The sequence below is a fragment of the Trichocoleus sp. ST-U1 genome (assembly GCF_039961835.1).
Lineage (GTDB): Bacteria > Cyanobacteriota > Cyanobacteriia > Cyanobacteriales > FACHB-T130 > FACHB-T130.
This window is the reverse complement of record NZ_JAMPJZ010000024.1, coordinates 1-57,671: the sequence shown is the minus strand read 5'-3', so window position 1 is coordinate 57,671 and position 57,671 is coordinate 1. Positions and strand designations below refer to the sequence as shown.

45 protein-coding genes and 2 pseudogenes (1 of these 47 running past the window's edge) are annotated in these 57,671 nt (G+C 44.9%); 16 read left to right on the top strand and 31 right to left on the bottom strand.

Annotation, left to right across the window (positions count from 1 at the left end; translation table 11 throughout):
• The 19 genes from NDA06_RS11425 to NDA06_RS11335 form a co-directional block, all read right to left on the bottom strand.
• Positions 1–431, bottom strand: partial view of a hypothetical protein gene (locus NDA06_RS11425; protein WP_190986847.1) — the start only. Its footprint begins 1,888 nt before the window's first position; 431 of the gene's 2,319 nt are visible here — the first part of the coding sequence; the start codon lies at positions 429–431; the stop codon falls past the left edge of the window.
• Positions 432–510: 79 nt separating this feature from the next.
• On the bottom strand, positions 511–1,476 hold the full coding sequence (locus tag NDA06_RS11420) for a beta-1,6-N-acetylglucosaminyltransferase (protein ID WP_190986846.1): 966 nt from the start codon (positions 1,474–1,476) through the stop codon (positions 511–513).
• Positions 1,477–2,391: 915 nt separating this feature from the next.
• The gene (locus NDA06_RS11415) at positions 2,392–3,189 is read right to left on the bottom strand and encodes an FkbM family methyltransferase (RefSeq protein ID WP_190524539.1); all 798 of its coding nucleotides are present in this window, start codon (positions 3,187–3,189) and stop codon (positions 2,392–2,394) included.
• 123 nt (positions 3,190–3,312) lie between these two features.
• Positions 3,313–4,335 (bottom strand): glycosyltransferase family 2 protein, encoded by a 1,023-nt coding sequence (locus NDA06_RS11410; protein WP_190524542.1) that lies wholly within the window; start codon positions 4,333–4,335, stop codon positions 3,313–3,315.
• A 17-nt stretch (positions 4,336–4,352) separates the two neighbouring features.
• Positions 4,353–5,291 (bottom strand): beta-1,6-N-acetylglucosaminyltransferase, encoded by a 939-nt coding sequence (locus tag NDA06_RS11405; protein ID WP_190986845.1) that lies wholly within the window; start codon positions 5,289–5,291, stop codon positions 4,353–4,355.
• A 53-nt stretch (positions 5,292–5,344) separates the two neighbouring features.
• Complete coding sequence (locus NDA06_RS11400; protein ID WP_190986844.1) at positions 5,345–6,376, bottom strand: glycosyltransferase family 2 protein; 1,032 nt, start codon at positions 6,374–6,376, stop codon at positions 5,345–5,347.
• Between the two features lie 70 nt (positions 6,377–6,446).
• On the bottom strand, positions 6,447–7,271 hold the full coding sequence (locus NDA06_RS11395) for a DUF6817 domain-containing protein (RefSeq protein ID WP_190536388.1): 825 nt from the start codon (positions 7,269–7,271) through the stop codon (positions 6,447–6,449).
• Positions 7,272–7,670: 399 nt separating this feature from the next.
• The gene (locus NDA06_RS11390; protein ID WP_190985986.1) at positions 7,671–8,723 is read right to left on the bottom strand and encodes a glycosyltransferase; all 1,053 of its coding nucleotides are present in this window, start codon (positions 8,721–8,723) and stop codon (positions 7,671–7,673) included.
• 140 nt (positions 8,724–8,863) lie between these two features.
• A complete protein-coding gene (locus NDA06_RS11385; protein WP_190411171.1) occupies positions 8,864–10,738 on the bottom strand; it encodes an ABC transporter ATP-binding protein in 1,875 nt (624 codons plus the stop codon).
• A 399-nt stretch (positions 10,739–11,137) separates the two neighbouring features.
• The gene (locus tag NDA06_RS11380; RefSeq protein ID WP_190536390.1) at positions 11,138–12,352 is read right to left on the bottom strand and encodes a glycosyltransferase; all 1,215 of its coding nucleotides are present in this window, start codon (positions 12,350–12,352) and stop codon (positions 11,138–11,140) included.
• 48 nt (positions 12,353–12,400) lie between these two features.
• On the bottom strand, positions 12,401–13,645 hold the full coding sequence (locus tag NDA06_RS11375) for a glycosyltransferase (protein ID WP_190536391.1): 1,245 nt from the start codon (positions 13,643–13,645) through the stop codon (positions 12,401–12,403).
• A gap of 56 nt (positions 13,646–13,701) precedes the next feature.
• Positions 13,702–15,225 (bottom strand): MOP flippase family protein, encoded by a 1,524-nt coding sequence (locus NDA06_RS11370; RefSeq protein ID WP_199300634.1) that lies wholly within the window; start codon positions 15,223–15,225, stop codon positions 13,702–13,704.
• A 126-nt stretch (positions 15,226–15,351) separates the two neighbouring features.
• Complete coding sequence (locus NDA06_RS11365; RefSeq protein ID WP_347277036.1) at positions 15,352–16,338, bottom strand: glycosyltransferase family A protein; 987 nt, start codon at positions 16,336–16,338, stop codon at positions 15,352–15,354.
• 87 nt (positions 16,339–16,425) lie between these two features.
• Positions 16,426–17,733 (bottom strand): O-antigen ligase family protein, encoded by a 1,308-nt coding sequence (locus NDA06_RS11360; protein WP_190985984.1) that lies wholly within the window; start codon positions 17,731–17,733, stop codon positions 16,426–16,428.
• An 87-nt stretch (positions 17,734–17,820) separates the two neighbouring features.
• Entirely contained in the window at positions 17,821–19,290 is a 1,470-nt protein-coding gene (locus tag NDA06_RS11355; protein ID WP_347277037.1) for a hypothetical protein, read from the bottom strand.
• 914 nt (positions 19,291–20,204) lie between these two features.
• Positions 20,205–21,512 carry a ribulose bisphosphate carboxylase small subunit gene (locus NDA06_RS11350; protein ID WP_190411166.1) on the bottom strand — a complete coding sequence of 436 codons (1,308 nt, stop codon included), beginning with the start codon at positions 21,510–21,512 and terminating at the stop codon, positions 20,205–20,207.
• Positions 21,513–21,649: 137 nt separating this feature from the next.
• Complete coding sequence (locus NDA06_RS11345; protein WP_190411165.1) at positions 21,650–21,985, bottom strand: ribulose bisphosphate carboxylase small subunit; 336 nt, start codon at positions 21,983–21,985, stop codon at positions 21,650–21,652.
• Between the two features lie 96 nt (positions 21,986–22,081).
• Positions 22,082–22,480 (bottom strand): chaperonin family protein RbcX, encoded by a 399-nt coding sequence (locus NDA06_RS11340; RefSeq protein WP_190411164.1) that lies wholly within the window; start codon positions 22,478–22,480, stop codon positions 22,082–22,084.
• 92 nt (positions 22,481–22,572) lie between these two features.
• Positions 22,573–24,003: a form I ribulose bisphosphate carboxylase large subunit gene (locus NDA06_RS11335; protein ID WP_190411163.1), complete on the bottom strand. Its 1,431-nt coding sequence runs from the start codon at positions 24,001–24,003 to the stop codon at positions 22,573–22,575.
• A 271-nt stretch (positions 24,004–24,274) separates the two neighbouring features.
• On the opposite strand from NDA06_RS11335, the gene NDA06_RS11330 reads away from it, so the two are divergent.
• From NDA06_RS11330 to panB, 4 genes are all read left to right on the top strand, one after another.
• Positions 24,275–25,000 (top strand): hypothetical protein, encoded by a 726-nt coding sequence (locus NDA06_RS11330; protein WP_190985983.1) that lies wholly within the window; start codon positions 24,275–24,277, stop codon positions 24,998–25,000.
• Between the two features lie 158 nt (positions 25,001–25,158).
• Positions 25,159–26,271, top strand: coding sequence for a two-component regulator propeller domain-containing protein (locus NDA06_RS11325; RefSeq protein WP_190985982.1), 1,113 nt, complete (start codon positions 25,159–25,161; stop codon positions 26,269–26,271).
• A 92-nt stretch (positions 26,272–26,363) separates the two neighbouring features.
• Positions 26,364–26,897 carry a hypothetical protein gene (locus tag NDA06_RS11320; RefSeq protein ID WP_190428493.1) on the top strand — a complete coding sequence of 178 codons (534 nt, stop codon included), beginning with the start codon at positions 26,364–26,366 and terminating at the stop codon, positions 26,895–26,897.
• Between the two features lie 85 nt (positions 26,898–26,982).
• Positions 26,983–27,771, top strand: coding sequence for a 3-methyl-2-oxobutanoate hydroxymethyltransferase (gene panB / locus NDA06_RS11315; RefSeq protein WP_190411159.1), 789 nt, complete (start codon positions 26,983–26,985; stop codon positions 27,769–27,771).
• Between the two features lie 116 nt (positions 27,772–27,887).
• Here the strand turns inward: panB and NDA06_RS11310 are convergent, their stop codons facing one another.
• The 4 genes from NDA06_RS11310 to NDA06_RS11295 form a co-directional block, all read right to left on the bottom strand.
• Positions 27,888–28,265: a hypothetical protein gene (locus tag NDA06_RS11310; RefSeq protein ID WP_190411158.1), complete on the bottom strand. Its 378-nt coding sequence runs from the start codon at positions 28,263–28,265 to the stop codon at positions 27,888–27,890.
• Positions 28,266–28,437: 172 nt separating this feature from the next.
• Positions 28,438–28,806 (bottom strand): hypothetical protein, encoded by a 369-nt coding sequence (locus tag NDA06_RS11305; RefSeq protein WP_190411157.1) that lies wholly within the window; start codon positions 28,804–28,806, stop codon positions 28,438–28,440.
• Between the two features lie 263 nt (positions 28,807–29,069).
• A complete protein-coding gene (locus tag NDA06_RS11300; RefSeq protein ID WP_190411235.1) occupies positions 29,070–29,330 on the bottom strand; it encodes a hypothetical protein in 261 nt (86 codons plus the stop codon).
• 81 nt (positions 29,331–29,411) lie between these two features.
• Positions 29,412–31,040, bottom strand: coding sequence for a mechanosensitive ion channel family protein (locus NDA06_RS11295; protein WP_190985981.1), 1,629 nt, complete (start codon positions 31,038–31,040; stop codon positions 29,412–29,414).
• A 297-nt stretch (positions 31,041–31,337) separates the two neighbouring features.
• Here NDA06_RS11295 and ahcY point away from each other — a divergent pair, with 297 nt between their 5' ends.
• The 3 genes and pseudogenes from ahcY to NDA06_RS11280 form a co-directional block, all read left to right on the top strand.
• The gene (gene ahcY, locus NDA06_RS11290) at positions 31,338–32,615 is read left to right on the top strand and encodes an adenosylhomocysteinase (RefSeq protein ID WP_190411155.1); all 1,278 of its coding nucleotides are present in this window, start codon (positions 31,338–31,340) and stop codon (positions 32,613–32,615) included.
• A gap of 480 nt (positions 32,616–33,095) precedes the next feature.
• Positions 33,096–33,713 carry a DedA family protein gene (locus NDA06_RS11285; protein ID WP_190674580.1) on the top strand — a complete coding sequence of 206 codons (618 nt, stop codon included), beginning with the start codon at positions 33,096–33,098 and terminating at the stop codon, positions 33,711–33,713.
• 773 nt (positions 33,714–34,486) lie between these two features.
• Positions 34,487–35,287: pseudogene (locus NDA06_RS11280) on the top strand (Hpt domain-containing protein); the annotation flags it as partial.
• Between the two features lie 602 nt (positions 35,288–35,889).
• On the opposite strand, the gene NDA06_RS11275 reads toward NDA06_RS11280, so the two are convergent.
• Positions 35,890–36,567, bottom strand: a complete 678-nt coding sequence (locus NDA06_RS11275; protein WP_190411152.1) for a VOC family protein — start codon at positions 36,565–36,567, stop codon at positions 35,890–35,892.
• Between the two features lie 98 nt (positions 36,568–36,665).
• Positions 36,666–37,439 (bottom strand): class II aldolase/adducin family protein, encoded by a 774-nt coding sequence (locus NDA06_RS11270; protein ID WP_190674571.1) that lies wholly within the window; start codon positions 37,437–37,439, stop codon positions 36,666–36,668.
• Positions 37,440–38,590: 1,151 nt separating this feature from the next.
• On the opposite strand from NDA06_RS11270, the gene NDA06_RS11265 reads away from it, so the two are divergent.
• On the top strand, positions 38,591–40,555 hold the full coding sequence (locus NDA06_RS11265; protein ID WP_190985979.1) for a patatin-like phospholipase family protein: 1,965 nt from the start codon (positions 38,591–38,593) through the stop codon (positions 40,553–40,555).
• 254 nt (positions 40,556–40,809) lie between these two features.
• Positions 40,810–42,615, top strand: a complete 1,806-nt coding sequence (locus tag NDA06_RS11260) for an ABC transporter ATP-binding protein (RefSeq protein ID WP_190985978.1) — start codon at positions 40,810–40,812, stop codon at positions 42,613–42,615.
• A gap of 39 nt (positions 42,616–42,654) precedes the next feature.
• On the opposite strand, the gene NDA06_RS11255 is transcribed toward NDA06_RS11260, so the two are convergent.
• Positions 42,655–43,029, bottom strand: coding sequence for a cytochrome c (locus NDA06_RS11255; protein ID WP_190411147.1), 375 nt, complete (start codon positions 43,027–43,029; stop codon positions 42,655–42,657).
• Between the two features lie 281 nt (positions 43,030–43,310).
• Here NDA06_RS11255 and petG point away from each other — a divergent pair, with 281 nt between their 5' ends.
• Positions 43,311–43,424 carry a cytochrome b6-f complex subunit V gene (gene petG / locus NDA06_RS11250; protein ID WP_190411146.1) on the top strand — a complete coding sequence of 38 codons (114 nt, stop codon included), beginning with the start codon at positions 43,311–43,313 and terminating at the stop codon, positions 43,422–43,424.
• An 87-nt stretch (positions 43,425–43,511) separates the two neighbouring features.
• On the opposite strand, the gene rsmD is transcribed toward petG, so the two are convergent.
• The 3 genes from rsmD to NDA06_RS11235 form a co-directional block, all read right to left on the bottom strand.
• A complete protein-coding gene (gene rsmD / locus NDA06_RS11245) occupies positions 43,512–44,060 on the bottom strand; it encodes a 16S rRNA (guanine(966)-N(2))-methyltransferase RsmD (RefSeq protein WP_190985977.1) in 549 nt (182 codons plus the stop codon).
• Positions 44,061–44,098: 38 nt separating this feature from the next.
• Positions 44,099–44,734: an imidazole glycerol phosphate synthase subunit HisH gene (hisH, locus tag NDA06_RS11240; protein WP_190985976.1), complete on the bottom strand. Its 636-nt coding sequence runs from the start codon at positions 44,732–44,734 to the stop codon at positions 44,099–44,101.
• Between the two features lie 84 nt (positions 44,735–44,818).
• The gene (locus NDA06_RS11235) at positions 44,819–45,355 is read right to left on the bottom strand and encodes a DUF4362 domain-containing protein (protein WP_190985975.1); all 537 of its coding nucleotides are present in this window, start codon (positions 45,353–45,355) and stop codon (positions 44,819–44,821) included.
• 136 nt (positions 45,356–45,491) lie between these two features.
• Between NDA06_RS11235 and NDA06_RS11230 the strand changes: the two genes are divergently transcribed.
• From NDA06_RS11230 to NDA06_RS11215, 4 genes are all read left to right on the top strand, one after another.
• Positions 45,492–46,004: a peptidase C15 gene (locus NDA06_RS11230; protein ID WP_190985974.1), complete on the top strand. Its 513-nt coding sequence runs from the start codon at positions 45,492–45,494 to the stop codon at positions 46,002–46,004.
• Positions 46,005–46,254: 250 nt separating this feature from the next.
• A complete protein-coding gene (locus tag NDA06_RS11225) occupies positions 46,255–47,682 on the top strand; it encodes a DUF3370 domain-containing protein (RefSeq protein WP_190985973.1) in 1,428 nt (475 codons plus the stop codon).
• Between the two features lie 207 nt (positions 47,683–47,889).
• Entirely contained in the window at positions 47,890–48,684 is a 795-nt protein-coding gene (locus NDA06_RS11220) for an alpha/beta hydrolase (RefSeq protein WP_190985972.1), read from the top strand.
• Positions 48,685–48,881: 197 nt separating this feature from the next.
• Positions 48,882–50,261, top strand: a complete 1,380-nt coding sequence (locus NDA06_RS11215) for a DUF3370 domain-containing protein (protein ID WP_190985987.1) — start codon at positions 48,882–48,884, stop codon at positions 50,259–50,261.
• 19 nt (positions 50,262–50,280) lie between these two features.
• On the opposite strand, the gene NDA06_RS11210 is transcribed toward NDA06_RS11215, so the two are convergent.
• Entirely contained in the window at positions 50,281–50,823 is a 543-nt protein-coding gene (locus tag NDA06_RS11210; RefSeq protein ID WP_190429082.1) for a hypothetical protein, read from the bottom strand.
• Positions 50,824–51,415: 592 nt separating this feature from the next.
• Here NDA06_RS11210 and NDA06_RS11205 point away from each other — a divergent pair.
• Both NDA06_RS11205 and NDA06_RS11200 read left to right on the top strand, forming a co-directional pair.
• Entirely contained in the window at positions 51,416–56,812 is a 5,397-nt protein-coding gene (locus tag NDA06_RS11205; RefSeq protein WP_190985971.1) for a CHAT domain-containing protein, read from the top strand.
• A gap of 250 nt (positions 56,813–57,062) precedes the next feature.
• The gene (locus NDA06_RS11200; protein ID WP_190426727.1) at positions 57,063–57,506 is read left to right on the top strand and encodes an STAS domain-containing protein; all 444 of its coding nucleotides are present in this window, start codon (positions 57,063–57,065) and stop codon (positions 57,504–57,506) included.
• A gap of 65 nt (positions 57,507–57,571) precedes the next feature.
• Here NDA06_RS11200 and NDA06_RS11195 read toward each other — a convergent pair.
• Positions 57,572–57,671, bottom strand: a pseudogene (locus tag NDA06_RS11195) (IS5/IS1182 family transposase); the annotation flags it as partial.

The following is a 57,671-nucleotide window of genomic DNA, read 5'->3' as shown; positions in this document are numbered from 1 at the left end:
AAGCCACCCACATCAGTTTTGATGTAGACGAGATCCTTCTGTAGCGGATGCAGAAAAATACCCGTAACATAGCCCCCTCCGCCTATTGCAACATTCGTCTCCCCCAAAAACACATTGGTTCGGTAATTGCGGGAAGTGACGACTTCTGCCTGTCCTGATGCACCGTTAAGGATGTTGCTAGCAAGCCAGATGTGCTGAAGTGCGACTGTGGCAAACAGAGCAATGACAGCAAGGCGAACCGTTCGAGCTAACGAAAGGCCTGGTTGGGCGCTAAATTTAGTAATCAGCTTGAAGGCGATATGGGCGAGGCAAATCCCGATGGCGAAGACTAATAAGCTAGTCAGAACTGGTTGGACGCTTGCCAGCCCTGCAAATGTAACATTAGCGATCGCTTCAATGGTTGACCAATGATTAATGGCTGCATTAAACATCGTTGAGCCTCAAATCTCATAATCAGCTACTTCCAACTAAGGAATTATAGCTGACTATACAGATTTGACGGGTTAAGTCTTAACTAATGCCTAAGGTGACTGGGCTACTTTCTTTTAAAACTCTTGCATCAAGCATATCTAAAATTCTGCTGTCCTGCGTCATATCGAATTTTCGGGCAAAGTGAACGTCCCTTCTTATAATTGCTGAGTAATCTTCAGCATTTAGAGTACGAGGATGACCGTGGCGAGTCCCAGTCCAATCAATATAGCGTTTATAGTCGTTACACAAATGAAATTGCCCGCTATTGACTAAAACCGTTTGGACAAAAGATTCATCAGGAATACAAGTCTTTTTATAGTAATTAATTAGATCGGGGTTGTGCTGGCAAAAATGATGTAAATATTCGACACACTTCCTCGATAGAGTCTTGAAGTAAGACCCTGCATAGCATTTAAAGTTTTCATTGAATGGAGATGAATTCGTACGAACTCCTAGCATCAGCCCATAGGAAGAATTTATTCTCACCAAAGGCTGGACATTATTAATGACCATGCGAGGAATTTTGACGATAGCGCGTTTCCAGAGTGGTAAATATTGACCCGAACGCCAGTACTGATAGAGATAGCGATCGCTACCTTCCCGGCTTCCCCAAAGATTTCCCTCTAAATCTGAAAGTACATCAAAATACTCTAAAAAGCCATCAAACGGTGATTCCGCAAGAAACTTCTCAATTTTTGGTAGCGGTTGAATCGGATAGTCTTGGCCTGTAATATTGGCAAGCCAATCAAATTCAACATTATGGCTAAAAAGCCAGTCAATGGCATTCAGATAACCTTGAACAATCGAAAAATCTCCTCGTCCTCCCGTACCCCTAATTACATTCACTCCTGGGAATTCGTGAAAGGCCGTTACGTCTAAATGGCAACCCCTAAAGTCATGGCTAATCAATATCTGAGATTGGGGACTTGATTTTTTTAGAGTTTGCACCAGTCTAAAAATCTGTTCGGGATTTTTATGACTTTGAATCAGATATAAAACTTTCACGATCTTCAACCTCCAGAAAACAACTGCACGAAAAAGTGAACGCAGCAATCTGCCAAAGTGTTGTGCATAACACTTCGGATGTACCCTAAGTAGAGATAGCTAGATTCAACCAGGTCAAGGTATTAAAAAAACCTGATTATCTGCTCTCTATGCGGTAACAACAAAATTTGCAACAATTGTCAAACTAGAAATGCCTGCATAATAAATACTGGTGATTTTGTGCAAGCAAAGTCATAAATTGACAGAGAAATCTGTGTTCAAGAACTTAACTAAAACTGTTTAACTGCAATAGCATCGACAAAGTTGAAACAGCAGTACATAGGTGCTTTCACTGGAAACCAGGCACTCTAGAATAGTTAAGTTCAGAATGGTAAATAGTAAACCTGGTATATAGACGAAGTGTGGGTTTATTTTGTTCCCGGTTTTCAACCGAACCTTATTTTATTGTTTCACCCACATAGACATAGATACTAAACTCTGTACCCTAGGAAAAAAATCTCTGTCTTTTAACCATGTCCAAATTCAGTAATGGTGTACAAAATTAGATTCTTCACGACAGGCTATGACCTTTTTCGTTGCACCCAATTTTTTACATTTACAGCTATGGTCATAATTAAAATCCCAGTCTAAGGAACTCTTTAAGGGACTCAAGCCACGCTTGCAATCCTAGTCGCTTTACGCTTTACATCTTGTTACAGTGCCTATGGTGCAGGCGTCCCCCTTAAGATAGACTTTACTTATACGATTTGTCCGCCTAAAGTAAAACATTAATATATTTCTTTTAAAATTAAAATAACAGTAACAAGCAATACCAATCTTGCCTGCACAAAACTAGCATAATAAAAAGTACTAGAAAATTAGCTAATTGCCACTTTGCAGATAGCTCAACAAGTATTCAGGCAAATTTTTCTGTTACTAAGGCATTGCTAAAAAATTCCAAGCAGAAGATTTTAGAAATTCATCCCGACTCAGCGGAGCTAAACCATCTACCCAATTTTTTAGCTTAAAAATTTTTAGACCACACTCATTGACAAGCAGATCATAAATTCTGCTATCGTGCCATTTCCCGTCTTTCAATGTGCCATCAACCCATTCTTGAGAATTAATTAAGCCACTTTCAAAGACTAAGTAAGGTTTATAAGTTTTTAATGTTCTGATAGCACCTCTAAAAACCTGCAATTCTACCCCTTCTACATCTACCTTGATGAAATGAATCTTAAAGTCTGGAGCTAGTACATCATCAAGTCTCTGAGTTTTAACAGTGATTGGTTCCATAAGTGCATCAGGAATATGGCTTTCACAGCATTCCTTATCCAAGCTACTTACAGCCGGAGCATTCACTACATACCAAAAAATTGTTTCTGCCTCCGAATCACTCAAAGCTGTTTCTCTGACCTCAACAGTTGGAAATTTTTTTCTAAGCCTACTCGCTAACCGTGGTATTGGCTCAAATGCATAATGAAATCCCAGAGGTGAAAACTGTAAAATTTGGCTAAGTAAATCCCCTGTGTTACAACCAACATCAATACAGTTTGAGTTTTTTGCTAAAACACAAGACATGATTTCAATTGTGAAAGCATTGTCTTGTCTATTAAGAATGTCACTGCGTTTCGGAGGCTTTACGATATCTAAAAATGGTCTAACGACCGGATCGAGAAATGAACCCTTGATTGTTTCTTTGAAAAAGTTTTTTATTTCTAAGAAGATTTTCATGGTTTAGCTGCTCCAGTCACTAAAACGCCACTATGCTAACATCAATTAAGGTAGCTTCAAGGTTTTATTGAAGCAGTTAAATTAATTTTATTAGAATTAAAAAAAAGTTGTTGATTATAAAGATTAGCTAGACTGATCTTGAAGAATACGGCGTCTTTGAATAAGCCCAGTCATTTTGGCAGCAAGAGCCTCTATTTGGTAATAAACAGGATGGGGTAAGAAGCAGAGCAAATAGGCAGCTGCTAAGGTCATCAGCGTGCGGCGGGGCTGCTCCAAAAGGATGCGCCAGTGAGCAGCCAAGGCTCGGTGCATTAGCTGCACAGCCATTGAGCCTGCTTTTAAACGGACTGCACTTCTCGCTAAATATCGCAGTTGATATGCTTTAGTGGGGTTTTCCCATTCAGCAATTAATTCTGGAGCGTAGGAGCGTGTTTTTTCAATTACCCTTTCGAGAGCTTCTAATTGCTTCAGCAAACTAGCTGAAAGACCCCCTGCGTTTACCCGATACAGTGTCAGCGCTTCAGGAATGCCCTCAATTTGCCAGTTGGTTTGAAGGAGGATGCGAAGCCAGCATTCTATATCCTCTGCCTGACGAAAGTTATCATCAAAATAAAAATCTTCAACAGTCCCGTAAAGATTATCTTGAAATTTAATCGCTTCAAATACCTCTCGCCGAACTACGGGAGCAGAACCATTTCCGACTGGATTGTCGCGAAGTAAATCGGGTGGTGTAATGTCCTTGAACTTGGGCATCAGATAGGTACCCAAGGAATTTCCCGTTTCATCAACAAAAGCAGAGCGACTAAAACTAATCCCTACCGTTGAGGAATTATCTAAATGTTCGAGATGTTTCTCTAATTTTTCCGGTAGCCAAAGGTCATCGCCATCTAAAAAAGCTAAATAGTCGCCATGAGCATGGCGGATTCCGGTGTTTCTTGCTCCAGCGAGTCCTCTATTTTTCTGGCTAACGATTTTAATTCTAGGGTCTATATACTGCTGGCAAATTTCTACAGTTCTATCGGGAGAGCCGTCATCAACTACAATAATTTCAAAATTTTTGTATGTTTGAGCTAGAACCGATTCAATTGCAGCACCTATATACTTTTCTACTCCGTAGGCTGGAATAATAACCGAAAACTTTTTCATGAAAAGTACCATTTTCTTTAAGTTGCTTGAAAAATTCTTTCGTCAAGCATATCTAATACTTTGCTGTCCCGGTTCATGTCAAATTTTCTAGCAAAGTAATATTTATCTTTAATTAAATTTGGAAAATCTTCAGATGTGAGGATGCGGGGATGACCGTGTCGGCTGTTCTCCCAATCAATATAGCGCATATTGCGGGGATAAAAATTAAACAAACCACTATTTAATAAGATGGTTTGCATAAAAGATTCATCGGGAAGGCGAACTTTCTTGTAGTAGTTCACCAAATCAGGATTGGCAGAGCAAAAATCATGAATGTATTGAATGCATTGTCTAGAAATTGTTTTAAAGTAAGAGCCTCCATAGCATACAAATTTGTCATTAAATGGAGCTGAAGCGGCCCGTTGCCCGATGATGAGTCCATAGGAAGAATCAATCCGCAAAAAAGGCTGAACATTATTAATAAGAACTCGAAAAGGTTTGAATAAGGCTCTTTGCCACTTGGCTAATTCTATACCTGACCACCAGTATTGATAGAAGTAGCGATCGCGCCCATCTTTAGCTCCCCAAGTACACTTATCAGAAAGCACATTAAAATAATCAAAAAATCCATCGTACTCGGTTGCAGCCAGAAAATTCTCAAATTTTGAGAGCGATTGAGTCGGATAGTCTTGACCTGTAAGATTAGCTAGCCAATCAAATTGAATATTCTGGGTTAAAATCCAGTCAATAACATCCAAATAAGCTTGGGTTATCGAGAAATCGCCTCTTCCAACTTTCTTAGCTCTTAGTACTTTAACATTCGGTAAACTCTCGAAGAGTTCTACATCTATTTGACTAGCATTAAAGTTATGACTCATCACTATATAAGAGTCATTACTGGACTTTTTAATAACTTTAACCAGCCGATAAATTTGCTCCGGATTGGTATGGGTTTGGATCAGGTAGACAACCCTCATATTCTGCAACCTATTTTGATGGCGAGCGGGTGTTTATAAAAAAGGTTCTATCATTATGCCAATTGACGGGAACGATCTTGAAGAATGCGTCGTTTTTGGGCGGCTCCTGTCATTTTTAAGGCAAAACTTTCTATCTGGCGGTAGAGAGGACGTGGCAGTAGCCACAGCGAATAGGCAGCTCCCAACGTCAAAAGTGTCCGCCGGGGTTCGTCAAGAATCATGCGCCAGTGGGTAGATAAGGCGCGGTGAGCCATGTCTACAGCGGTTGGGGCAGCTTTCAGCCGGACTGCCCACCGGGCTAATTTCCGCAACTCGTAGGCTTTAGCTGGGTTTCCATACTGAGCAATCAAATCTGGAGCATAGGAGCGGGTTTTTTCCAGCACCTTTTCCAAGTCTTCTAACTGCTTGAGCAGATTTGCTGAAGCCCCTCCGGAATTAACTCGGTACAGCGTCAAAGCTTCAGGAATGCCTTCGATTTGCCAATTAGTCTTTAAGGAAATGCGAAGCCAGCATTCGACATCTTCAAAATGTCGCAATCTTTCATCGAAATAACAATCTTTTGCAGTACCCTGAGGAGCATCTTGAAACTTAATAGCTTCAAAAACCTCTCGCCGAATCACCGGAACTGAGCCATTTCCAATCGGGTTACGGCAGAGGATCAAGGGTGGAGCAATATCCTTGAGTTTAGGCATTTGATAGATACCTAATGGCTGCCCCGCTTCGTCAATAAAAGCAGAGCGGCTAAAGCTAAGCCCGACAGTTGGTGAATTTTCTAGATGCTCAATATGTTTTTCCAGCTTTTCTGGCAGCCACAAATCGTCTCCATCTAAAAAAGCCAGATATGCTCCTTGAGACTGGCGAATTCCTGTATTTCGAGCGGCGCAAACCCCGCTATTATGCTGGCGAATAATCTGAATTCGAGGATCTGTGAATTGCTGACAAATTTCTACACTTTGATCGGGAGAACCATCATCAATAATTAGAAGTTCAAAATGTTTATAGGTTTGGTCTAAAACTGATTGCACTGTAGCAGCTATATATTTTTCGACTCCATAAACCGGAATTATGACAGAAATTTTTTTCATTTTGATTTTTAAAAATTGTGAAAAATTAATATTTGCTACAGCCAGCACTTCCTTGTGATTAACTGCCCCCTTACTCTGACTGACTTATAGTAGGAACATCCTTTGTCATGGACGTACTGGGACGCAAATTACCAAATTTACGGGCTATGGCAGAAACTAAACGACGCGGTTTATGAATCAACAAATTATAAAAGGTGAGTGACAGCCGCTTCTGGTAGGACTTTGGTGCAAGACGAAACGAAACATCTTGAGCGTTTGTGTTACAAAGTTCCCTAGGTATTTCAGCGGAGGCAGTTTCTTTAAATGCTTCTGTTAGTTGAGTAGCTAAATTAGGAAAACCTAACTTTTCTGCCATTTCTACGATCAGATGACCGTCATAATTAATGTATTGTTGATGTTTGAAATCTCCACAATAAACAATGCCAAAATCTAAGTATTCCTCTAGCTCATTGGCTAAGCGCACCAAAAGAATATCGCGATCAAGCGGATCGAGCGTATCAATGCGGTGAAAAATATCGGGAATCGTCTTTTTATTCCAGGACAGCGTTGCATATCTAGCAAGATACTCCTCAATCTCTTTGCCAACAACACGTTTTACCTGTTCGCGTTTGGCATTAGAAATGCCTTTTTTCCCGTTTCCAAAGTCACCATGAGTATAGGTAGCATGAAGCAGACCTGTTGCTACTATCTTTGCAGGTACATGAAGAGAAACCAGGATACTAGCAGTGCTGACTAGATGGGCAATAAACGTCTTACCTGAGGCTCGAAAAGCACCTGTGAACAGCTGCATTGTCAGCTGATAAGCATCACGGATGCGGTTAATATCGTTGCTTGAGTAGCCTTCTGCACGTAGCTGGTTGAAGAGTTGAATGTTTGTTTGAGCAAAAGAGTGCATAATTTTGCTTTTGATTGGAATGCTTCATTTTTGTTGCACTTGGCTTAGGCGAAGTCCATTGATTTTGTCTAAGTCAAGTGCATTTAAAAAAATTAACAATCATTGAACGGCTTAGGCAAAACGTCTCTCTGAAGAAGGAAAACCCAAACAACATTTCAATTTCAACAGGAGCGTTCCTGAAAAAGCGGGGAATCGCTTAACACAGAACAAGTTTAGTAATAGCATCCACTTTTCCAAGGTAGGAGTACGACTAAAAAAGTCTGTGGATTGCGATCGCTTTCCCCACTTGTTTTCTGGATGAAGACTTAGGTTTTGGCTGTGTAAGGGTATTTATCGTCGAAGCGATCGCACCTTCTTTTGGCACCTTCGTTTCGTCGTTCTACACCCTTACACGCCAACCTAACGGGACGATGCCGTCACTGTAGGCTTCTTCTCCGGTATTGCAGGCATCTGAGGTTGTAGCCCTTTCGCTTGCAGGCGAGCCTGACGATTCGTGAGATAACGGTTAAACACCTGATCTAGAGGACGCAACACTTTTGCGACTCCGCCCCCAGCAAGACCTAAAGTCAGGCGGCTACCAATTGGATTCAGGATTGTCACGTATCGCCGCCATCCCAGGCGCTTGTAGCGATATTTGAAGTACCCGTCCTCGTCCAAATTCCATTTATCGCGCAAGCGGTGCAAGCTATTGAGTTCCCAAGCGTCGCTCCAACGCAGCATATAGAAGAGCATATCTGAAGGCTTCAGTGGCGGGCCTGGAACATAAGTGACAAGAGACGCTGGCTCAAAGTAAACGCTACCACCGGCCTCAACGACTGTCATGCAGAAATCGAGGTGTTCTTTAGTATTGAACATTTGTTCATCGAGCAAGCCGACTTTCTCAAAGATTTCAGCACGAACCAGCACGCAATGGAATTCTGCTAGTTCGGTTTGTTGACGTTTGAGCTTGGGTCGCACCTCCGCTACTTTCTGACCTTGCTTGTACATTTTCTCGCGGAGACGTCGTCTGGGGTTTTCGCCGACTTTTTCCAGCCAAATGTGGGCTTCTCCACCGGCAAAATGGACAATTTCGTGTACCGGAGTGCCTTGGCAGGTCAGGGGACCCACTACGCTAGCGTTTGTCTCTTCAGCGCACTGAACTAAGCTTTCTAACCAGCCTGGGCTGACGATCACATCGTTATCGATAAAGACGAGATACTTGGTTGTAACCTGACTCAGACCGAGGTTTCTGGCGCGGTTTGGAGTGAGGTAGTGATCGGTGCGAATGATTTGAAATCCTTTTTCAGTCGCTTGCTGTTGCAAATAACGCTGAATGTGAGCGGGTGAACCCCCATCTACGTAAACTAACTTGAATGGGACTGATGTATGTTCGTAAATGCTTTCCAGCGACTCGCGGGCGCAGCTGAAACGTTCGCGGGGTGAAACAACAATCGTAACTTGGGGATCTAACATCAGGAACTCCTCGCTAAAGACTAAACAATTTATCGGCTGTTTTGTTTGCTATGCATCAACTCAGCTAGATAGGGAAAAAACTTGTTTGTGTTTAAAGTCTGTACTGTGTAGTTGCCCGGTGTCGCTTGGGCAGGTCTGTTTTACACAGGCAAAGACTGGAGATTGTGGTAAGACCAGTAAGCTCCCTGCTGGGCAAGCAACTCGTCATGCCCTCCCTGTTCGATAATTCGACCTTTCTCCATTACCACAATTTTGTCGGCATTCCGGACAGTAGCCAAACGGTGGGCAATCACAATTACAGTCCGGTTTGTTCGCAAACGTTCCAGTGCTTCTTGCACTAACTGTTCTGACTGCGAATCTAAGGCGCTGGTGGCTTCATCGAGAATCATGATTTCCGGGTCGCGCAGCATTGCCCTAGCAATTGAAATGCGTTGTCGTTGTCCTCCGGAAAGCCTAACGCCTCTATCTCCTACCACTGTGTCGTATTGGTTGGGCAACTGACAGATAAATTCGTGGGCATTGGCAAGGCGGGCTGCCTCAATCACCTTTTCTCTGTCCATTCCCTCTAAACCGTAGGCAATGTTATCCAGAAGTGAGGCATTAAAGATGTAGGTGTCTTGGCTAACGACTCCGATGTGCTGGCGTAGCGAGACAACATCGTAGTTTCGGATATCTTGACCGTCGATCTCGATTACACCGTCGGTCACTTCGTAGAAACGGGTAACGAGAGATGCCACAGTGGATTTCCCGGCTCCAGAAGCGCCAACCAGCGCCACAGTTTTGCCACGAGGAATTTCTAGATCCAAACCGTTGAGGACGTAAGATCTGCCGCTGTAGGCAAATTTTACATTTTGGAAAAGAATGCGATCGCGCAACCCTGTAAATTTCTGGTTTCCATTAGGAAGCGGATATTTCTCTGGTAACGAGAGCGCCTCCGTGACTTTCGTTAACGCTGGCAGAGACTCTTGGACAGAACCCCTCGCTGCATTCACCTTTTTCAGTACCGGAACAATTCTAATCAGAACCAGCATGAATATCAGCAGCTCTGCGGTCGTGAGCAGACCCTTGGAGATAAACAAAGTGTAGCTACCGACTAGAACTACCATCGCCGCCGCCAAAGTCGCTAACTCTGTCAGCGGGTCGATGATGTTTAGCTTCTTAGCTAGCCCGATGTTTGCCTCCATATAATTGCTACTGATCTTATTGAAGCGGTTCAGTTCAAAATCTTCCGCACCATAAGATTTAACGATGCGAACACCGCCTAACGTATCTAAAGCCATCGCGTTCAGAGTGCGTTTAGCAGTAACAACTAAACCCCCCGATGTCTTAATCTTTTTCAAGAAATAACTGAGCCATAAAGCAACGCCTGTAATCAAAAATGTCGTTAGAACCGTCATTTTCCACGACACGATCACCAACGTTCCCAGATAGGCGATTAAAATCAGCAGGTTGGTCAAGCCATAAAAGAAGTTAGTCAACAGCTTGTTTGTTTCCATCACCTCTGTATGTAAGGTGCTGGTTACTTTACCCATCTGCACATTATCAAAAAATTCAATGGGCGAATATAAATAGGTTTGATACAGCCGTTTCCTCAAGCGTTTGATGACGGCTTCCCGATAAATGGAAGTCAAGACTTGGGAAATGTAGTAGAAATACCCTTTTAAAATTAAAGAACCCATGAGGACTAAGGCAAACAAGCTAATGAGCGTTCCTTTACCTTGCTGCGCTAGCCAACTATTCAACCCTTCCGTTAAAGCCATTTGAGGAAGAAGCGTTCCACCTCCTTCATTCAAAATTACTTTTAGGAAAGGAATCATCAATCCGATTCCTACACTATCTAGAATAGAAGACAAAATCATTGTCACTAAACCTAGATAGAGAGTTTTCTTCTGCACCTCCAAAATCAGAGAGGTCAGTTTATCGAATTTTCCAATTCGCTTCATTAAGCCCAATTTTAATTTTGCTTTAGCCTCACGCAACCTTGTTTCTCGTCCGAGTGTCTGACTTCGACTCATAGTGTCTACCGCTACTGAACCTTTGAACAGCCAATCGTTGATTGCTAATTCCAGGCTAAATTTTCTTGCCGGAGCGCTTTTTCCTGATGTTTCACTGTGCTTACGCTTGCTCTTAAATTATTTTGCTCGTAGGAAACACAGTGTTAGCTTTGTTCACTTTCTCTAGTAAATGTTACCAGACTTTTTGCTATAAAAGCATCGAAAAAACACGATTTCCCCTATTTTTAATGTGAAGTTTTAGTGAAGTTGCAATTAATATAAAATCCTTACTTGAAGTTTTTATTTTTTAACTCATTCAATCAGAAAATTATTCGGTTTATATCATGTTTTTTCTAGAAAAATATACTTCTAATGGCAGATTTTAACCTGCCAAATGCAATTTTAACGGTTGAACTCTATCTAATGGTAGATTTCTACTAACCGCTCGTTCAACTTGTTAAAGTCGTAATGCGCTTCTACGTAGGCGCGACCGGAGCGACCCATTTCAGGCCAAACTTCCGGATGTTCAAATAAATAGCCCAACTTTTCAGCCAGAGTATCGGCATCTCGTTCGGGAACCAAAAAACCAGAAATCCCATCTTCAATCAGTTCTGGAATGCCACCGTGTTGCGTTCCTATCACGGGTAAACCCATTGCCATTGCTTCTTTTAATACGTTTACGGGGGCATCTTGATCGCCGTTCTTCGCTGTCACGCAGGGGGCGATAAATATATGGGAGTTGTCGAGAATTTCAATGAGTTCCTGCTGCTGCTTGTGACCCAGCAATTTTACTTTGTCACTAACGTCCAGCTCATCAATAAGTTGCTGCAAACTTTCCTTTAATGGCCCATCCCCAACGATGTTGTACTCGATGTTGGGGTATGCCTTAGCCAACTTGGCAATGGCACGAATTCCATACTCAATCCCTTTTTTTTCGACAAGGCGACCTGTGGTGACAATTCCAATGCGACCATCAGCGGGTAGATGACGTGTGGTAAACACAAACTTGCTACAATCGATGCCCGAACGAAGGACGATGATTTTCTTCTCATCGCAACCTAGCTTAATCAGGCGACGTTTGAAATAATCGCAGTTAGAAAGAAAAAGGTCTCCTGTGGCGAATAGGGGATTATAAACGTCTTCGCCGAATTCCTGAATATGCTGGCTAATATCGAAACCGCGAAATGAGGTAATTAATTTTCCGTGGGGCGCACCAATCAGCCGAAATGACATCCCGATGAATCCTAAAGGGCCAAATTGACAATGGATGACGTCGTATTCTTTTTTGCCCAATAATGATACTGCTGCATATAGTAACCTCAATGAAGCAGCTTCTTTGCCATACTTAAAAACATTAAGCGATCGCAGTAATAGGGCTGGGTCTTTGTAGCTGTTCGCGAATAGCAACCCCAAGCCTTTTAGCCCGCGAATCGCAATATTAGATGGCATTTGGATATAGTAGGTACGATTCAGGAGTTGGTACTTTTCTACTGCTGGATGCACCTTGGAAGTATCTCCGAGTTGGTCAGAATAGATATCAACTTCGTGACCCCGATCGATTAAACCAGCGATTTGATTTAAGATAAAGGTTTCTGACAAAACCGGAAATCGACCAACAATCATCGCGACTTTCACAACAATTTTACCCCTACAACTTGACTTTTCTATTTACTAAATACCCTATCAGGTAATTAGCAGTTTCTCGTATATTTCAACTAAATGGTCGTTTAGCTGCCCAATTTCATAGTGCTTTTCCACGTATGCACGACCAGCCGCACCCATTTCGGGCCAGACCTCTGGGTGGGCGATTAGGTAGCCTAATTTTCCTGTCAAAGCATCGACATCTCGTTCTGTAACTAGGAACCCTGAAACCCCATCTTCGACTAGCTCAGGGATACCACTATGGTAAGTGCTGGCAACTGGCAAACCCATTGCCATTGCTTCTTTTAAAACATTAGGAATTCCTTCTTGATTATTATCCTTACTGGTTACGCAGGGAGCTACAAAAATGTGGGAATCGTTGAGAATTTGCACGACTTCGTGCTGTTGTTTCCAACCCAAGAGATTTACTATATTTCCAACATCTAGCTCTTGAATCAGTTGCTGCAAGTCTGGCTTTAAAGAGCCATCACCAATGATATTGTATTCAAGATCGAGGTTCATTTTTGTCAATTTAGCGATAGCGCGAATACCATATTCAATCCCTTTTTTTTCAATTAGGCGACCTGTTGAAACAATCCGCACTTTACCATCGGGATGCGGATAGCGTGTCTTAAAGGAAAACCGATTACAATCGATTCCTGAGCGGAGTACAATAATTTTTTTTTCATTGCAGCCCAAACTAATCAATTTATTTTTAAAATGGTTACAAATGGGCAGGAAACAGTCTCCTTTTTCAAAAAGCTTTTTATAGATATCGTCACCGTATTGACTGAGATACATAGTGAGGTCGGAACCTCGAAATGAGATAATTAATTTGGCTCTAGAGGCAGCAATTGTCCTAAAGTACATCCCTAAGAAACCTAATGGTCCAAACTGGCAATGGATTATATCGTATGGCTTATTTGATAGAAATGGGAGTAACGAGAATGTTGTATACAACATCCTCAAGGAAGCAGCTTCTTTACCATACTTAAAAACATTAAGCGATCGCGCAAAAGCAACAGGATTTTTATGGAAATTTGCTAATAGCAGCCCAATCGCTTTAATTACGTAAATTAAATGATTCGCTGGTCTTTGCTCCGGAACATAGTAGGTGCGCTCAAGAAGTTGATATCTTTCCACATCTGGGTGGATTTTGGCAGTATCGCCCGGTTGCTGGGCGTAAATTTCAATCTCTTGTCCTCTCTCAATCAGCCCCACGATCTGATTTAAGATGAACGTCTCTGATACAGTAGGAAATTTACCAACAATAAAAGCGATTCTCATCGTAAATTTCACCTAATATCCGATACTCTGCTGTCATCATTCTGGACGGTTAAGCATCAAGAGCCTTTAGGTCGTTTAAATTGTTTTAGTACAGACAGGTAAAGCTCCTTGGTATTGAATACATAGAACATCAAGATTAAATAGGTCAAAGCCATTACCGCCAAACTGACAATCACTGTAGCCCAAACGGTTAAAGTTGGCGCGATCGCTAACTTAACCCCAAAAGCGATCGCTCCTGCGATTAGAGATGCCAGCAAAGGATGCTTCATGGCTTCTAATAAATTGAGCATGGTGATAGACGTGCCGCGCGTTGCATAGTACATACAAGGCAATGTCTGTAATAGCTTGGCAATTGAATAACTTAAAGCAACACCGCGTGCACCGTAAGGTAATCCAAAGAAAAAAGAAATCACCAAGAAGCTGGAAGAAAATACTCCCCACTTGAACATCTGAGCTGTCCTTCCTGAAGAAATATAGAGCCAGCCAGAGGTATTCGTAAGTGGTTGAACGAGTGCAGATATACCAAGAAGCTTGAAGATTGTACCAGCCTCTCCCCATTGGGAGCCAAGTATCAGCTCGACCAATTCTTCGGAGACAATCATCATAAAGAGGACGATAGGCGTCGTCAAAAATCCGATCAGCGATAGTCCTTTTAAATAGTGATTGCGAAATTGCTGTGGCTCAGAATGCAATCGGCTCAGACCGGGAACGGCAACAGCGGTAATTGGGGAGTTGATTTGTTGCAAAGGAAGCATCATTAGGCTGTATGCTTTCGCGTACACACCTAGAGCCTCAGCACCCCACACCCGTCCGATTAGAATGTTGTCCAGGTTTCGGGCGCAGTAGTTAAGGACGCTGAAACCAGTGAGGTTGCCACCAAAAGCCAGCATAGAACGGACGCCTGAGCGTTGAGCAGGTAAGCCAGGACGCCAACCACACATTACCCAAACCCCAGCAGCCGTGACGATTGCCGTAGTCAGTGACATAAATACCAGCGACCAGTATCCAGCCCCATACAAAGCCGAAATAATCGCGATCGCTACCCCCAGCACGATGGAGACGATCTCAATTGCAGCGAGAGCGGTAAAGCGCATCTGTCGCCGAAGCAAGGCTTGGTGCTGGACGCTCAAGCCACCAAATATAAATGCACTGGCAGAAACGATCGCAATCCAGGTCAGGCGCGGCTCACCATAAAACCAAGCGATCGCCGGTGCCATAACCGCAGTCAATAGCATCAGCAAGAGGCTCATGCCCACATTCACCCAAAACAGGGTGCTGACTTGCTTGTGGTTGATTTCGGCTCTTTGGATCGTCGCCGTTGACAGACCCATGTCATTGAAGAGAAACACAATACCCGTCACGCTAGTCACCATCCCAATTAGACCGTAGTCTTGAGGTGAGAGTAGACGAGCTAGCACAACCGTCGATCCCATTTGAAGTACAAATTTGCACCCCTGACTCACCATCGTGACTGCACCGCCACGAACCGAGCGACCTTTTAAATCAGCCTTCAGATGGTCAGTCTGAAAGTGCTGAGTTTGGTCAGGCTCAGATAGAATCTTTTTCTGTAATCTTGACAAATTGATACCTCTTATAAAACTCTTTGAAGCGACTAATTTAAAAATTGCTAATTATTTCTGATATTTATAGAAGGATTTAAACCCTTCTTCTAAATTCCCTCGCTTTGGTCGGTTTTCAAACTGAATTCAGGGCGTCTCCTTACCGATATTTGCTAAATTTTTACTCCAGCGTTGATATCGAAAATCACGAAATTTAGTAGATATCTGCAGAAAATAGTTAGCGAATTTAGGGGAAAGGGATCGCATCACCAGCCATTTCAGCAGTAAGCGCTGAGCGCTGCTATTTAGGAGCATTTTTGGATACAAACGAACTGCCGTTTTTAGTTTGTAACCCGCTTGCTTAACTGCATCAGGATCTGCTTTACGAGTTAAATACAGATCGGCGAGGTGCTGATAAACATTTGCTAAACTCTGGTTCTTGAGAGATTGCAACTCTAATGGCGCTGTTTGAAAAGCCTTTTCAAGCGCCATCAGATTATATTTTTCCCTAACCTCTATCTTGGAAGAAATTGAGCCAGGTACTTGACGATAAAAAATTTGATGTTGAGGAACTAGAACGTAAGACCACTTAGCTGCTAACCTGAGCCAGTAATCCCAATCATGAGTAGATTTCAGTTCTGGGTCGAGTTCCCCAACGGACTCAATTGCTTGCTTACGAATCAGTGGAATTGACCCACAAACTAGAAAATTGCTGACTAATAATTGTGGATAAACATTTCCTTCAAAATATACGGGTTGCTGCACATATAAAAGTTTTCCTTTTTCATCTATAAAAGAAGTCCAGCTATAAGCTACTCCTGCTTCTGGGTGCTTTTTTAATTCTGCAAGTTGTAGTTCTAGCTTGTCTGGTGTCCATAAATCATCTGCATCAATAAAGGCAATAAATTCACCTTTAGCGTGAGCTAAACCGCGATTGCGAGCGACGGCGGCTCCGCCATTTTTATAGACAAATACTTTTACCCGTTCATCAACAATTCCTTTAAGCAGTTCTACGCTTTTGTCACTCGATCCGTCATCAACTAAAATTATTTCCAAGTCTGAAAATGTTTGCTGCTGAACAGATTTAACCGTTTCCAAGATTGTTTGTTCAGCATTGTAGACCGGAATTACCACTGATATTACTGGCATTTAGTTTAACCTTTGTGTAAGTCTAATAAAAAAAAATGTTATCTTAATTCCCCTCAATCATCAGTAAACAGTTTAAAGTTCTGTTTTGACTCTATAACCGTTTTCAGGAATATTGGTCTCAGTGAATAAAAAGCTAGGAAACTTTTCTTTGATGCTAATTCCTAACATAACTAACCCAGGCCAATAAACATAGGCAAGAGCCTCTATATTTTCCCCGAAAGTAAACATAAATATCACCAAGATTATACTTAATCCTACTCGTGAAACTCGACTACTTTGCGACTTAATTACTAAATCTATGAAGCTCCAAGCCAAGGGAATGACAAGTGCCGTAAACCCTACGATTCCTTTCGTTACCAGAAGACCAAACCAAGTATTGTGAGAACCGATTGGCTTGAATGTTGCAACAGCAGGTCCTTTAAATTCACCAATTCCATGTCCCCAAATAGGAGCTTCTTTCCAACGTTCTACTGCTAGGCGAGCCAATATATCTCTCACTCTAGAAGAGCCAGCTCTAGCCTGGTAGAACATATCTGAGAAAGCTCTAAATGAATTGATTAGCCAGGAAGAAAACACTCCCATAATAAAACTGGCGAGTCCGGCTATGAGCTGTATATAAGGTTTCGTAAAATTTGATAAAGCCCAAGTAGAAAATATGACAAAAGGAAGAGATACAATACCTAAGCGCGAAACCGAACCCACAATCATTGCAACCGCGCCAATCATGCCAATGAATCGCCATTTTTTGTTCGATTCTTGCGCTGCTAGAAAGAAATAGATATTTCCTACCATTCCCAAGGCAGGTGCCCAGGGCGTAAACAATTCAAGACGAACTCCACCTCCTTCAGGATCGAGACCGTAGAGGTTAACACTGTAGTAGGCAAGACCGCTACGTTCTATGAGCCGCAAAGGGGAAGTGTAGATATGAGAAGGTAGGTGTAATCTAGACGCTGTATAGCAAACGATCACAGCAATTAAGCTTTGCAGACAAAGTATGCAAGCTGCTCTATAAATTATCTGAGGTCGAATTTTTAAACAGCCTGCAAGAGGAAATAACGCTAAGGGAGCATATCTTACAACCCAATTGATTGATGAGTTCAGAATTTTGCCTAATCCTAGATTGAAGTTCATGTGAGCAGCAATTAAAGCCACCTCCATGACTAAGATACAAATAATCCACACCCAGATTGTTGTGGGAATGGTTATTTTCTCCTCAGTGGGCGTATTCTCTGTTTGGTTCCACAGTTTCTTTCCTACACGCCACAAGAAAAACCAAGCTAGTATAGGCACTAAGGTCATTTGTAGCCCAAGAATGTGAATTACATAAATCCAGGTAATGTAATACCAAATCAACTTTTCTTCAAGATTTTGAGGTTTCATTGATATCTGGTTCATGCATCTTGGGTCTAATCAAAACAATATTGTTGCTGCGGTTTATCTCCTGAAATCTGAATCGATTTCCAGTGATTACGGACTGGTATCCAAGTAGGTATGTTTAACTAGCCCAGAAGACCGAGAAATTTTGCGATCGCGCAGCCACAGTAACAGTAGTCCATTAGTACAAAACAAGGAACCTAAGGCTGCACCTAGCAGAACTAATTTCTTATTGGGGGCACTCGCAGAAGTCGGAATTGTAGGCTCTGTAAAAATTTGAAGTTGAGGATAAGAGGAAGATATATTTGACTTGCTCAAATCCAATCTCGCTAAAGTAGAAGAAAAAACTGCTTCGGCAATTTGCACATCTCGCATCAGGTCGGCTAATGAAACCTCTTGCTGTGCAAGTGACTTGAGGCGACTCTCAAGTAGAGCAAGCTGTTGGTTGAGCGATCGCGCTTCTGCTTGGAGTCCTTGTGCCTCTGTCTGCACTGTCACTAACTCTAGGAAAAGAGCATCCCGCGAGGTTCCCGATCCACCACTTTTGCTCAGGTTAAGTTCTTCTAGACTTGCTATCGTAACGGGTCGCTTTAAAAGAGATCGCCCCTGCCTCAGTAAAGCCGTTTGAGCGGCATTTAGCTTTGCCTGCTGCTGAATTAGAGCAGGATGATCGGGTAAAAACTTTGATTGCAAAGCAACGAAGAGGCTGTTCGCTTCACTATAGTCTTGTAAGTATTGTTGAAATAGGGAGTCGGCTTGAAGAACAAAAGCATCTGCTGCTTGTTTAGCCGATAAATCTAAGCTACTAGATAGTCCTTGCAAACGAGCATTCGCATCTTGCTGTTTAGCTACTACTTCTGCCCGCTGTCGGCGTAGCTGTTCAATATTTTGTGAAAGGTTCGTAAGTTGATCCGTAGAAGTTAAACCCGAACGCGCTTTGTACTCAGATAGGCGTGTTTGCGCTGCTTTTAATTTTTTTTGAGATTCCCCAAGGGTAGATTGTAGCGTTTTATCCTGCTGAGCGGCTTCTTTAATTCTCAGTTCGTTGATTTTTACTTGCAAGGCTTCGTAGAGCGCTAAAGATTTTTTATAAGCTTCTTCGGGAGTCGTTCCTTGAAACTCAAAAGTCATCAGCGTAGTGTTGTCTAATACTTTAGCTCTGGGTTTACCAAAATCTTGCAAGGGCATATTGAGCTTATTAGCAGCAGTCTCCAAGACCGGCTTACTGAGAGCTAGAAATTTATAGTTCTCTCTGGGATCTTGATTCGTACTCATGTAGGGAGAGTCGCTTTTAGAAGAAGCTTGCCCAATCCCTGGCAGGTTGATATTGCTGGCTGAACCGGCTGAGGGTAAACTAAGCGCTAACTCAGTGCTGTAATTGGGTTTGGTAACTTTTATATAATATAAAGCTCCTCCCCAAATAGCTGCATTAGTTAATAGTCCTAAGACTAAGTAACGCATCCAATTTCCTTGAGACCTTGTCGATTTTGGGGAAGATTTAGAAATACTTGCAGAGTCAGTAATAGCCAAATCTTCATGGGGAGAGGTAATCGGGCGTTTCATAGTCAAAGAATTAGGCTTACACTAGGGTTATTGCGATTGTTTGTCTCTTTGAATAGCTAGGCTCAAGGACTGAATGGCAATCTTGATTCAATAGTTTTGTATAACCTTCTCTTATTAGAGTATACACAGCCTTTACTTTGCTACTTTTTAGGAGTGGTTTATCATTGCTCTCGTGAAGAGATTGAGATAAAACGCTTTGATGTTTTCAGTTTCAAACAATAGCTAAAATGCAATTTCAAGAGCTATTTAAAAACTACTAAAAAGCCTTTTGATTGACTGCAATTGCAACATAGAATGTTTTTCTATCCACCCTATAATTTGTTTTTCGCTTTTCGCATTAGAAACACCCGGAAAAAGCTTAGTTACTCGTATTCAAGAACAGCCTAGATTTCGATGAAATGATTCGGTTCAAGGAATCATTAAACATAATTTTAGTGTCATCTCATCGTAAGGGGCTTTACATAGCGAAACATCAGTCCAGAGGATGATTATGGACTGCATGATTTTTTTTAACCAAAGTGCAAATCTAGCGAACTAAAAACGTGTCGAAAGAGGCACAGGCAGGCTGTTTGAGCAATTGCTCGTGAGATAGCGATCGCTCTGCTACGGTGACAAGTAAAGTGATTAAGCGATCGCTATCTCAGCAATGAAAAATTCATCAAAAAATTGCACAAAAATCGTGCAACTTTACCTAAACTTTACAGAAATTGCATTGATTTTGTGATTTGATGAGCCTCTATATCTTAATCACGATCGCTCACTTCGTTATTGTAAATTTATACCGCAAAGGGCGACGAAATTAACAAATTTTTGTTCCCATCTCCCTCTTATTGAATCGTCGATTCACTAGGATAAACAAAAGCGGTCGCCCCAAGAGAGCGATCGCTTTCCCCGCAAATACTACACTACAAACGTTAACTATTCGGACGTTGGATAATCGTTTCTGCAACGCGCCGCTTGGCTTTGGGGTCAATGCCAATGAAGCGCACGTACTCCCCATTATGCTCGCTCAAGCTAGCTTCCAAAGCAGCGATCGCTTCCGACGCATTTGTTGTCTGAATGGGATCGCCGCTTTGCCAAGATTGGCTGCGGAACCGACGTGCATTTGCGTGTTCTATACCAATGCGATAGCCTTGGGCAAGTAGATCCCGGATCTGTTGCTGCACCTCTGGACTAATTCGGGCACTATTTACCTGAGTGTTGCTGCTGTGACCGTTACCTCGATCGGACTCATGGGGGTGCGATGGCTCGTTCGCCAGTTCATTGCGGACAACGGTCTTCCGATTTTCCGGGGGTAGGGATGACATCTGAGGCACATCCCTAACTTCTGGAGTCACGGAGCGTCGGCTTGTATTGTACTCCTCTACCAAGCGTGAATTCTGAACTCGCTGCTGTTCTTGAACCATCAGGTTGCCAAACTCGATTAAGCGAGAAAGAGTGAAATCAGGCTTTTTGAACACTGGTGGTCCTTCAGCACTGTTTACTACCCTAGTAGAAACCCGGTTAATCCCAATGTCGTGGATGAAAGAGCGGATTTGTTCATCGTAAATGCGCGATCGCACTGCACCAAAGAAATCAATCGCTTGATCGGGAAAACGATCGACTAACTGTTCAATCTGACTGCGAGATAATCCATCTGGCTCAAAAATGCCTCCGACGATGCCAATCTTGTCATCTCTATCGGGTTCCCAGTGGAATTTTTCCATCCGACCATCCCGAATCAACGGCGCATACAGGGTGGCGAAGTCATTGCCTGTGACAATAATCGGCACTCTGGGTAGCGGCGTGGAATCATAACTGCCAGGAAGTTGCACATCTGTAGGTTTATCAGCAATATTCATCAGCGTGCCATTCACCAGCTGAGTATTCACCGTATATTGGGTGCCTTGATCGAAGCGCCCTGCCCCAGCATCCAAATCATTGATCATTAGCACGCACATCTTGCCGCGCACCTTGATCAAGTCTGCTGCTTCCCGATAGCGCAGGCGGATCAAACGCCCGGGATCTCCTGCATCTGGACTTTCCAGTTCCCCTGCCGACATATGGACAGCTTCAATGCCCATCCGCTCAAATACTAATTCACACTGAAAAGATTTTCCCTCTCCCTTCCGTCCGTGAACTCCGAGAATCAGAGGAACTCGTACTCCAGGGAGGTCAAGAAAATTTTTGGTGATATGAACCGCCAGCTTGTCTAAAAAGCGGGGAGAAATGTAGTAGGTCATAGTCTGTTAAAGTGAATGCTCCGATTGCTAGGCATCAAACAAACAAATTGGAGAGGTAGATTGCTCTGCCTCTCCAATTTTGCACGAACGAGTTAAAAGTGAGTCGGTTAGGCAGCGCCCACCTGACTAATTAAGGTTTAGTAACCTCTTTGGTTTGGTTTCCCAACGATGAAGCTGAGAACTTGGCACTGCTTGATGTTATCAAAGCCCATGACTCGGACATAGGCGTTGGGGTTCTCAGAACGGCAAGCTTTGATTTCAGTGAGAACTTCTTGGGTTGTCGTAGCATTGAACAGAGGCAGTTTCCACAATGTCCAGTAGTGCTGTTCCGGTGCAGAACTATCGCTGAATTCAACCCCTGCAATATAGCCTTGGTCGAGGATGTATTGGATTTGCTTGTTGATTTGCGCGTCGGTAAGCGCTGGCAAATAGGAAAGAGTCTCGAAACGAATCTCTTTAGGCAGAGTTCTCATAGTTGTGTGGTCTTCCTTGTAGGTATGTCTGCTAAGTGGACGCTTGATGCGGTCTAACGTCCAAAGTTGAAGAGTTCTGTCAGATGACGGTCGAGGTTATCCAGACTCGCCTGGTGATTCAGTTTGTTGTTCCGGCTGGAAGCTGGGGTCAGGTAAAGTAAGTAGCGTAATTCGCTCCAGATGTTGACGCCGATATTCGATATTAGATTTCTCAATACCAGTGCGAGTCATCTCAGGTAAAAAGTCTGCTACTTCCTCTGCAAGATGCTGGCGCACAGTCATAATCCGAAGCGCTAACTCTGGATTTTCTTTGAGTAATTCCTTGACGTAAGCTTCTCCATCTTGGATGACGCCCGTTTTAGAAAAGTTACTCAGCCAAATTGCCAAAGGAGGATTTGTTTCGCTCAACTGAGCCACGATATTTTTCACTGCCTGATAAGTCAGGTAGCTAATCAGTGTCTTAGCCGTGTCTTTGGCAATTTGCTTGAGATCCATATTTGACCCCAGACCTAAAGAGTTCTGAATTTTGAGTGTTGAGTTTGTTTAAGTTTAACTCAGCACTCAACAATCATGACTCTGTCATTAGATTACAGAGTATCCATTGCCTCGAACTCGAACTTGATTTCCTTCCAAAGTTCGCAAGCAACCGCCAACTCAGGACTCCACTTACAAGCTTCGCGGATCACGTCGCCGCCTTCGCGCATCAGGTTGCGACCTTCGTTACGAGCTTGGACACAAGCTTCCAAAGCAACACGGTTGGCGGTTGCACCAGGTGCGTTACCCCAGGGGTGCCCAAGGGTTCCACCACCGAACTGCAAGCAGGAGTCGTCACCAAAGATTTCCACCAGAGCAGGCATGTGCCAAATGTGGATACCACCAGAAGCCACGGGCATCACACCAGGCATAGAAGCCCAGTCTTGGGTGAAGAAAATACCGCGAGAGCGATCTTCTTCAATGTGGTCTTCACGCATTAGGTCAACAAAGCCCATCGTGATGCCTTTTTCGCCTTCCAGTTTACCAACGACGGTACCGGAGTGCAGGTGGTCTCCACCAGACATCCGCAGACACTTGGCGAGAACGCGGAAGTGAATACCGTGGTTCTTTTGACGGTCAATCACAGCGTGCATAGCGCGGTGAATGTGCAGCAGGATACCGTTGCGGCGGCACCACTTAGCGAGGGTGGTGTTAGCGGTGAAGCCACCCGTCAGGTAGTCGTGCATGATGATCGGTGTGCCGATTTCCTTAGCGAATTCAGCCCGTTCCATCATTTCTTCGCAGGTGGGAGCCGTCACGTTTAGGTAGTGACCTTTGATTTCACCTGTTTCAGCTTGAGCTTTTTCGATGGCTTCTTGAACGAACAGGAAGCGATCGCGCCAGCGCATGAAAGGCTGGGAGTTAATGTTTTCGTCATCTTTGGTGAAGTCCAAACCACCGCGCAGGACTTCATAGACGGCACGACCGTAGTTCTTAGCTGATAAACCGAGCTTCGGCTTAATCGTACAACCCAGCAAAGGACGACCGTACTTGTTCAGTTTGTCGCGCTCAACGGTAATCCCGTGAGGAGGGCCTTGGAAGGTTTTGAGGTACGCAACAGGAATTCTTAAGTCTTCCAAGCGCAGCGCACGTAAGGCTTTGAAACCAAACACGTTGCCCACCAGAGAGGTCAACAAGTTGGTAACAGAACCTTCTTCAAACAAATCCAGGGGATAAGCAATATAGCAAAAATATTGGTTGTCTTCGCCTGGTACTGGCTCGATGTTGTAGCAACGACCCTTGTAACGATCCAGGTCTGTCAGCAGGTCTGTCCATACTGTTGTCCAGGTACCTGTGGAAGATTCAGCAGCAACAGCAGCTCCAGCTTCTTCTGGAGGAACACCAGGCTGAGGCGTAACCCGGAAAGCCGCCAAGACATCAGTATCTTTGGGGGTATAGTCTGGGGTGTAATAGGTGAGTTTGTAATCTTGAACCCCGGCCTTATACCCAGTCTTTGTCTGAGTTTTTGTTTGAGAGTAAGACATGTCTTCCTTCCTGAGGGAATCCTGAATGTTGTTACGGGTTTAAGCGATCCCATAACTTTTTTCTTTATTAATTTTTAACTATACCAGCAAGGTAATAAGTTGATATTCTAATCTTCTTTTTGTAAACATAAGCTTTACTTATTGCCTATAAATCTATAGGTTTTGTTACAAATAAAGACTTGACTTTTGGAAACAATTAGTAAATGAATAAAAATCACTGAAAATAGCGATCGCGCACCGAATATTATAGGGTCGTTGTTTTTTGTTGGGAATGCTAAAAAAAGTTTCTCTCCTAGCCGCATCCTTGATGCTGGCAGCGTGTAGTGCGCTCGCTGTATCCAACCATCTGCCGCTGAGTACATTAACCGATGTGACGGCCTCTCGCCGCGATCCCGCTTCCATCGGGACTCAAGCAGCCCCATCCATGACAGCGCTACCAGAACCTCAGTGCCAAGGAGAAATCCCCAAATCTCTCCAAGCAACCTTGGGCGAGTATCGCTTGGCGCAAGAATCTGACTTTGTCGCTTCCATTCGTGCATACGAGCGGGAAAATCCCGGACAGCGAACGACTTGTAGCATTTTCACTGCTGACTTCAACGAAGACAAGCAGAAAGATTACGCTCTATTGTTAGTCAACCCTAAAAATAATAATTTTCGATTTTTGATGGCCATTACCCAGAGCAACGGACAGTTCGATTCAGCCGTGGTTAAGGATTTCAGCCATCTTCCAGACTCCTCAGAAGGCACTATTTACACAGCGATTAGCTTCAAACCATCCGGAGAACTCGGACCAGCCGCCCGCGAATATTCTCCTTTGAAATCTGGAACATCCGAACAGCAAATTTTTAAAGCAAAACCAGCAATTGAACTCTGGAAAGCACTACCAACTGATTCAGCCGGTGTCCCTCAATATTTAGAAATTGGCACCCTTGCATACTGTTCAAATGCTTTCTACTTTGTCAATGGCAAACTAAAAACATTTGGTGTTTGTGATTAATTTGTTGAGTACATATACTCAAGTTATGCAATCTGCGATCGCGACTTCGTTCTAATTTTTCAATCTGTCGCTAACACAGGCTTAAATGTAGTAGGAACTTATATTTCAGCTAAATGAAGAGAGGCACGTTAGCAAAGCCTCTTCTAAGGAGATTAGCGATGGCATTCTTGAGTGAGCGTATCGGTTTGTTTATTAGTGCTACGCTGCTTTCTTTAAGCCTACCAGTATGGGGAATCATCCAATCAGATTCACAGACCCGTGGTAGTGGCGTACTAGCTCAACAATCTACGGAGGTAGACCGGGGAGATGACCTACTCACCTATCCACCCTCATCGCCGCCGCCTGGAGGTCGTCCCTTGCCCCCCGAACGCCGACGGCAAGAAGCCACCCCCCTACCCGCAGATTTTCGCGTCACTGCATTGCAACCGGGTTATACCGGCAGTCTCTGGGTTGGTTCCTGGCAGAGTTTAGCGCGGATAAATCCGAGGACAGGCAATGTTTTGGCTCGGATTGCTCTACCGAACTATACCATCGGCGCGTTAGCGCAAGACCGAGTGGGACGAGTTTGGGTGGGAACTTACGAAGGACTGTTGCGTGTAGATCCCCGCAGCAATGAAGTGACGGCGCAAAATTTCACCTTACCGTCTAACCGGGTGTTGTCGCTATTGACTGACCAACGGGGTTATCTGTGGGTAGGAAGCGATCGCGGTCTTGCCATGATCAGTCCCGACCAGGGATTGTTAATGACAACGGTGCAAAAGCTTCCCGGAGTGTCAGCGAATGCCCTCACCCTCGACCGCGAAGGTCAGTTATGGGTTGGAACCTTAGAAGGATTAGTGCGAATTAATACCGCCAATGCTTTTGTGATGAAGCGGCTGAGGGATATTCCCGGCACCACAGTGCAAGCTCTCACCCTAGATCCACAGGGACGGATTTGGGCAGCAACGCCCAGCAGTTTGCTAGTCATTGACCCGAAAACCGGGGATGTGCTGCGGTCGGTGACGCCACTCAGGGGACGCAACGTTACCGCTGTGCGCTTTGCCCAAGATCGGAGCGTTTGGGTGGGGACAGATAATGGTTTATTGAGATTGAATCCGGATACGGGTGCGGTTCTGGATCGAGTTGGCGACCTCCCCTCCAGCCGGATACTCTCTTTATCAACGGATGTTGCCGATAAGTTGTGGGTGGGAACCAGTGAAGGACTCGCTTGGATTAGCTTGACGACGGGGCGCGTGACCCCGCACTTAGCCTTCGTTCGGGGAGAAGAGTAAACAATTTGTCAGGGTCTAGATTAACGGAATAAGTCAGCCGGAAGTTGAAGTCTGTTACAGGTTGTTTGAGTCATTAACAGATTGACGCTTCCATGCTGAAAAAATTTGCCAAAACTGTTGTAAGTGCAGCGATCGCTGCCACAGCTTTCTCTGCGATCGCTCAAGCTGCTAGTCCAGCAGACATCCGGATCAATACCATCCGATTAGAAAATACCCTCGATGCCAGTGCTAACGTACGACTGGGTTACTTTGAAGTCCCCGATCGAAACACAACTGTTTCTGCTTTCGGGGGTGAGATGCGCCGCTACGATGTCCACATGGCGCGGATGATTGCCTTGAGTCATCGATTCTACTGTCAGCAACCCTATTCTGCTGGAATTGAAAAGGTAGTCGTTTGGGATTACAGAGCTAACAATGGCAGAATCGATATGGGTACGTTCAATATGCCTTGTACTCTGGTAGAACAGGTAGTGAACACCTATGGTCTTGGTGGAACAGTGCCGATGGAAGTCGAACTGACTGACGGTTCTGTAGGAGTTTTTAACATACAGACCCTAGATATTGAAGACGGCTGGGAAACTGACGATTTTCTAAGATTTGTGCAAACGATGAAACCGGAGCGCTGAAATAGTTGTTAATTTTTACAAGTAGGGTGGGTTCTAGCCTATCCCTACCAATGATTAACAACCTTCTCAAAATCGCATCTAAAAAATGGCAGTCACCACCCAGCAATTAATCCAGTGGAAACAACAAGGGCGTCCCATTGTCGTGTTGACAGCTTGGGATTATGCGATCGCGCAACTTTTAGACGCCGCTGGAGTGGATGTGATTCTGGTGGGGGATTCCCTAGGGATGGTGGCACTCGGTTATCAGACAACCCTGCCGGTGACGCTAGATGAAATCCTACACCATGCATCCTCCGTGCGTCGCGGTGTCAAACAGGCGTTAGTCGTGTGCGATTTACCATTCTTGAGTTATCAAGAAAGTCCTCAGCAAGCGATTCACTCAGCTGGGAGAGTATTAAAAGAAACTGGCGCTCAGGCGGTGAAAATGGAGGGAGGATATCCGGCAATGGTGGAAACGATTGCCAGAGTCGTGCAAGCAGGCATTCCGGTGATGGGTCATGTGGGTCTGACTCCTCAATCGGTACATCAGTTAGGCTACCGACAGCAGGGGAAAACACCAGAAACGGCAGAGAAAATTTTACAAGAAGCGATCGCGCTGGAACAAGCAGGTGCTTTTGCGATGCTTTTGGAGCATATCCCATCCGATTTGGGATTGCAGATTACCCAAAAATTATCGATTCCGACGATAGGAATTGGGGCTGGGGTGCATTGCGATGGACAGGTACTCGTTACCGCCGATTTGCTAGGACTCTCCGAACGCCAGCCGCCCTTTGCCAAATCTTACGCCAATTTGCGAGAAACAATTACCCAAGCAGTGCAGAATTACGGTAGCGAAGTGCGATCGCGACAGTTTCCTGATTCCCCACAACCCTAAACAGCATTCCTAAAATTCTTATTTCAACGCCAAGGTACGCAAAGAGAATCCTTCTTCTGCGTACCTTGGCGTTCTTAACTTTTGGGTTCTTTGCATTTAAAAACAAGCTTGTGTGGCTAGGATACCGGATCGAAAGGTTCGCAAAAATTTTTCACACCCTGCTGAGCCACATACATCAAAACGGGCGTTACTAAAGGGCTTGGGCAAAGTTTTGTGGCTGCCAAATGCCCCATCATCCGGGCAAATTTTCCATTAACCAGCTCATCGCGAAATTCTTGTTGGCAGATAACAGCGCGGCATTTTTTAGTTAAAATCGGCAACCATTCTGCGTTTGCTATCTCTGGTTGCTGTCCGACTCGAATTGCCAGCACCATCGCCGCATCTTCTAAATCTCCTTCACAATCCTCGATTACATCCAAAGCTGCCAGAGCGTCTGGATAATCTGCCAATTCGGAACGAAAATTTTCAATTTCTGCCGATGTAACGATAGTCATGGGATTGTTATTCAAGGTAGCCAATCTGGAATTCAGATAGGCAATTACAACTATTGTGCCAAAGCATTGCCATTGTGGTGCGACAAAAAAAGGGCGGGCAGTGCCCACCCCCACTTGTTTGTAGAAACACCGACTTATCCCATCTTCTGGTCATCGGTGAAGCTTTTATCGCTTACACACCCACCAGTTCCAAGGCTTCGGAACCAGCAAGCTGTCGGGCGATCGCAAGACGTGTTTCCAGCTTGGCAACGCTAAACTGGTTGCGGAGATACTCCAGGTGAGCCACCGCATTGGCTTTTTCAGCACTTAAGCGCATCATCGTATTCAGCGCCTGCTGATACTCCAAATTCACCATCAGTAATTCAAAGCGACGCGCCTTGCGTTGATTGTCATTTTTCAAATCTTGCTCAAATGCCACCGTTTTGTCAGCATTGCCTTCCATGCGGTTAATCACCAGATGAGCGGCGGCAAGCTGAGCATCCACTTCATTCACAGTATGAGCAGCTTGAGCGATCGCAGCGGGATATTGACTCAGTTTCATTTGCATCTTCTTCTTGAAGAATACTTGTTGTAGAAAAATCTGTACTAGTCCACCGAAAGCGGACTTCCGTAGCGTCGGTAGGCGAACGGCACTGCCTTGTCCTAGTGTCGTCCGGACATGAGAAGCTGTAAAAAATTTGTACTAGCCTTCATGAAAGGCGGCTGCGTTCTTGTAGCCCCACCCTCGCCGGATTTCAACTTTAAACCGGAGGGCGGGTTTACAACAACGATTGCTGAAATGCCAAATTAGTTGGTATTCCGCCTCTACGCGACTAATTCCTTGAGCTGCTTCGGCGTCACTTGCACATCCAGATGAACGCGCTCTGGTTGCAGATTTGGTGCTTTTTCCAAAACTTGGACTTCAATATGGACAGCTACCAGGTAAGAACCGGCATCCGCTCCCACAGCTTCGGCAATCAAACTCGCTAAGTCTGGGCGTTCAGCAGTGATAGGGTTTCTGAGAGTGCAACGATCCCAGTCATGCTGAGCAGTCGGATTCAGGCTGAGAATGTAGTGCTTGGTCATGGCTTGAATACTTGACTCCATGTGGGGTTCAGGCGGTTTCTTGACTGGATTTGCCTACCCTTTTATTATAGTACATCAGTACTAAATTGGCGAGTGAGATTCGTGTTCATCTATCTGAGATTTTGCAGGCAGAGAACGGTTAAACCAAATCTCCTGCTGGGGTAGCGGGATTGGCACGCCCGTCTCATCAAAGGCGATTTTTAGACGGCGGCGGAACTCCCGCGCCACGTCCCATTGCTTCAAGGGCTGGATTTTAATCCATACCCGAATCGTGACGCCCCGTTCCCCAAAATTATCGACTCCCAGGACTTGGGGTTTTTCCAGAATTTGCTCTTGCCATGTCACGTCACGGCTCATTTCTTGGGCAATGGTGTCAATCAGCTTCAGCGCCTGATCGACATCGGCATGGTAGGCGACAGGGATATTTAAGTCTGCCCGCGACCAGTTGCTGGAAAGATTAGCGACAATTTTGATTTCACTGTTGGGAATCGTAATCAATCGACCCTCAGCATCGCGTACCTGAGTAATCCGCAGATTGATGTTTTCTACCAAACCGCCTACGTCGCCTACAGCAATCACATCGCCAACCGCATACTGGTCTTCCACAATGATTAAAAACCCATTAATCGCGTCCTTAATCAGGTTTTGGGAGGCAAGAGACACCGCAACGCCAACCAAGCCAGCACCGGCAAGTAAGGGGGCAATCTCCACGCCTAATGTCGTCAGGGCGACCAAGCTACCCACTCCTAACAAGACTAGGGTGGTAATACTTTTGGTGACACCGGAAATTGTCGAAACTCGCAGTTGCAAACGGCGGGAGGCTTCGGGCGTGAGTAAATAGCTGTTGGCTAAAGCGCCAGCGAAGCGGTCGATCAAGACGTAGCTCAAACGTATGACAACATAAGTCCCTAGTCCGACAATCCCCAGTCGCAAAGGGATTTGGAGAACGTTGAGCATCAAAACCTGTAGGATGCGGGTGTAGGGAAATAAACCAAGCCCGATGAGGGTTCCCCCGCCCCAAATACTGGCTTGCGCCATTTGATACAAGCGGCGCTGAACTTCTTGTAAATTCCCTTGTTGTTGTTGAGCCAGCTGGGTTGTGACCGGATGACCTGTAGGTGTAGTGGTGGTGCCGGTTAACCGTTGTCGCGATCGCTTGGAAGTACTGTTAATCGCGCAGCTACTCACAATCATTGCTACCAAAAACCCGCCCGCGATCGCACCTCGACGAGTTAAAAACTGCGGTTGTCGCTCCCGTTTCGCCCGTTTCAGTCCTTCTTGTAAGGATTCTTTGAGCTTTTCTGCCCGTGTATCTAAGTCTCCCCCTTGTAAGTCGGCATCGGGTCGTGTCACGGTTAGCAGGGGTTGGTCATTGACATAGATAACTGGCAAATTATTTTGCTTTTTGCTCTCAATTTGGAGTTTTGAGGCATCCTCCTGCAAGTATTGGCTGCTAATTGTTTCCAATCTCTGCTGAATATCTTGGATACGTGTGGGTAATTCCGACTGGGGTGCGGCGACTTGAAACAGACAGCGACCATCCAAGCGGATGCAACCAGACATGATTCGGCTTTGTGCATCGCTACTGGGTAGGCTAAGCGCGGGCAGTTCTAAATTCTGCGGAAGTGGAATTTGAGCTTGGATGGGAGATGCTACCCAACCAGTCAACAGAATTGTTCCAGCGATCGCCCAAGAAGATTGAGAAGGCATTCAAACCTCCGAAATGCATTGAACACAGGTATTTGGGTAAACTTAAGTACATTTGCTTACTTAAATAATCCCCACCCAGCCTAACAACCCCTTTGTCAGGTAACTTCACACCAAAGCGAGAAGTTAAGCAACAACTTGGCAGAGTAAGGGTTCTGGCTCGATTTTGAATTTCTTCCAGCCTCAAACCTTTGTGTGGCTGGTGGGGTGGGGCTAAAAAATCAGGCTACCTTTTTAGCGGTCTAGTCGAGTAACCTAGTAAAAACCCGCAACTTAAATATTTGTTGAGCAAGCAATTTCATGACTGCAACTGTTACTCAGCCCAAGCACGAAGTCAAAGACCTCTCCCTCGCGCCTCTCGGTAAACAACGCATCGAATGGGCGGGTAGAGAGATGCCCGTGTTGAGACAAATACGCGATCGCTTTGCCCAAGAAAAACCCCTCGCTGGGATTCGGTTAGTCGCCTGCTGCCACGTCACAACTGAAACCGCGCACTTGGCGATCGCTCTCAAAGCCGCTGGTGCTGATGCCCTCCTCATTGCCAGCAACCCCCTCTCCACTCAAGATGACGTGGCTGCTAGCCTGGTTGCCGATCATGGCATCCCCGTATTTGCCATCAAAGGCGAAGACGCTGATACCTACAGTCGCCACGTGCGAATCGCCTTGGATCACAAACCCAACATCATCATTGACGATGGTAGTGATGTGGTCGCTACTCTGATTCAGGAACGTCAACACCAGATTGCAGATTTGATTGGCACCACCGAAGAAACCACAACGGGCATTGTCCGTCTTCGTGCCATGTTCAAAGATGGTGTTCTCACTTTCCCCGCCATCAATGTTAACGACGCTGACACCAAGCACTTCTTCGATAACCGCTACGGTACCGGGCAATCTACTCTGGATGGGATTATTCGCGCCACCAACGTTCTGCTCGCTGGTAAAACGATTGTTGTCGCCGGTTATGGCTGGTGCGGCAAAGGCACGGCACTCCGGGCGCGGGGAATGGGTGCCAATGTGATTGTCACCGAAATTGACCCCACTAAAGCAATTGAAGCGGTGATGGATGGCTTCCGAGTGCTGCCAATGGCAGAAGCCGCCCCCGTAGGCGATTTGTTTATTACTGTCACTGGCAACAAGCACGTCATTCGCGCCGAGCATTTCGATGTGATGAAAGACGGGGCAATGGTTTGCAACTCCGGTCACTTTGATATTGAAATTGACCTCAAGTCGTTGGGTGCCAAAGCGACTGAAGTCAAAGAAGCGCGGAACTTCACCCAAGAATACCGCCTCCAGAATGGTAAATCGGTTATTGTGCTGGGCGAAGGGCGTTTAATTAACTTGGCGGCTGCGGAAGGACATCCCAGCGCAGTGATGGATATGAGCTTTGCCAACCAAGCTTTAGCTTGCGAACACCTCGTTAAGAACAAAGGCAACCTGGAACCTGGATTGCACTCCATTCCAGTCGAGGTTGACAAAGAAATTGCACGGCTGAAGTTGCAAGCAATGGGCGTTCAAATTGACAGCTTGACACCCGACCAAATTGAGTACATCAATTCTTGGACTTCTGGAACCTAAATCGGTAAGGGTGGGCAATGCCCACCCTTCGTCATCATGTAGTAACAACTCAGGATTGCCACTTATCCGGATTGTTTGTTTGTATTACCGAAAATTTTGCAAGAACAGCCTCAGTTGTAGAAACTGACCCAGAAAACGTTAGGGTTACTCAACAGCTTTTCAACCTCACGAGATTCTTAATGCAGTCAATCTGAGCTTGCTAAAAACTGAAACCTGTCTTTAGTAAAAAAGGGCAATTGAAAGAATGATTGCCACTTCAAATTGCCAATAAAACTTTCACTGCAAAAATTGGATATTGCAAATTTACGATGAAGATTTAGATAAATCAATTTTCAGATTCTCGAAAACCTGATAAAGTTAAGCAAACTTAGCTTGTTCACTAAACTTAACAGTTTAATTGTGACGTTAAGACAATGCGATTGCCAGAAGTATTGAAATTTTCAATTAAAATAACTGTCCCCTAATACCCAACACTAACTTATGCAGGAATGGATCACGAACACCATGAATTCCCTCGGTCACTTGGGAATTGGTCTACTGATGTTTTTGGAAAATCTTTTTCCCCCCATCCCTTCCGAACTGATTATGCCCTTGGCAGGGTATGTCTCAACGCAACCAAATAGCAAGATCCACTTTTTTGGAGCGATTGCAGCGGGAGTAATCGGCACGATGCTGGGTGCATTGCCGTGGTACTACGTGGGTAAACTCGTAGGCGAAGAAAACTTAAAGCGATTAGCGAATAAGTATGGCAGGTGGATCGGGTTATCCAGCAAGGATATTGACAAGGCAGATAATTGGTTTGATAAGCACGGCGGTAAAGCAGTGTTTTTCTGCCGTTTGGTTCCTGGAGTTCGCACTTTAATTTCGCTTCCAGCAGGCATCAGCGGGATGCCTTTATTGCCTTTTTTAATCTACTCAACCCTTGGCACTACATTATGGGTGGGTTTGCTGACTTATGCCGGATACGCACTAGGCGAAAACTATGAGCTTGTAGATGAGCATCTTGGGCCTGTTTCTAAAATTGTGTTTGTGATTCTTATTGTCGCTTTTGTTGTCTGGTTAGTTAGGAAAAAGCAAAAAAACAAAGGCAACAAGTAAGCGTGAAGAGGAAAAGCTTGGTTATTTACAAAGAATCATTGATTCCCAGAATGGCTAAGTCATTTTATAGGTGTAGCCATCCTCAATGATTTGTGAATCTCTGTAGAGACGCGATATATCGCGTCTCTACAAGCAAATATCCGTTTATAACTTAAATAGGATTTCTATAAAAAAATATTCAAGAACTAGGGTACTTTCCGAAAAAATTTAATTGGTTTGAGCCAAATTTACTCAATAACTACCCTTAACCCTACTTGCTCAAGGGATTTTGTTGCACGCGGAATTTTTTTTATAAAAATGTTAAAAACTCCCTAATACCAATTCACTTTTTCGATGCTAAATATCTGAATTTCTTAAAGCAATCAACAAAGGGGTGCCAGACCGAACTCTTGCAGAAATAGAGCGAAAGGGTATAAGCAAGAAAGGAGTTATATTGGAGCATTTTTCACAAAGTTTTCGCACTTTTCGCAGTTTTGCTCCAAAATTACCGTATTAGCGCTGTGCAATCGCGAACGTTTTTAGCTTATAACTAGAGCTGGCGTTTTTAAAACTTTATATTAAAACTTTAGAAACAGGGAAGCGATCGCAATTGAGTGAAGCGATCGCTGACAACAATTATTGAAAAAACTTCAATCAGTCTCAAGCTGTGTTAAAACCGGAGAGATCGGTAAACAGAGCGCATACGCTACGCGACCCCTGCGGAGTTTTCCCTTGAGCGAAGCCTAGCGCGTTGCGGTAGAAAATACCCTACGCGAAAACAAGGAGAAAAGAGAATGATGTCGGGACAACATCAGCGAATTATTGGCTACTTTATTGAAGAGGCAATTGACCACCTCAATACACTTGAGCAAGGTCTCCTGGATCTACAAGGCACTATCGAAGACCCAGAAAAGATTAATCAGGTTTTTCGAGCTGCTCATTGTATCAAAGGTGGTGCAGCAATGCTGGGATTCCTCAGCATTCAGAAAACGGCTTACCGCCTAGAAAGATGTTTCCAGGTCTTCAATGCTTGTCCCGTTAAGATCGATCAAAAGCTAGAGTCACTCTTACAACGGGTTTTGGATACCCTAAAAGCTCTGATGCAGGAGCTTTCTTGGTCTTGTGGGTTGAATGATGAGCTGACTCACAAGATGATGTCGAAAGTTGAGCCAGTTTTTGAAGAACTTAATAATCATCTCAATCACTTGTTTATTGAAGGAACGAAAGAATATATCCAGACAATTGAGCAAGGATTGCTGTCCGAAACAAGCACGATTAAAGACGCAGAAGAAATCAACCAGCTTTTTTGTGCTGCTCATTCGATTAAAAGCGGAGCAGCGATGTTGGGACTCACAAGTATTCAAGAAACTGCTCACCATTTAGAAAAGGGATTCCAGGTTATAAAAGAGTATCCAATTCAGGTTGATCAAAAGCTAGATTCATTCTTGTTGCGGCTTTTGAAGACGCTACAGGCACTTTGGCAGCAGTTACAAAGAGCGCTTGGTCTAACTGAAGAAATAACAGGCAAAATTATGTCGGAGGTTGAGCCAGTTTTTCAAGAACTCGACAATCACTTGAGATTGCTGGTTATTCAAGCAGGATTTGTTCGCACCAATCTGACTCTCGTAGCCACGGCGGGAACGCAACGGATTGATATATGTGGCTATTTTACGGTTGAAGCTAAATGTACTCTTAAAGTCATTCGTCAAGCTGTCAGTAAAGTCGGAGGCAGAATCACGGGTTGCCAATGCATACCGGGTGCTATCAACGACCACTTTTTCGGCGAACCGGAGGGAATCAACGACCAACTCTCGATTGGCGTGTGGCTACCAACCTATTCCTGTCAGCAAGAGCTTCGAGACACGATTTCCTCTGCCGGTGGAGTCATTGAAACCGTTCATATAGAAGCTCTCCAGACCTGTCGAAGATGCCGTTTTTACTACGGACAATGCGAAATTGTCTGCGCGGTTCATCCTTCTGGCCCCCAAGAAGAACCTTGTCGCGATTGGGAACAAGGGGATGATTGGATAGGGGAATTATGGGCTTAGGTCGCTGTTATCTTAATACTTAGGCATCAAGAAGCAAATGAGCGATCGCTTTTCTCTGATTTCATCCCAGAACAGATAGCGATCGCATCATCATCAATTCTAAAACGCCTCTGGATCAATCACCGGCAACTAGCTACTTAAATCAATACTCATTTTGCGTTAATCCCTGCGACTTCCGAGAGCCGAAGACCCCCTATATTTTGGCAGTAAAAAGTTGCGTGATTTTCAGGACTACGACCAATTAGCTCGATAATTTGTCCTGCTGAGTTTTGCCAAAACCATTGGCATAGAGAATCACCCTTAAGAGGCTCTCTAGACAATGGATGAAACCCTTTTTTCTCCCAAACTAAACCAGCACTCTGCACATCGTCTACGCGAATCGCAATATGGTGGACGCCAGTGTTTCCCCGCTCATGTAGGAATCGGTCAAGTTGATCGTCTGGTGCGTGGGGCGCAGCTAGAACCACCAACCCCCCCGATGGCATCAATATTGTCAACAAATGCAACCATAAATCATTGGTAATTACATAAGTTTCAGGACAAAATTCGATGGGAAAGAGTCCTGGCCCTTCAACAATCTGACCACCCAATTGACACAAAGCTTCAGCGTAATTTTTGAGACGTGTAAAATCAGGAAAAGTCAGGACAAAGTGATCCACTTGCACTCGTTCACCATACACATTGGTGACAAATGACCAGCGTTTGAAAAACTCAGGAGTGGTCAATTCTGCCTTGAACTCCAATAAGCCATCTTTTTGGGAAAAAGGTGAGTCTAGGTCGGAATTCAAAGTTTTGTCGTTTCCTTTAGGTAGCTCTAATTTCGTCATTTATCTACCCTCATTTTTCTTTAAATCCAATCGGTAGATGCTGGTTTGTAAATCCAGCCTTTGTTAGAAGCTTCCTCACTCCACACTTTTAAAACCACTTACTCCAGCAGCTCCGGTTGTTGACGCACAATCATGTCGTAGAGTGGTTGAAAACTAAACCATCCCATGTGGTGCGACCCCACTTGGCGATACGTCAAACGAGCCATATCCGAGTCAATCAGGACAGGCTTCCCAGCCGCCTCTGCCATCAGCTGTGCCTGACAGGAGCGATCCATTGTGATAAACCACCAAGCAGCTTCATCGACTGAGTGCCCCACTGTGAGCAGCCCGTGGTTGCGGAGGATGAGGGCTTTTTTGTTGCCTAAAGCTTCCGCTATCCGCTTACCCTCCTCTAGTTTGAGAACGACACCCGTGTAGTCATCAAACAGCCCGTGGTCTTCGTAGAAGCTACAGGCATCTTGCGTGAGAGGGTCGAGGAGGCGACCCAGGCTTGACCAGCTTTTACCGTAGGTTGAATGGGAGTGTGCGGCTGCTACAACGTCGGGACGGGCGGCGTGGATGCGGGAGTGGATGGCAAAGGCTGCTTGATTGACAGGCTTATTTCCCTCAACGACCTCACCTTGCTCGTTGACTAGAAGCAGATCGCTGACTCGGATGAGACTGAAGTGCATCCCGAAGGGATTGACCCAAAAGCGATCGCGGTGTTCGGGATCGCGGGCAGTGATGTGTCCGGCGATGCCTTCACTAAATCCGAAGCGAGCAAACAGGCGAAATGCAGCGGCTAGGCGTTGTTTGCGATGGAGGCGTTCATCTTCGATAGAAGCAAAGGTCGGCGGCTGGGGAATATTGATAGGAATGTTTAATGTCTGCATAGCTTTAGCCTGTATAAATCGGTTGTTGCAAAGATGTTTGATTCGTGAGTGTATTGTATTTTGCCAGGAATTCACTAGAAAATCGTTAGCGATCGCTACCGATGGGCGGCGATTGAGCGCAGGAGTTTTTCAGGCGGATACAAGGCTTTCTCTAAAGCTGTTGCCCGAATTTTGAGTTCTAGAATTTATTTTTCCTTGGTGAGGAAGCCATTGCAATCTGAGCAATCGCTATAAATTATTTATTTCTTTAGCTTTATTCCTAGCTAAACTGAAACTAATTGGAGAGAGGTTCTTGAATGCAGGAAGAATTTTATTGGTAATTCTTCTTTTATTTTAAACGTCTTTCTTTTAAAGTGCCATCATGGACTAATTCATAAATTTATATTTCGTCATAAGAAATAGAGAAAAAAAATTAATCTTTCTTAATTATTCATAAAGTAGCGATCGCTCATCTAACTCCTTTAATTGTTCGGCTCAAGAGAGCGATCGCGCTTCAGCCAACTAACTTTATTATTCATAGGATGGGTGGAGCAGAAGCAAAACCCATCAAACTTTTGTCAAGATTGGAGTCACTGATACTGCTGGCATTTATAATACTGAATAATTACACAAATGTAACAATTGCTGAAGCCATTGGTATATTGATATTTCGTTCCCCACCAAAAGGTGTAACACGATAGAGGATGTATTTGTAATACTTTCACGAACAGCATCCAGAACTCAACGCAGCTTCCAAAATTACACAGTTGATTAAAGCATCCTAACTTAGTTCTGGAAGTAGCCTCAGCAGCAAGTTACAAGCAGGAGAGGAGACGCTTGTGATTCTTTCCCGAAAAAGTTTTAATTATTCTCTGCTCATATAAAATAGTGAGGTTGTCGAAGAAACGAACAGCTACTTAGAGCAGCATCCCCCTATTTATAGGAATGGCTGTCGCCAGAGAAGCAAGACGCTAGCTCAAAATGCCAGCTTAGCAATATCACTCTGTTTGCTCAATGCTATGTACAACCAGAACCCAGCTTTTATCTCTTCTGTTGCCAAGCAAAACAATTTTCTAGAATTCCAAGCAATACTCTTATGCCAAGAACCTCATAACAGAAGTTCGCTGAATTAAACTAAACTTCAAGTTATTTTCACCGCCAAGTATATTGTCATGAAAACCGAAACCAAATCTGCACAAACTCCCAAACTGATTACACTCAACTGCTCTGGTGGCATTTCATTGGGTGCTTATATGGCAGGAGTTTTTTATGAATTGACGAAAGAATCCGTCAAGGCTGAACCGAAAGTGATTATTGATATTATTACTGGATCTTCAGCAGGGGCAATGTCTGGTGTCATCGCCGCCTACTGCTTACTTCAAGGAAAGGTAGATCCACCTTTTAAATTCGATCAACGACTCAAATTTTCAGAAGAAGAGCATAAAAGCCCTTTGTATCAAGCCTGGGTTCAACAAGCCGATATTCAAAAAATCGATAGCTTTTCGGTAATGCTGTCTAGTTTTAAAGATGGATTTCAAGGGACGATAGAAAGTTTTGCCGATAGCTTTGAAGCAACCCTAGAGAAATATAAAAAGAGTTCTAATCCGCTTAGAAAAGGATTTTATAAGCTTTTTCATCGTTCTAAATCTTATAAATCTACTCCCGAAGCAAAACGCGAAAAAACCAATCTCAGCGTTCTTTCTGGTGAAGCAATTGAAAAAATTGCCGAACTTGTTATCAAGCCTCCCCAGATTACAGAAAATACGAAACCTCTGGCGCTTTTAATGACGCTTACCAACTTGCAAGGAATTCTTGAACAAATCAATCTCACCGATGCCCAAGGACATTTGGAACAAGAAATTGAAACGATTACCAGTTCAGAGACTCGTCAATTTCTTTTTCATTCAGGAATTCCTCAAGAAACAATGAATAAGATGTGGGCCAAGGCAGTAATGGGGGGTCGCGCTTCCGGCGCTTTTCCGGTTGCTTTTCCACCCATTTGGGATCATTCTGATATTAGTAGTATCAATCTTAAAGACCTCAGTGATGACTACTTTAAAACACCCAAAAGACAAGAACTGAAGGAAGAAGGGCTAGGCGCTGTACGTGAAAGCAAGGCAGATGATACACATTTAGTATTTCTGTATACGGATGGAGGCATCCTAGATGGTCTACCTATTTTAAAAGGAATTGAACTAGAAAATGATTTGCGCTCCAATCAAATACACAAAAAGGAGCGTTCAAGTCAGTTTCAGGAGGAATTTACGGCACAACAGCCATCAATTAATACAGAACGATTGCACGTGTATATCCGTCCAGTTCCCGTAGAAAATTTAAATAGTGCAAAACGCCTAACCCAAGGTGAATTTTCGACACTAGAAGTTGGATTGAGTGGCTTAACGCTGCCAAAATCAGAACATGACTCGCTCCGCTTAAGAGAAATTCAAAAACGAAATCAATTAGCCTTAGCAAAGGAAAAATTAATAGAAGTAATTGAAGATAAAAATTTTGGAGATATCAGCCAGATTGAGAAAATTATCGAAGAAGCAATCCCTTATCGGCACATAAAGCTGCGTCCAATTACTCCAGCAATTATCGGCGAAATTGCTAATTCTAGAAGTAATGGAATAAGCAGGCTGCAACCCATCTACGATAATCTACCCGAAAATATTAAAGCTTCTCTGCAAGAAGGAAGCGCCGCAGAACTACTCGCATCAGATTTCCTGGGTGCATTTGGTGGTTTTTTTGACAAACGTTATCGAGATCATGATTTTCTATTGGGGCGAATTTGTGGAATTACTTGGTTACACCAATACTGCAATGTAGAAATTACAGAAGCAGAAGTAGATACGATAGTAAGACAAATCAAGAAATATCTGCTAGCACAAGATCCGCAACCTGCGGATCTGAAACTTAGTCAAAAAATTAGGATTGCTAGAATAGTTTTACGCGCTTTGAGAATTGTATTAACTGAATCAAAAATTATTGGATTGATTTGGTTATTCGTTTTAGGAATCCTGAAAGTATTAGCGATTTCAGGGTTAGCAATTCTTGAAATTTTGGCAACTGTATTGATTGTGGTTTCTGACTTGATGGAGAAAGCACAAAACAGGATGTTTGGCAACGAAAAAGTATAAAAAATGTGTCTGAATGCTGACATTGTTGGTGCTGACATCGAGCGATCGCTACTTCGTCTAGCCCGGTCGATACACACAAGCTGAAATGGAACCCTCCCCGCTAGCAGACAGAAAGCGGGATTGCCCTTGTTTCCCTTGCGAACGGGGGAAGCGATCGCTTCCTATCCCTAAAATACACCCAAGAATAATCGCTCAGAAACAACCGAAAACTGGTAGCGTCAGACAAAGGAGAGATTATTACAGGACGTTAAGGTTTGAAAACGCGCTCTAGTTACTGGCATCTACTGCCATACATCCGCCCTCAGTGGAAAACCATCGCGCAAGCTTTCGCTTGCACGTTAGGGGTTACAGTATTCTGGCCCGTCCAGGCGGCACTTGCAGGCAAAATCGCCAATTTCATTGGACAGGGCGATATGGCAGCACTTGCCCAGTTAGCAGGAGTGCTGGCAGTCGTTTTTCTCGTGCAGAAAATCCTGATGTATGGACAGGATTCGCTGATGGCGAAAGCTGCCCTTTTCGTTGCCTTTAACTTACGCAAGCAAGTTTATACTCACCTACATCGTCTCAACTTTGGCTACTTTGAAACTGCACAAACCGGCGATTTAACTTACCGTCTCACCGAGGATATTGACCGAGTTGGGGAAGTCGTCAATAAAGTTTTCCATGACTTTATTCCCTGCGTGTTGCAGCTAATCGTCGTACTGGGCTACATGATTTATCTCAACTGGCAGCTGACGCTGGCAACGTTTATCGTCGCACCGCTGATGGGCGTTTTAATTGGCTGGTTTGGCGAACAGATGCTGAAGTTTTCTCGCCGCAGCCAAAATCGCGTCTCTAATTTATCGGCGTTGCTAACGGAAGTATTTAGCGGAATACGTCTAGTACAAGCTTTCGCCGCCCAAGATTATGAAATTGCCCGTTTTGCCCAGGAAGCTGAAGAAAACCGGAAAGCGAAGTATGCAACTGAACGGCTAAAGGCGATTCAGAATCCTGTAGTTGGATTTCTGTACGCGATGAGCGTTTTACTGCTGTTTTTCCTCGGTGGCTGGCAAATTTCGATTAATAATCTGACTGGGGCAGAATTTGTTAGCTATATCGCAGCAGTGGCGTTACTGATTGACCCGATTGCCCATCTCACTAGCAATTACAACGAATTTAAACAGGGTCAGGCATCGGTCGATCGGATTTTTGAACTGATGGCGATTCAGCCAACCGTGGTGGAAAAGCCGGGTGCCGTTGAGCTTCCGGCGGTCACAGGTAAAGTTGAATACTGTAACGTTACCTTTGCCTATCCGGCACTAAATTCCCCAAGTCCTACCTTCTCAGAGGATGACAAAGAAGGAGTGCAACCTCTTTCTAAGTCGGGGCAAGGAGGAACTCCGGTGCTGCAAAATTTGAATTTGCTGGCACACTCCGGAGAAATGATTGCCTTAGTGGGTGCGTCGGGTGCGGGTAAAACGACTTTGGTGAATCTTCTTCCCCGCTTTTATGACACCCAAGCGGGTGAAATTTTGATTGACGGGACTAATATTCAGGATGTGACGCTGCGGAGTCTGCGGCGGCAAATTGGGATTGTCCCGCAGGAAACGATTCTATTTTCTGGGACGATTGCTCAAAATATTGCTTTTGGACAAGCACAGTTTGACCTCAAAGACGTACAGGTGGCGGCAGAGATAGCCAACGCCCACCAGTTCATTACCCAATTTACCCAGGGCTATCATACCTGGGTGGGGGAGAGAGGGGTAAATTTATCGGGGGGGCAGAAGCAGAGAATTGCGATCGCGCGTGCTGTTTTGCTGAATCCTCGAATCCTCATCCTGGATGAAGCAACCTCTGCCCTGGATTCGGAATCAGAAGCCTTGGTGCAGGAAGCCCTAGAACGGATCATGCAAGACCGGACTGTTTTCATCATCGCCCACCGCCTCGCCACGGTGCGCCGCGCTGACCGGATTCTGGTTGTGGAACAGGGGCAAATTATGGAATCGGGAACCCATGAAGAATTGCTGCAAAAGGGCGATCGCTATGCCCGATTTTACGCACAACAGTTCAGTCAGGTCTAGGCTGATGATGAATGAGCGATTATCCATGCCCACTCCCATCTACAATTCCTCTAAATAACGCAGTAAGTCTGCCATTTCTTGGGTACTGGGCTGAAACTGGGGCATGGGTGGTGTATCCCCACTGATGACTTGGTGAATGATTCTTACGCGAGACTTGCGCTTAGAGATGGCTTCCAGACTTGGCCCCACTCGACCGTGTGCTTCCAATCCATGACATCCCGCACAGTTCATTTGAAAAATCGCGTGTCCCTTCACGGAGTCGCCCGTTAGGGTCAAAACTGTCTTGACATAAGGATCGGAGACGCGAAACAGGTTAACCCCAACAAGTGCTAAGAGGATGACCAGGAAAGCAGCCAATGCCATCAAGCTGAGGCGCTGCATCAGGATTTCAGGTTTAGGTAGCTGGTTATCCAAAGGTTTTTGAAAGTGAGATGTAAGGGCAGTTTTTGATCGGGGCGCGGGCGATCGCTATGCAATGAACGAGTATAGCGATATGTGTGGTTGTGTATCGATAAAGATTTCGATTCATATACATAGCTTAAATTTTCTAGAGAGTCGAGGCAAGCGTAGTTTTCTCCAGCCTGCTACTGGAATCGGAGATGCCTTGAAATTGTGTCGCTACAGGCTCACCCGTTCTTCCTCTCTAGCTTGTAGGATGAGAAACAGGCAAGAAACGTTAACAAAGGAGTACTGACGTGGTAGAACCCCTGCTTTCTGGTATCGTGCTTGGTTTGATCTTAGTTACCCTCGCGGGACTATTCTTCGCTGCCTATATGCAGAAAAAGCGCGACAACAAACTAGGAGTATAAAAGTGCTGTAGGGGCGCGGTTCTCCCGCCCTCCTGAGTCAGCTGAGTGAGGTGGGCACGGCCCACCTTTTTAAATGGTTGTAAACTTTCAGATGCTGGCTGGGCAATAGAAGGTAAGGGCAGTGTTGCCGTAAACCTTTTGGCGACAGATTTCCAGTGCGGGAACGGGTTCCACCGTCCAGTTGTTAGGACTGTGTTCCACTGCGAATTCACCGCCTTCAGCCAGTAATTGATGCTGCGCGATCGCTTCCAGCACCGGCTGATATAATTCACTCGCATAGGGTGGGTCAAAATATATCCGGTCGAACTGCTGACCGCCAAGGGTTTTCAATCGTTGAACGACATCCCCCCGCAACACTTGAAATTTTTGGTCTTCTTGAGCGACTTGCTGCCAGTTTTCCTGGATAATGACGCAGGCGCGACTCCACTGTTCAATTCCGACGACGTAGCTGGCACCCCGACACAATGCCTCTGCGCCCATCGAACCACTACCGGCACACAAATCCAGCCAGCGACAACCACTGATGCTGCCCTGCCAAATGTTAAATACTGCTTCCCGCACTCGCCCTAGCGTGGGTCGGGTTTCCTGACCTGGTAAAGTTTTGAGAAGGCGATTGCCGTAGATTCTAAGACTCATAATTAGGCCAGACGTGCCGCTACGCTAAGGCAACTTTACTATGCGGCAACTTCGGTTCGTACCTGGGCGACAAAGTTGGATAATATTTGCAGTCCGCTGGTAGAAGATTTTTCCGGGTGGAACTGTACAGCCATCAAGTTATCACGCGCGATCGCAGCCGTCACCGTTTGGCTTCCGTGAGCGATCGTGGCGGCGCGGATTTGAGGATCGACGGGATCGACATAGTAAGAATGGACAAAATAAACCCAAGGCTGAGACGGTAACTGCCGCCAGAGTGGGGCATCCGGTTGAGCGATTTCTAGTTGATTCCAACCCATGTGGGGAATCGTCAACCCAGGTTCCGGGCGAAATCGTCGCACCACACCGGGGATAATGCCTAAACCGGGTTCTTTGCCTTCTTCGCTGGAATCGAATAGAATTTGCAATCCCAGACAGATCCCTAAGAAAGGTTTGCCAGATGCGATCGCTTCTTTGATGGGTTCTACTAGGTGGCGCGATCGCAAGTGTTGCACTGCCGGATCGAAAGATCCCACACCAGGCAGGACTACAGCATCCGCCCGTGCAATGTCTGCCGGTGAATCCGTAATTTTAGGGGTTGCACCCGCTTTTTCCAATCCCTTACAGGCAGAGTGCAGATTTCCCATGTCGTAGTCGATGACTGCAATGACTGACATTAATATGCGCCTTTGCTGACTTTTGTTGTTTGTGTTGGGTGTCTAGTTCCCTTCTTTTAACTTTACATTCTTTTGTTAAAAATTTCAAAAATATCTCTTTTCACCGTTCGGCAATTCATACTGAATGAATATTTCTTTACCTTCAGGCAGTTGTAATTCCGAAATTTTGAAAATTTTTAAGTTTTTGTCATCTTCCTCAAAGTATCCCCGATTAATTTGAATGGGATTATATACTTCTACATCCCTTGTCCCAAATCTATCTTCGGAAGAAGCTAAAACTATCTTTATTTTATCATTTTCAACGATTATGTATTCTGTGACAGGATCTCCTTCTTGGGTGATACAGATTTTTTTTGCCCCAAGGTTACCTTTTTTTAACCTGAATACCCAGCTCAGCAAAGACTTGGTTGAATTGTTTTCATCAAAATTAGTTAATTCTTCTCTAGATGGGCACTCGATTGCTTTCAGCAATTTGTCTTTCTTTAGCCGCTCAAGTAAAGCCTTTTCTTCTTTTGTAATCTTTTCTTGATTCAGATTGACAGTCTGCGTCTGGGCAGCCTTTTCTAAATTACAGCCTGATGCCAGAAGCACCACTCCTAAAACAAGAAGTAATCGTCGCACTTTCTACCTCAGCCTCATTTCAACATTTGTTACATTTGCGTCTATTAAACGAAAGACGCATCTCTCTAAACATTTGTTGCTGTCAGGCAGGTAAGTGGTTAGATTAAGCTAATCTACGCATCCCACAAAGCTACTTATGAATCGAAAAATTCTGCTAACGTCTTTTACTACCTGGCTTCCCCATCAAACATCTAATGCTTCCGACGATCTATTACTGGAAGTTGGCAACCTAGACTATTTATCGCTATCATTGAGTTTTTTAAGACAGCTACCCGTTGATGTTGCTCAAGCAAGCGATCGCGTTTTTGCCAAAATTAACGAATTACAGCCGGATGCCATTATCTGCTGCGGTATGGCAGAGTCTCGCACTCAATTGAGCGTAGAATCCTGTGCGGCTTGTGGAACCACACTGCTAAAAACATCGGTAAATCTAGAAAAACTATTAACAGGCTTAGTCGCAACTGAAATCAGCGATGATGCCGGTAAATTTGTCTGCGAAGGGCTGTATTACTCAGTATTAGACTACTTGCAAGAACGCAAAATTAACAGCCGCTGTATCTTCGTTCACGTCCCAATCCTAACTCCGGAAAACTCTTCGGGAATCATGGCAGATTTTTTATGTATTCTGAAGAACCTGGCACTTTCTTAAAGTCCTTGATGTCTTAGCACCCATCCGGAAAATCTTTGGTTAGCATCCTCAGCGAACGTCCAAAGACGACTCAGTAAAGTTGTGGCTTCACGGACGAAGTCCGCCTACACTGAACTAACAGTGAATTTAGCTTGCGGAGGCAGGCTTTGTTTGTGTCGTCCCATTTAGTCTGAGGGCACACTTCTTAAAAAGTCTAGTCAAACGATTTTTCCGGATAAGGTCGTTATCGTTTTTAAATATTAATCTTCCCATGTTGCCATTCTTGCCCCTTTTACCGCTTGCTCAAACACCACCGCCGCCACCCAAACCAGCCCCTCAAGAGATTGTGCGACCCCAGCCAGTTATGCCTTTACCCGGACAACTGGATAAAGTGCCGATGTTTAACAGTAACAGCCCAGAATGGGTGAAAAGTGAAGGGATTTTACTTTCTACTTTTCCCCCAAATGGTAAAAAGGTGCCAGCGGCTCATCTTAATTTCCCTTTCCAGGGAAGATTTGATTTATTTGCCCACCACTTTAGCCACACTCCCAAAGATTTGCAGACGCTTTATCTGGGCGTAATCTTGCATAATCCGGCTACAAAACCCGTCAAAGTGGAAGTATTGCAAGCGGCAAGTCAGCTAATGCAGAATGCGCCCTATATCAAACTGCCGACTTATGTCGAAAATCCCAACGGAGACGTATATTCCGGTCATGGCGATCGCGCAGTCAACGATGTCATGCGAGGCAAGCGACAAGCTGATTTTCCCGCCCAGCTAGTGATACCGCCGGGACAAAGCCGTTTGTTGATGAATCATCCGATTCCGGTGCGGAATCTAGAAAAGCCCATTAATGGTCGGTCTACGCTAATGAGGTTGCAGAGTAATGGCAAGGTTTATGCAGCCAGTTTAGCCATGTATGCCAAGAAAAATGCAGATGGCAGCGAACGGAAACCAACCCAAGCAGAATGGCAGACTTTACTCGATACAGGCACTTTAGCCGGACCCAGAGATAAAGCCCCCTCTCCTCCAGGGCAAACCAGCGGGCAATTTATTTACAGTCGCGTGGCAGGAGTCTCTGAAGGTTCTGCCTGGAAAGGGCAACTGGTGGATAAACCCAATGCCCAAAATCTCACCATCCCCCAACCCGGTAACGCTATCTCCTATCCCATCAGTTCCCTCAAGTTAGGCACCCTCGGTACAAGTCAAGTGCAAACTGCAAAGATGCTGGTGCGCTATCCGGATACCGCTTACGAAGCACATGGGAACTACGGAGTTGAATACAACCTCAGCGTGCCCTTAATCAACTCCACGAAACAACCCCAAACTGTCACCCTGACGCTAGAAACGCCTTTGAAGGAAGACAAGCTAGCAAAAGGAGGATTGCGTTTCCAGCAACCCCCGCATTTTCCAATTTTTCGCGGTACCGTACGGTTGCGCTACAAGGATGACCAAGGGAAACCCCTGACGCGCTACGTGCATTTGTGGCACCAAACGGGTCAGGTAATAGAACCACTGCTAACGCTAAAAATGCCACCGGCAAGTCGCCGCCAGGTGCAAGTCGATTTGATATACCCACCAGATGCGACGCCGCCGCAAGTCCTGACTGTACGAACTTTAGAAAATACCTCAGCGAATGTAAGTGACAAGTCATTAGTGGAATTGATGCGTGTCCTGTATGGAATTCGGTTTGTACTTTAGTTAAAAAATTTCCTGATGTATTGGCTGCGGGGTTTGCCTCGCTTCCCCATTTCCAAGCGTAGGGACACGGCAATGCCGTGCCCTTACTTTAGACAGACGAGAAAACTAGGCAAGAATTGTTAAGTTATGTAACATCCTCTAATTTAGGCACTTTTGACAAATGCCTAAATTAGTGCTTACTGTCTCAAAAAATTGAAGGTCAATTCAGTGAAAAGCAAATTCATCGAAAAGCAAGTTAATTTTGATAACTGTTGTATTTCCTACTATGAAGGAGGAATTGCCTCAAATTTAGATCCGATACTTTTTATACACGGATGGGGAGTATTAGTTGAACCTTATCAAGAAAGCTTAGATATTTTATCTGAGCGTTATCAGGTAATCGCGCCGGTTTTACCAGGTTTAGGGGACTCAACCGCACCTGAAACAATTCAAAATTCTAATGACTATGCAAAGGTTATCGGTAATTTTGTAAAAAAGTTAAATTTAAAGAAAGTTCATGTAGTTGGACATTCACTAGGAGGCGCAATTGCCATAGCATTGGCAGCTTTGATGCCGTCGATTGTCCGCAGCCTCATCGTCGTAGACAGTACAGGGATTCCTCTGGGTTCTATACCGGAAGTTGTATTGAAAAGGGCAATTGAAATGCCTGCACAATCTTGGCAAATGAAGCTTCAGCCGGTTAGTGCTATTTTTAAAAACTTGTTTTATAACAGCTTATTTAACCTGGAAAACACAATAAAGATGGGATTTATCGCGTTACAAGAAGATATCAGACCAATTTTACCAAACGTTGAATCCCCCTGTTTAATTTTGTGGGGAGAGAACGATGTTCTAACTCCGGTAAAATTTGCCCAAGAGTTATCACAAGGAATCAAAGGTTCTAAATTAAAAGTAGTAGCGGAAGGATACCACGAATGGAACCTGTTTTTTCCAGATAAATTTACAACGATTACTTTTGAATTTCTTGCAGAAATTGAGGAAATGTTATTGACAAGGGCATAATTTTCTCTGGGCTTTCGTATACCCTTCGGGAAGGCTTACGCCTACGGGCGACGATTTCTGGTTCCAATCGCTGATTTAGCGACTGCGAAAGCCCCTCCTTCCTGCGTGAATTGCCTCAGTTAGAAGAATAGGGGTGCGATCGCATCCGACAGCGGAGAAAATGGTGAGTGCTAACCGTGAGACTCCGAAATCGCTTCATGCTGACTTTTTTGCCGCTTTTTCTTCTCGCGCAAACAAATCCGATCCCGACACCTGCACCCCCTGCACCACCACTTGAGGTCGTGCAACCGCAGGAAGTCCGCGCTTTACCGGGCAAACTGGATGATGTGCCAGTTTTTAATAGCAACAGCCCAGAATTAGTACAGACGGAGGGAATTTTACTTTCAACCTTTCCCCCCAGCAAAAAAAGCACCTCGGCGGCTCATTTAAATTTTCCCTTCCAAGGGCGTTTTGATGTGTTTGCCCATCATATTGCTAAGCCGCCGACGCCGGAAGACTTACGGACTCTCTACTTGGGAATCATCGTGCATAATCCCGGTAAGCAACCCGTCACGGTGGATATCTTGCAAGCAGCCAGTTATCTCAGTCAACCAGATGCGCCATTTATGCCAATGGCGTCCTACATTGAGAATCCCTTGGGTACAGTGTATGCTGGCCCTGGCGATCGCGTCAGTAATGATATTTTGCGAGAACAGCGTCAAGCTGATTTTCCCCCTCAGTTGACAATTCCGCCGGGGGAAAGCCGGATGTTGATGAATCATCCGATTCCTGTAAAGACGCTAACGCCGCCACTGAATGGTCGCTCAACATTAATGCGGTTGCGGAGCAATGCCAAAGTCTATATGGCGAGTTTAGCGATGTATGCGCGTCAAAATCCGAATAAGAGCGAACGCGCACCAACGCTGGAAGAATGGCAGACACTTCTGAATTCTGGTAATTTAGCACAGCCGCGCGATCGCGTTCCGACCTCTCCTGAAGCCAATAAGGGGCAATTGATCTACGGTCGTGTTGCTGGTGTCGCACAAGGTTCTCAGTGGAAAGCCAGACTGGTAGAAAGACCGGGTGCAGTGAACCTGAGCATTCCCCAACCAGGAAAAGCGTTTTCCTATAGCCTCAGCACCGTTCCTCGCGGCACTCTCGGCACCGAACGAGTGCAAAGTGCCCCCATGTTGGTACGCTACCCAGATACCGCTTATATGGCTCACGGCAACTATGGAGTGCAATACAGCCTCACCTTGCCGTTGATGAACGATACAAACGACAGCCAAACCGTAACCTTAGCGATACAGACACCAATTAAACAGGATCGCTTGCAGGGAGGGTTGCGTTTTCTAGAACCACCGCCTCAGCAAGTTTTTTTCCGGGGTACCGTTCAAATCCAATACACTGATGACCGAGGCTTACCGCAAATTCGTTACGTGCATTTAGTTCAACGGCGCGGTCAGCAAGGCGAGCCTTTGATAACCTTGAAGATGCTACCGGGCGATCGCCGACTGGTAAAAGTCGATTTTATTTATCCCCCAGACGCCACGCCGCCCCAAGTTTTAACGGTTAGAACCTTGGAAAAGACTTCTTAAAACCTTGTAATTAAGCCTTTTATCTGCGGGATAATCCCTGACCGCGATTGACATAGGTCTGGACGTTCCGCAGAGCTTGGCTAGCATAATAATCGCCCGGACGCTGCTTCAATGCCCTTTGGAAATTAATCAGCGCGGTGTGATAATCGCCTTTCTTGGAAGCCTCGTAGCCAACTCTCATGTATTTGTCATAGTTTGTTGCTGCTGGGGCACTTGCTGGCGGGGGATCTTGCCCTTTTAAATAGTCTGTAATATTCCAATAAGCGAGTGTGGCATAACGGTCAGTTGGGCGTTCGGCAAGTGCTGACCGGAAGTAAGACAAAGCGGCAGGATAATCCTTTCTTTGCGTTGCTGCATACCCCAATCTCATGTACTGGTCATAAGCATATTCCGCACCATAAGTCGGGGTTCCATCGGGAGCCTTCGTCGGTGTGGGAACCACAGTCTGTGTGGGTTGAGGAACGGCAACGGTCGTTGTCTGAGCTTGGGTTCGTTGGGCGGGGACAACGAAAGCGATCGCTAGGAAAGCCGGTAATATTTTTATCCAATTTGTTAGTTTCATAAAGTTTCTCTTTTTTGTTTTTCCCTGCTTTTGCACTTAGGTTATCTATTCATAGAATGCCACCTATTTTTTCTAGCTACCTCTGCCAGAAGTCAGGGTAAACCTTGCACGTAGGGCACTCCTATCGATAGAAATTTTGCATCTGTTCGCTGTATTTATAGGCAATTTTTGCGAACTTCAGTTGAGTTGATCAACTCAAAAATAGGGTTTATGCTTAGCCTCAACCGCCAATCTATTGCAATCGTATTTGAATCGTGAGATTCCACCAGTTCAGCTCCTCGACTTCGTAATAGCTATCGGGAATCTCAGTTTCACGAATCATTCAGGACAGCTATATTTACAATGAACGAGTAATTTTTCGGAATCAAATTAACTTTTTTATAAAGATTCAATGAAGATTAAGTAAAGATACGTAAAAGAATTGGCATTTTAAAAAATTAATATTTATAATACTGATGAAATTACGGAAAAAGTAAAAAATAAATAGCTGCAAGCAAAAATAAGTTAACGCTTGACTAAATGTTAAGGGTTATTCTTGCGGTCAAAAAAACTTTAAGTTTCGCAAAATTAGATAATCCTGAGCGAGAATCCTATGAATGCGGTGAGAAGCATCCGTCGGCTGCTGATAGTTTTCCCCTTAGTAGGCGCGATTAGCACCCAAGCGGTACAGGGGCAATCCATTATTCCAGCAACTGATGGCACTGACACCAATGTTGTCCTTGAGGGCGATCGCTTCGACATTAGCGGCGGACAGCAATCTGGAGCGAATCTTTTCCACAGCTTTGAGAAATTCGGACTGAACTCAAGCCAGATTGCCAACTTTCTCTCCCAACCAGGAATTGAAAACATCCTGGGGCGCGTTGTTGGTGGAGACGCCTCCATTATTAATGGACTGATTCAGGTAACAGGCGGGAATTCTAACCTCTTCTTGATGAATCCCGCAGGCATTATCTTCGGCGCAGGAGCCAGCCTCAACGTGCCTGCTTCCTTTACAGCGACAACAGCAACCGGAATTGGGATCGGCTCAAATTGGTTCAATGCAGCAGGTTCTAACAACTACGCCGCACTGACAGGAAACCCCAACGCTTTTGCTTTCGCCACCAGTCAGCCAGGAGCGATTATCAACGCTGGCAACCTCAGCTTACAGCCGGGACAAAACTTCTTAACTTTGTTGGGCGGTACCGTTATCAATACCGGGCAGCTCTCGGCACCAGGGGGTAACATTACCGTAGCTGCCATCCCTGGCGAAAGTGTCGTCCGCATCACTCAGCAAGGACTGCTGCTAGGTTTGGATATTCAACCCTTGGCAACGGCAGACACTCAACCTGAAAACTGGACATTGCCGATTCCCACATTACCCCAACTGCTGACTGGTGGAAGTGGGGGCAATGCTACCGGAGTGGCAGTTAAAAACGGACAGGTAGTATTAACTGGCTCAGGCATCCAGATAAATGGTGAAACGGGCACTACTATTGTCTCTGGTACTCTCGATGCGGCAAATAAAGCACCCGGTGCAGCTGGAGGCACTGTGGAAGTGCTGGGTAACAAAGTTGCCTTAGTTGAACAAGCTCAAATTGATGTCTCTGGAGATGGAAAGGGAGGCACTGCCTTAATTGGCGGCGACTATCAGGGTAAGGGTGAAGTACCGAACGCCACGCAGACGTATGTAGGTAAGGACGCAACGATTAAAGCTGACACCATTAACAATGGCAATGGTGGGAGAGCAATCGTTTGGGCAGATGAGAAAACCAGTTTTTCTGGGAGTATCAGCGCCCGTGGTGGCAAGAATTTCGGTAACGGTGGATTTGTCGAGGTGTCAGGGAAGAACAGCCTTACTTTTGAGGGCACGGTTGATCTGAGTGCCGTTCAAGGTAGTTTTGGCACTTTAGAAATAGATCCAAAAAACATCAAGATTGTCAATGGTACTGGAGACAATGACGGTGAATTAAATGACGGAAAAATCTTCAAGGATGATGGAAATCCTGACGCCACATTTACGATTTCTGTAGAAAAACTGGAATCTATCTCTAAGACCGTAGCGAATATTCTTTTAGAGGCGACGAATGATATTACTATCGAAGACCTAAGTGATAACAGTCTGGATCTCGCTACTAGTTCAGGCTCGACAGTCACCTTCAAGGCGAATGCTGATGGTATCGATGGTGGTTCCTTTTTTATGAATTCAGGAGATACTATTCAGACTCAAGGAGGAAATTTAAAGATTGAAGCCGTAAACATTACAACCGGAGCAATTAATACTTCATCTTTAAAAGAAAATGGTGGTTCTGTAACTTTTCTTGCGTCAGAAAACATTAAAGTTGCCGGAAACATCAATACATACGGCGATTCTGTAAGTTTGTCTGCTATAGGAAACATCACATCAGAAGACATTTCTACTGGTAATGGCGAAGAGTTTGTTCCTAGCGGATATGGTAACAGTGCTGTAGTTTTGTCTTCAACGGCAGGCAATATTGTGGTCGGTAGCATTGATGCGGGGGCTGGTGGTATTGACATTACAGCTTTTGGTATTTTCCAAGCTAAGAATTCTTTTAATCCTTCTCCATCGGGTTTAGAGATAAACATCAAACCTGAAAACGATCCAGAATTACTGGGGTTTCTTCAAAGCAAAAATATTGAATTTGATTCAAAAAAAGAAATTACAGTAGTTACAAAAGATATTTCATCTAGTTTGCATGCTAGACCGAGTAGCGACAAAACTAATGAAGAAATTAATGCCCCGATTAGTATTCGGTATGGAGGTGCAACCACAACAATTGTATCAAAACAGTTTGATATTTATACTCCCGGAAGTTCAACACCTAGTGGCAAAGGTAGCATTTTAATCCAAGGTGGAAACGGAATTTTTATTGTTGGGTCTGAAATCAAGAAAGGCGACGAAGCCTTTAAACCAGTTGAACCAGACCTTCCTTATGATAAAACTTTTGATGCTAATTTTGATTTCAAAGAAGACTTTGCATTGCTTAAAAACGAAATTTACACGCCGCTTGATTTTGGTTCAAATAAGTTTCCCAATAATGTTAGCGGTACGGTGGGAGCTATCACCGTAGGAGCTGGAAGTAACAGTTCCTTTTATGGGTCTATTCAAAATATCCCTTTTCCTCCAAGCGTCCAAAACCCCAACCCTACTACAAATCCTAACCCTAACCCTAACCCTAACCCTAACCCTAACCCTAACCCTAACCCTAACCCTAACCCTAATCCGAATACGGACACTGGTATTAAACCGAATACGGGGAGTGGCAACAACACAAATATTGGTACTAATATCGTTGCCAACACAAATACTGGCACCAACACTAATACGAATACTAGCAATGGCACCAGCACGAATAGTAACAGCGATACTACTACTGATGGATCTGACAAACTCACAACAGATATACAATTAATTGCGCTGAGAAATGACGCTTCTAACTCGCGCTTATCGGATTCGAGCGATCGCATTCTTGTCTTCGATAACAGCCTCAAAAGCAGCTCTGATGCACCTCATGCGAACCGGGTGACGCGCAACAGCGATGGAACGCTAAAATTGTCAACGGCTGAAGCAGCTGCTGTGTGCGCTGCACAACTGCAAGATCCGCGACGGCGAAACCTGCAACTACGAGATCCGCGTTGCTTGCAAGAAAAACCCACCGCATCAGTCGCATCAGCGCAAGATAGCCGTAAAGTGGCAGCAGATCGACTATTACAGCAGGGTTTTGAACAGTATCAGCCGAATCGGGTTGCACCTGCTGTCCAGTCTTGGCAACAGGCATTAAAAATCTACCAGGAACTCAAGGACGTTCCGGGGGAAGTCGCTGCCAGAGGTGTTCTGGGTGCGGCTTCTCTGGTTCAGGAAAACTACAGGGATGCGATCGCGCTGTTAGAGCCATTCTTGACGATGCAACCGGGAAATGGCAATCCTACAGCTAAAGCGCAAGCCCTTTCAAATCTGGGAATTGCTTACAAAGCGGTAGGCAACTATGCAAGCGCGATCGCATCTCATCAGCAAGCTTTGACGATTATGCAGGAAACCAAAGACCGTCAGGGAGAGGGTCAGGTTTCAGCCAATTTAGGCAATACTTACGAAGCTTTGGGTGAATATGACAAAGCAATTCAGTCTTATCAACAGAGTTTAACGATTGCGCGAGAAATTAAAGATTCCTTAGCAGAAGGGAGAGCATTAGGAAATCTGGGAGCGATTTACGCTAATTTGGGCAAGTCTCAGCAAGCCGTTCAATCTTACGAACAGAGTTTAGCGATCGCGCGGCAAATTAGCGATCGGGAAGGACAAGGAAGCACCCTAGCCAATCTCGGATCTGCTTATCATGTTCAGGGCGAATTTACTAAGGCTCTCGATTATTATCAGCAGAGTTTTGCGATCGCAAAAGAAATTAGCAATCGCGAGTTACAGCACAAGGCACTCGGAAATTTAGGAATTGCTTATGAGGATTTAGGCGACTACCCCAAAGCAATTGAACATCACCAGAAGAGCTTGGAAATTGCGCGATCGCTGGGTGACAAACGAGGAGAGGGGGCGGCTCTCAATAACCTGGGACATACGCTATTTGCTTCCGGCAAACTCCCAGAAGCCGAGAAAAAACTCCGTGATGCCGTTGAGGTTATGGAATCTCTGCGACCAGGATTAAATGATATCCAAAATGTCTCAGTTTTCGATACGCAAGTTCTGACTTACAACTTATTGCAACAAATTCTGATTGCCCAGAACAAAGCAGAATTGGCTCTGGAAATTTCCGAACGGGGACGTGCCCGTGCCTTTGTAGAGTTACTGCAACAACGATTATCCCCTGAAGCTTCGGCTCGATCCCAAACTAATTTAAATCCTCCGACCATCGCACAAATTAAAAAAATTGCCAAAGAACAAAATGCCACGCTAGTTGAATATTCAATTGTCCCTGAAGAAGAATTCAAAGTTCAAGGTAAACTCAGAGGTCAGGCATCAGAACTCTTTATTTGGGTCGTTCAGCCTACAGGTAAAGTAGCGTTTCGCCGAGTTGACTTGAAACCGCTGCGACAGCAAAATAATTCCTTTGAAGAATTGCTAGCGAATAGTCGCATTGTATACGGTCCCAATATTCACAAAGGAGAAACTGCTAGAGCGCAACTTCATCAAGTGTTGATTGAGCCAATTGCTGATTTTCTGCCGAAAGACGCAAATTCCCACGTAATATTTATCCCGCAAGGTGGGCTATTTTTGTTGCCTTTCCCGGCGCTAAAAGCTCCGAATGGCAAATACTTAATCGAACAACACACAATCCTAACCGCTCCAGCCATTGAGGTGCTAGACCTCACTCAGCAACAACAGCAACGTGTAGAAGGGTTGCATAGAACATCTCTAGATAGTAAAAACGTCCTAGTGGTGGGCAATCCGACCATGCCCACGATGCCTACTACTAAAGCTGGACAAAAGCCTCAGCCACTAGCACCGTTACCGGGTGCCGAACGGGAAGCGCTGACGATTGCTAAACTCTTGAACACTCAAGCGATTGTGGGTGACAAAGCAACCAAAGTTGAGATTGTGCAACAGATGCCCCAGGCGCGGGTCATTCATCTAGCGACGCACGGCTTACTGGATGATATTCAAGAATTAGGCATTCCCGGCGCGATCGCGCTGGCTCCATCCAAGAACGATAACGGATTCCTCACTGCTGGAGAAATCTTTGATCTGAAGCTAAATGCTGAACTTGTGGTGTTGAGTGCTTGTCACACGGGACGCGGCAAAATCACCGGCGATGGTGTCATCGGTTTGTCGCGATCGCTCATTTCATCGGGAGTACCCAGCGCGATCGTGTCCCTGTGGGCGGTTCCTGACGAGCCAACGACCCTTCTCATGACAGAGTTTTACCGAACTGTACAAAAAAACCCGAATAAAGCCCAGGCATTGCGAAGCGCAATGCTAGTGACGATGAAACAACATCCAGAGCCACTCAACTGGGCAGCTTTTACCCTCATTGGAGAAGCACAGTAATCACTCGCCTTTTTACTTGCGTTAGGGATGCGCTCACACCATGCGCGATCGCGGCGCTCTCTGCGTAGGTATTTAGGGAGATATCTGCGTAAGCCCTGACAATATTACCGACTGACCGATCGTAAGGGCAAGGCGAAACTTTGCATTACCTTTACGTAACTTGTGCTGTCTTCATCAACTTCATACGAAAAATTACTGAGCTGAGGACTAATCTTTGTAAAGAACCAATCAGTCTACCTCAGCCACAACTATGGGTGTACCTAGACTTCTAAAGTTTTGGCGCTCGACCGTACTGTTTCCTGAATTTATTTTTTCCCCAGTAATTAAGCGGCGGAACTCTTGCCGTGAAATTACTCAAGCCCAAGGAAACAGAAAAGCCAGTCACCGGATTGTCATTCAGCCTCAAGGGGTTTTAAATCGCTGTAATGGTGCTTTCTTACAGCAATGGATTGTGAACAACGTCGTACTGGATGCCCCAGCTCTATGCGTGCTTGATATGACCCATATCAATGGGGTGGATAGTTCGGGGCTATTTTCTTTAATAGCAGGACTCAAAGCCGCCCGCAAACAGCAGTGCCATATTGTAATTTGCAACTTGCAATCTCCAGTCAAAACACTTTTTGAAGTGGCTCAACTTGAGGAAATGTTTGATATTGAGGAAAGTTATGAAGCTGCCCTTGAAAAACTGGCTTGACAACTTCATCAAGAGTGCCAGCAGCCGAACGATTGCAGGCTATAAGGGCACTCTAGGGCGTGTCATCAATTCAACCAGATGACCGTAGCAGCGAGGTGAATCGCACCGAGAAAGTTAACCGCACGCTTGTCGTAGCGCGTTGCAATCGCTCGATACTGCTTGAGT

Excerpts from the sequence above, each read along its gene's own strand:
- NDA06_RS11335 (WP_190411163.1), bottom strand. The coding sequence starts at position 24,003 with ATGTCTTACTCTCAAACAAAAACTCAGACAAAGACTGGGTATAAGGCC.
- NDA06_RS11300 (WP_190411235.1), bottom strand. The coding sequence starts at position 29,330 with ATGACCAAGCACTACATTCTCAGCCTGAATCCGACTGCTCAGCATGAC.
- NDA06_RS11330 (WP_190985983.1), top strand. The coding sequence starts at position 24,275 with ATGCTAAAAAAAGTTTCTCTCCTAGCCGCATCCTTGATGCTGGCAGCG.
- NDA06_RS11400 (WP_190986844.1), bottom strand. The coding sequence starts at position 6,376 with ATGAAAAAAATTTCTGTCATAATTCCGGTTTATGGAGTCGAAAAATAT.
- NDA06_RS11310 (WP_190411158.1), bottom strand. The coding sequence starts at position 28,265 with ATGACTATCGTTACATCGGCAGAAATTGAAAATTTTCGTTCCGAATTG.
- NDA06_RS11200 (WP_190426727.1), top strand. The coding sequence starts at position 57,063 with ATGGGTGTACCTAGACTTCTAAAGTTTTGGCGCTCGACCGTACTGTTT.
- NDA06_RS11285 (WP_190674580.1), top strand. The coding sequence starts at position 33,096 with ATGCAGGAATGGATCACGAACACCATGAATTCCCTCGGTCACTTGGGA.
- NDA06_RS11275 (WP_190411152.1), bottom strand. The coding sequence starts at position 36,567 with ATGACGAAATTAGAGCTACCTAAAGGAAACGACAAAACTTTGAATTCC.
- NDA06_RS11385 (WP_190411171.1), bottom strand. The coding sequence starts at position 10,738 with ATGAGTCGAAGTCAGACACTCGGACGAGAAACAAGGTTGCGTGAGGCT.
- NDA06_RS11265 (WP_190985979.1), top strand. The coding sequence starts at position 38,591 with ATGAAAACCGAAACCAAATCTGCACAAACTCCCAAACTGATTACACTC.
- NDA06_RS11355 (WP_347277037.1), bottom strand. The coding sequence starts at position 19,290 with ATGAAACGCCCGATTACCTCTCCCCATGAAGATTTGGCTATTACTGAC.
- NDA06_RS11295 (WP_190985981.1), bottom strand. The coding sequence starts at position 31,040 with ATGCCTTCTCAATCTTCTTGGGCGATCGCTGGAACAATTCTGTTGACT.
- NDA06_RS11390 (WP_190985986.1), bottom strand. The coding sequence starts at position 8,723 with ATGTTAGATCCCCAAGTTACGATTGTTGTTTCACCCCGCGAACGTTTC.
- NDA06_RS11345 (WP_190411165.1), bottom strand. The coding sequence starts at position 21,985 with ATGAGAACTCTGCCTAAAGAGATTCGTTTCGAGACTCTTTCCTATTTG.
- NDA06_RS11360 (WP_190985984.1), bottom strand. The coding sequence starts at position 17,733 with ATGAAACCTCAAAATCTTGAAGAAAAGTTGATTTGGTATTACATTACC.
- NDA06_RS11405 (WP_190986845.1), bottom strand. The coding sequence starts at position 5,291 with ATGAGGGTTGTCTACCTGATCCAAACCCATACCAATCCGGAGCAAATT.
- NDA06_RS11395 (WP_190536388.1), bottom strand. The coding sequence starts at position 7,271 with ATGCACTCTTTTGCTCAAACAAACATTCAACTCTTCAACCAGCTACGT.
- NDA06_RS11305 (WP_190411157.1), bottom strand. The coding sequence starts at position 28,806 with ATGAAACTGAGTCAATATCCCGCTGCGATCGCTCAAGCTGCTCATACT.
- NDA06_RS11320 (WP_190428493.1), top strand. The coding sequence starts at position 26,364 with ATGCTGAAAAAATTTGCCAAAACTGTTGTAAGTGCAGCGATCGCTGCC.
- NDA06_RS11210 (WP_190429082.1), bottom strand. The coding sequence starts at position 50,823 with ATGAAACTAACAAATTGGATAAAAATATTACCGGCTTTCCTAGCGATC.
- NDA06_RS11215 (WP_190985987.1), top strand. The coding sequence starts at position 48,882 with ATGCTGACTTTTTTGCCGCTTTTTCTTCTCGCGCAAACAAATCCGATC.
- NDA06_RS11410 (WP_190524542.1), bottom strand. The coding sequence starts at position 4,335 with ATGAAAAAGTTTTCGGTTATTATTCCAGCCTACGGAGTAGAAAAGTAT.
- NDA06_RS11415 (WP_190524539.1), bottom strand. The coding sequence starts at position 3,189 with ATGAAAATCTTCTTAGAAATAAAAAACTTTTTCAAAGAAACAATCAAG.
- NDA06_RS11205 (WP_190985971.1), top strand. The coding sequence starts at position 51,416 with ATGAATGCGGTGAGAAGCATCCGTCGGCTGCTGATAGTTTTCCCCTTA.
- NDA06_RS11375 (WP_190536391.1), bottom strand. The coding sequence starts at position 13,645 with ATGAGAATCGCTTTTATTGTTGGTAAATTTCCTACTGTATCAGAGACG.
- ahcY (WP_190411155.1), top strand. The coding sequence starts at position 31,338 with ATGACTGCAACTGTTACTCAGCCCAAGCACGAAGTCAAAGACCTCTCC.
- panB (WP_190411159.1), top strand. The coding sequence starts at position 26,983 with ATGGCAGTCACCACCCAGCAATTAATCCAGTGGAAACAACAAGGGCGT.
- NDA06_RS11270 (WP_190674571.1), bottom strand. The coding sequence starts at position 37,439 with ATGCAGACATTAAACATTCCTATCAATATTCCCCAGCCGCCGACCTTT.
- NDA06_RS11350 (WP_190411166.1), bottom strand. The coding sequence starts at position 21,512 with ATGACCTACTACATTTCTCCCCGCTTTTTAGACAAGCTGGCGGTTCAT.
- NDA06_RS11340 (WP_190411164.1), bottom strand. The coding sequence starts at position 22,480 with ATGGATCTCAAGCAAATTGCCAAAGACACGGCTAAGACACTGATTAGC.
- NDA06_RS11325 (WP_190985982.1), top strand. The coding sequence starts at position 25,159 with ATGGCATTCTTGAGTGAGCGTATCGGTTTGTTTATTAGTGCTACGCTG.
- rsmD (WP_190985977.1), bottom strand. The coding sequence starts at position 44,060 with ATGAGTCTTAGAATCTACGGCAATCGCCTTCTCAAAACTTTACCAGGT.
- NDA06_RS11225 (WP_190985973.1), top strand. The coding sequence starts at position 46,255 with ATGTTGCCATTCTTGCCCCTTTTACCGCTTGCTCAAACACCACCGCCG.
- hisH (WP_190985976.1), bottom strand. The coding sequence starts at position 44,734 with ATGTCAGTCATTGCAGTCATCGACTACGACATGGGAAATCTGCACTCT.
- NDA06_RS11230 (WP_190985974.1), top strand. The coding sequence starts at position 45,492 with ATGAATCGAAAAATTCTGCTAACGTCTTTTACTACCTGGCTTCCCCAT.